The 55,703-nt window shown below is 65.9% G+C and carries 53 protein-coding genes and 1 tRNA gene (2 of these 54 cut by a window edge); 11 read left to right on the forward strand and 43 right to left on the reverse strand.

Annotated features, from left to right (window positions below):
• From rpsC to GRI75_RS05380, 16 genes are all read right to left on the reverse strand, one after another.
• On the reverse strand, positions 1–240 hold the 5' end (the start) of the coding sequence (gene rpsC, locus GRI75_RS05305; protein ID WP_160745900.1) for a 30S ribosomal protein S3. It extends 456 nt beyond the left edge of the window; 240 of the gene's 696 nt are visible here — the first part of the coding sequence; it begins with the start codon at positions 238–240; the stop codon falls past the left edge of the window.
• Position 241: 1 nt separating this feature from the next.
• Positions 242–622 (reverse strand): 50S ribosomal protein L22, encoded by a 381-nt coding sequence (gene rplV, locus GRI75_RS05310; RefSeq protein WP_160745901.1) that lies wholly within the window; start codon positions 620–622, stop codon positions 242–244.
• Positions 622–897: a 30S ribosomal protein S19 gene (gene rpsS, locus GRI75_RS05315; RefSeq protein ID WP_159793548.1), complete on the reverse strand. Its 276-nt coding sequence runs from the start codon at positions 895–897 to the stop codon at positions 622–624. The genes rplV and rpsS overlap by 1 nt, the downstream gene beginning before the upstream one ends.
• A 6-nt stretch (positions 898–903) precedes the next feature.
• Positions 904–1,740, reverse strand: a complete 837-nt coding sequence (rplB, locus tag GRI75_RS05320) for a 50S ribosomal protein L2 (RefSeq protein ID WP_160745902.1) — start codon at positions 1,738–1,740, stop codon at positions 904–906.
• Positions 1,741–1,750: 10 nt separating this feature from the next.
• Positions 1,751–2,062 (reverse strand): 50S ribosomal protein L23, encoded by a 312-nt coding sequence (locus tag GRI75_RS05325; protein WP_160745903.1) that lies wholly within the window; start codon positions 2,060–2,062, stop codon positions 1,751–1,753.
• The gene (rplD, locus tag GRI75_RS05330; RefSeq protein WP_160745904.1) at positions 2,055–2,678 is read right to left on the reverse strand and encodes a 50S ribosomal protein L4; all 624 of its coding nucleotides are present in this window, start codon (positions 2,676–2,678) and stop codon (positions 2,055–2,057) included. Before rplD ends, GRI75_RS05325 begins: the two co-directional genes overlap by 8 nt.
• Before the next feature lie 3 nt (positions 2,679–2,681).
• Positions 2,682–3,572 (reverse strand): 50S ribosomal protein L3, encoded by an 891-nt coding sequence (gene rplC / locus GRI75_RS05335; RefSeq protein ID WP_160745905.1) that lies wholly within the window; start codon positions 3,570–3,572, stop codon positions 2,682–2,684.
• 257 nt (positions 3,573–3,829) lie between these two features.
• Positions 3,830–4,141, reverse strand: a complete 312-nt coding sequence (rpsJ, locus tag GRI75_RS05340) for a 30S ribosomal protein S10 (RefSeq protein WP_160745906.1) — start codon at positions 4,139–4,141, stop codon at positions 3,830–3,832.
• 145 nt (positions 4,142–4,286) lie between these two features.
• Positions 4,287–5,477, reverse strand: coding sequence for an elongation factor Tu (gene tuf / locus GRI75_RS05345; protein ID WP_160745907.1), 1,191 nt, complete (start codon positions 5,475–5,477; stop codon positions 4,287–4,289).
• A 94-nt stretch (positions 5,478–5,571) separates the two neighbouring features.
• The gene (fusA, locus tag GRI75_RS05350) at positions 5,572–7,665 is read right to left on the reverse strand and encodes an elongation factor G (RefSeq protein ID WP_160745908.1); all 2,094 of its coding nucleotides are present in this window, start codon (positions 7,663–7,665) and stop codon (positions 5,572–5,574) included.
• A gap of 114 nt (positions 7,666–7,779) precedes the next feature.
• Positions 7,780–8,250, reverse strand: coding sequence for a 30S ribosomal protein S7 (gene rpsG, locus GRI75_RS05355; RefSeq protein ID WP_160745909.1), 471 nt, complete (start codon positions 8,248–8,250; stop codon positions 7,780–7,782).
• A 173-nt stretch (positions 8,251–8,423) separates the two neighbouring features.
• Positions 8,424–8,795 carry a 30S ribosomal protein S12 gene (gene rpsL / locus GRI75_RS05360; protein ID WP_160745910.1) on the reverse strand — a complete coding sequence of 124 codons (372 nt, stop codon included), beginning with the start codon at positions 8,793–8,795 and terminating at the stop codon, positions 8,424–8,426.
• 749 nt (positions 8,796–9,544) lie between these two features.
• Entirely contained in the window at positions 9,545–9,913 is a 369-nt protein-coding gene (locus GRI75_RS05365) for a response regulator (protein ID WP_160745911.1), read from the reverse strand.
• Positions 9,913–11,967, reverse strand: coding sequence for a PAS domain-containing sensor histidine kinase (locus GRI75_RS05370; RefSeq protein ID WP_160745912.1), 2,055 nt, complete (start codon positions 11,965–11,967; stop codon positions 9,913–9,915). Before GRI75_RS05370 ends, GRI75_RS05365 begins: the two co-directional genes overlap by 1 nt.
• A gap of 140 nt (positions 11,968–12,107) precedes the next feature.
• Positions 12,108–12,758: a cation transporter gene (locus GRI75_RS05375; RefSeq protein WP_160745913.1), complete on the reverse strand. Its 651-nt coding sequence runs from the start codon at positions 12,756–12,758 to the stop codon at positions 12,108–12,110.
• 251 nt (positions 12,759–13,009) lie between these two features.
• Entirely contained in the window at positions 13,010–13,801 is a 792-nt protein-coding gene (locus GRI75_RS05380) for a LysR family transcriptional regulator (protein WP_160745914.1), read from the reverse strand.
• A 179-nt stretch (positions 13,802–13,980) separates the two neighbouring features.
• On the opposite strand from GRI75_RS05380, the gene GRI75_RS05385 reads away from it, so the two are divergent.
• The gene (locus GRI75_RS05385; protein ID WP_160745915.1) at positions 13,981–16,482 is read left to right on the forward strand and encodes a TonB-dependent receptor; all 2,502 of its coding nucleotides are present in this window, start codon (positions 13,981–13,983) and stop codon (positions 16,480–16,482) included.
• 276 nt (positions 16,483–16,758) lie between these two features.
• Here GRI75_RS05385 and apaG read toward each other — a convergent pair whose 3' ends face one another.
• From apaG to GRI75_RS05400, 3 genes are read right to left on the reverse strand one after another with little or no spacing between them, the layout of a single operon-like run.
• Positions 16,759–17,172, reverse strand: a complete 414-nt coding sequence (gene apaG, locus GRI75_RS05390) for a Co2+/Mg2+ efflux protein ApaG (RefSeq protein WP_160745916.1) — start codon at positions 17,170–17,172, stop codon at positions 16,759–16,761.
• A 55-nt stretch (positions 17,173–17,227) separates the two neighbouring features.
• Positions 17,228–18,583, reverse strand: a complete 1,356-nt coding sequence (locus GRI75_RS05395) for a PAS domain S-box protein (protein WP_160745917.1) — start codon at positions 18,581–18,583, stop codon at positions 17,228–17,230.
• 56 nt (positions 18,584–18,639) lie between these two features.
• Positions 18,640–19,848, reverse strand: coding sequence for a trans-sulfuration enzyme family protein (locus tag GRI75_RS05400; protein WP_160745918.1), 1,209 nt, complete (start codon positions 19,846–19,848; stop codon positions 18,640–18,642).
• 80 nt (positions 19,849–19,928) lie between these two features.
• Between GRI75_RS05400 and GRI75_RS05405 the strand changes: the two genes are divergently transcribed.
• Complete coding sequence (locus GRI75_RS05405) at positions 19,929–21,203, forward strand: phospholipid carrier-dependent glycosyltransferase (RefSeq protein WP_160745919.1); 1,275 nt, start codon at positions 19,929–19,931, stop codon at positions 21,201–21,203.
• A 6-nt stretch (positions 21,204–21,209) separates the two neighbouring features.
• On the opposite strand, the gene GRI75_RS05410 is transcribed toward GRI75_RS05405, so the two are convergent.
• From GRI75_RS05410 to GRI75_RS05435, 6 genes are all read right to left on the reverse strand, one after another.
• The gene (locus GRI75_RS05410; protein WP_235911341.1) at positions 21,210–22,358 is read right to left on the reverse strand and encodes a glycosyltransferase family 2 protein; all 1,149 of its coding nucleotides are present in this window, start codon (positions 22,356–22,358) and stop codon (positions 21,210–21,212) included.
• Between the two features lie 53 nt (positions 22,359–22,411).
• Positions 22,412–23,470, reverse strand: coding sequence for a 3-isopropylmalate dehydrogenase (gene leuB / locus GRI75_RS05415; RefSeq protein ID WP_160745920.1), 1,059 nt, complete (start codon positions 23,468–23,470; stop codon positions 22,412–22,414).
• A complete protein-coding gene (gene recO, locus GRI75_RS05420) occupies positions 23,467–24,063 on the reverse strand; it encodes a DNA repair protein RecO (protein ID WP_160745921.1) in 597 nt (198 codons plus the stop codon). Before recO ends, leuB begins: the two co-directional genes overlap by 4 nt.
• A gap of 206 nt (positions 24,064–24,269) precedes the next feature.
• Complete coding sequence (locus GRI75_RS05425) at positions 24,270–24,524, reverse strand: accessory factor UbiK family protein (protein ID WP_160745922.1); 255 nt, start codon at positions 24,522–24,524, stop codon at positions 24,270–24,272.
• 37 nt (positions 24,525–24,561) lie between these two features.
• The gene (locus GRI75_RS05430) at positions 24,562–25,113 is read right to left on the reverse strand and encodes a TspO/MBR family protein (RefSeq protein ID WP_160745923.1); all 552 of its coding nucleotides are present in this window, start codon (positions 25,111–25,113) and stop codon (positions 24,562–24,564) included.
• 65 nt (positions 25,114–25,178) lie between these two features.
• Positions 25,179–25,919, reverse strand: coding sequence for a TlyA family RNA methyltransferase (locus GRI75_RS05435; protein ID WP_160745924.1), 741 nt, complete (start codon positions 25,917–25,919; stop codon positions 25,179–25,181).
• Between the two features lie 63 nt (positions 25,920–25,982).
• Here GRI75_RS05435 and GRI75_RS05440 point away from each other — a divergent pair, with 63 nt between their 5' ends.
• The 3 genes from GRI75_RS05440 to GRI75_RS05450 all read left to right on the forward strand — a co-directional run bounded on the left by GRI75_RS05440 (position 25,983) and on the right by GRI75_RS05450 (position 28,596).
• A complete protein-coding gene (locus GRI75_RS05440) occupies positions 25,983–26,543 on the forward strand; it encodes a hypothetical protein (protein WP_160745925.1) in 561 nt (186 codons plus the stop codon).
• Between the two features lie 513 nt (positions 26,544–27,056).
• Positions 27,057–28,160 (forward strand): branched-chain amino acid aminotransferase, encoded by a 1,104-nt coding sequence (locus GRI75_RS05445; protein WP_160745926.1) that lies wholly within the window; start codon positions 27,057–27,059, stop codon positions 28,158–28,160.
• Between the two features lie 100 nt (positions 28,161–28,260).
• Entirely contained in the window at positions 28,261–28,596 is a 336-nt protein-coding gene (locus GRI75_RS05450) for an EthD family reductase (protein ID WP_160745927.1), read from the forward strand.
• A 13-nt stretch (positions 28,597–28,609) separates the two neighbouring features.
• Here the strand turns inward: GRI75_RS05450 and GRI75_RS05455 are convergent, their stop codons facing one another.
• From GRI75_RS05455 to GRI75_RS05475, 5 genes are all read right to left on the reverse strand, one after another.
• Entirely contained in the window at positions 28,610–30,301 is a 1,692-nt protein-coding gene (locus tag GRI75_RS05455) for a dipeptidyl-peptidase 3 family protein (protein WP_160745928.1), read from the reverse strand.
• Positions 30,302–30,505: 204 nt separating this feature from the next.
• Positions 30,506–30,793, reverse strand: a complete 288-nt coding sequence (locus tag GRI75_RS05460; protein ID WP_160745929.1) for a GIY-YIG nuclease family protein — start codon at positions 30,791–30,793, stop codon at positions 30,506–30,508.
• 230 nt (positions 30,794–31,023) lie between these two features.
• Positions 31,024–32,004 carry an MBL fold metallo-hydrolase gene (locus GRI75_RS05465; RefSeq protein ID WP_160745930.1) on the reverse strand — a complete coding sequence of 327 codons (981 nt, stop codon included), beginning with the start codon at positions 32,002–32,004 and terminating at the stop codon, positions 31,024–31,026.
• Entirely contained in the window at positions 32,001–33,074 is a 1,074-nt protein-coding gene (locus GRI75_RS05470) for a HupE/UreJ family protein (RefSeq protein WP_160745931.1), read from the reverse strand. Before GRI75_RS05470 ends, GRI75_RS05465 begins: the two co-directional genes overlap by 4 nt.
• 123 nt (positions 33,075–33,197) lie before the next feature.
• Positions 33,198–34,808 (reverse strand): FAD-dependent oxidoreductase, encoded by a 1,611-nt coding sequence (locus GRI75_RS05475; protein ID WP_160746024.1) that lies wholly within the window; start codon positions 34,806–34,808, stop codon positions 33,198–33,200.
• Between the two features lie 152 nt (positions 34,809–34,960).
• Here GRI75_RS05475 and GRI75_RS05480 point away from each other — a divergent pair, with 152 nt between their 5' ends.
• Positions 34,961–36,055 (forward strand): PAS domain-containing protein, encoded by a 1,095-nt coding sequence (locus GRI75_RS05480; RefSeq protein WP_160745932.1) that lies wholly within the window; start codon positions 34,961–34,963, stop codon positions 36,053–36,055.
• On the opposite strand, the gene GRI75_RS05485 is transcribed toward GRI75_RS05480, so the two are convergent.
• Entirely contained in the window at positions 36,052–36,456 is a 405-nt protein-coding gene (locus GRI75_RS05485) for a response regulator (RefSeq protein WP_160745933.1), read from the reverse strand. The two genes, GRI75_RS05480 and GRI75_RS05485, sit on opposite strands and share 4 nt — an antisense overlap.
• A gap of 101 nt (positions 36,457–36,557) precedes the next feature.
• The gene (locus GRI75_RS05490) at positions 36,558–37,574 is read right to left on the reverse strand and encodes a DNA topoisomerase IB (protein WP_160745934.1); all 1,017 of its coding nucleotides are present in this window, start codon (positions 37,572–37,574) and stop codon (positions 36,558–36,560) included.
• 155 nt (positions 37,575–37,729) lie between these two features.
• Between GRI75_RS05490 and yghU the strand changes: the two genes are divergently transcribed.
• Together yghU and GRI75_RS05500 are read left to right on the forward strand one after the other, a co-directional pair.
• On the forward strand, positions 37,730–38,599 hold the full coding sequence (yghU, locus tag GRI75_RS05495) for a glutathione-dependent disulfide-bond oxidoreductase (RefSeq protein WP_160745935.1): 870 nt from the start codon (positions 37,730–37,732) through the stop codon (positions 38,597–38,599).
• Between the two features lie 161 nt (positions 38,600–38,760).
• Positions 38,761–38,835, forward strand: a tRNA-Gln gene (locus GRI75_RS05500).
• Positions 38,836–38,867: 32 nt separating this feature from the next.
• Here GRI75_RS05500 and GRI75_RS05505 read toward each other — a convergent pair.
• Positions 38,868–39,857, reverse strand: a complete 990-nt coding sequence (locus tag GRI75_RS05505) for a GGDEF domain-containing protein (protein ID WP_160745936.1) — start codon at positions 39,855–39,857, stop codon at positions 38,868–38,870.
• A gap of 174 nt (positions 39,858–40,031) precedes the next feature.
• On the opposite strand from GRI75_RS05505, the gene GRI75_RS05510 reads away from it, so the two are divergent.
• Positions 40,032–41,705, forward strand: a complete 1,674-nt coding sequence (locus GRI75_RS05510; protein WP_160745937.1) for a putative bifunctional diguanylate cyclase/phosphodiesterase — start codon at positions 40,032–40,034, stop codon at positions 41,703–41,705.
• Positions 41,706–41,779: 74 nt separating this feature from the next.
• Positions 41,780–44,695 (forward strand): PAS domain-containing protein, encoded by a 2,916-nt coding sequence (locus GRI75_RS05515; RefSeq protein ID WP_160745938.1) that lies wholly within the window; start codon positions 41,780–41,782, stop codon positions 44,693–44,695.
• A 49-nt stretch (positions 44,696–44,744) separates the two neighbouring features.
• Here GRI75_RS05515 and GRI75_RS05520 read toward each other — a convergent pair whose 3' ends face one another.
• A complete protein-coding gene (locus GRI75_RS05520) occupies positions 44,745–46,472 on the reverse strand; it encodes an EAL domain-containing protein (protein ID WP_160745939.1) in 1,728 nt (575 codons plus the stop codon).
• Between the two features lie 206 nt (positions 46,473–46,678).
• Between GRI75_RS05520 and GRI75_RS05525 the strand changes: the two genes are divergently transcribed.
• On the forward strand, positions 46,679–47,134 hold the full coding sequence (locus tag GRI75_RS05525) for a CHRD domain-containing protein (protein ID WP_160745940.1): 456 nt from the start codon (positions 46,679–46,681) through the stop codon (positions 47,132–47,134).
• Between the two features lie 63 nt (positions 47,135–47,197).
• On the opposite strand, the gene GRI75_RS05530 is transcribed toward GRI75_RS05525, so the two are convergent.
• The 9 genes from GRI75_RS05530 to GRI75_RS05570 form a co-directional block, all read right to left on the reverse strand.
• Positions 47,198–47,446 (reverse strand): glutaredoxin domain-containing protein, encoded by a 249-nt coding sequence (locus GRI75_RS05530; protein ID WP_160745941.1) that lies wholly within the window; start codon positions 47,444–47,446, stop codon positions 47,198–47,200.
• 65 nt (positions 47,447–47,511) lie between these two features.
• On the reverse strand, positions 47,512–48,162 hold the full coding sequence (locus GRI75_RS05535) for a sulfite oxidase-like oxidoreductase (protein ID WP_160745942.1): 651 nt from the start codon (positions 48,160–48,162) through the stop codon (positions 47,512–47,514).
• A gap of 4 nt (positions 48,163–48,166) precedes the next feature.
• Positions 48,167–49,177: an LLM class flavin-dependent oxidoreductase gene (locus GRI75_RS05540; RefSeq protein ID WP_160745943.1), complete on the reverse strand. Its 1,011-nt coding sequence runs from the start codon at positions 49,175–49,177 to the stop codon at positions 48,167–48,169.
• A 102-nt stretch (positions 49,178–49,279) separates the two neighbouring features.
• A complete protein-coding gene (locus GRI75_RS05545; RefSeq protein WP_160745944.1) occupies positions 49,280–50,014 on the reverse strand; it encodes a hypothetical protein in 735 nt (244 codons plus the stop codon).
• A complete protein-coding gene (locus GRI75_RS05550) occupies positions 50,014–50,757 on the reverse strand; it encodes a hypothetical protein (RefSeq protein WP_160745945.1) in 744 nt (247 codons plus the stop codon). Before GRI75_RS05550 ends, GRI75_RS05545 begins: the two co-directional genes overlap by 1 nt.
• A 4-nt stretch (positions 50,758–50,761) precedes the next feature.
• The gene (locus tag GRI75_RS05555; RefSeq protein WP_160745946.1) at positions 50,762–51,235 is read right to left on the reverse strand and encodes a hypothetical protein; all 474 of its coding nucleotides are present in this window, start codon (positions 51,233–51,235) and stop codon (positions 50,762–50,764) included.
• A 106-nt stretch (positions 51,236–51,341) separates the two neighbouring features.
• On the reverse strand, positions 51,342–52,787 hold the full coding sequence (locus tag GRI75_RS05560; RefSeq protein WP_160745947.1) for a hypothetical protein: 1,446 nt from the start codon (positions 52,785–52,787) through the stop codon (positions 51,342–51,344).
• 90 nt (positions 52,788–52,877) lie between these two features.
• Positions 52,878–54,371 (reverse strand): hypothetical protein, encoded by a 1,494-nt coding sequence (locus GRI75_RS05565; protein ID WP_160745948.1) that lies wholly within the window; start codon positions 54,369–54,371, stop codon positions 52,878–52,880.
• 483 nt (positions 54,372–54,854) lie between these two features.
• Positions 54,855–55,703, reverse strand: the 3' portion of a protein-coding gene (locus tag GRI75_RS05570; protein ID WP_160745949.1) for a CsgG/HfaB family protein. It continues 150 nt past the right edge of the window; only the last 849 of its 999 coding nucleotides appear in the window; its start codon lies off the right edge, out of view — the gene reads right to left on this strand; its stop codon occupies positions 54,855–54,857.

A 55,703-nucleotide genomic window follows, 5' to 3' on the forward strand; every position in this document is an offset into this window, starting at 1 on the left:
CTTCTTGCCGATGATGACGCCGGGGCGTGCTGCGTAGATCGAAATGCGGCACAGCTTCGCCGGACGCTCGATCACCACCTTGGAGATCGCCGCCTGCGGCAGCGAGCTGATGATGAACTTGCGGATCTCGATGTCTTCCTTGAGCAGCTGCTGGTAATCGCGCCCTTCGGCGTACCAGCGGCTGTCCCAGGTCCGGTTGATCTGCAGGCGCAGCCCGATCGGGTTTGATTTATGACCCATCTTAAGCCTCTTCTTCCTGCTCGCGAACGACGATCCGCAGCCGGCTGAACGGCTTGAGGATGCGCGTGGACTTGCCACGGCCGCGCGTGGCGAAACGCTTCATGGTCACCGACTTGCCGACCGAAGCTTCGGCCACGACTAGAGCGTCGACGTCCAGGTTGTGGTTGTTCTCCGCATTGGCGATCGCCGAAGCGAGCACCTTCTGCGCATCCCGTGCCATGCCGCGCTTCGAGAACGCGAGGATGTTCAACGCATCCTCCGCCTTCTTGCCGCGGATCAGGGCGGCCACGAGGTTCAGCTTCTGCGCGGAACCACGGATCGTGGTGCCGACGGCCAGAGCCTCGTTGTCGCCGACGCGACGGGGAGCCTTCTGCTTGCCCATTAGCGCTTACCCTTCTTGTCGGCAGCGTGACCCGGGAAGTTCCGCGTGGGTGCGAACTCGCCGAGCTTGTGGCCGACCATGTCTTCGTTGACGGAGACGGGGATGAACTTCTGACCGTTGTAGACGCTGAACGTCAGGCCGACGAAATCCGGCAGGATCGTCGAGCGGCGCGACCAGGTCTTGATCGGCGCGCGGCCGCCAGCTTCCTGAGCGGTCTGCGCCTTTTTCAGCAGGTGCAGGTCGACGAACGGACCTTTCCAGACGGAACGAGCCATGGCGGATTACCTCTTCTTCTTCGCGTGGCGCGAACGGATGATCATCTTGTCCGTCTGCTTGTTGTTGCGGGTCCGGGCGCCCTTGGTCGGCTTGCCCCACGGAGTGACCGGGTGACGGCCGCCCGAGGTCCGGCCTTCACCACCGCCGTGCGGGTGGTCGACCGGGTTCTTGGCGACACCGCGGGTCAGCGGCTTCACGCCCATCCACCGGCGACGGCCGGCCTTGGCCAGCGTCTGGTTGGAGTTGTCGGGGTTCGAAACCGCGCCAACCGTGCCCATGCAGTCGGCCCGAAGGTAACGCTGCTCACCCGAGTTGAGGCGGACGATGACCATGCCCCGGTCGCGACCGACGAGTTGGACATAAGTGCCTGCCGAACGGGCGATCTGGCCGCCCTTGCCCGGCTTCATCTCGATGTTGTGGCAGATCGTGCCGACCGGCATCTGGCCGAGAAGCATGGCATTGCCCGGCTTCACGTCCACGCGCTCGCCGGCAACGATCTTGTCGCCCGGAGCAACGCGCTGCGGGGCCAGGATGTAAGCCTGCTCGCCGTCTTCGTAGTTGATCAGCGCAATGAATGCGGTCCGGTTGGGATCGTACTCGAGCCGTTCGACCGTGCCTTCGACGCCCCACTTGCGGCGCTTGAAGTCAACAAAGCGGTACTTCTGCTTGTGACCGCCGCCGATGCCACGCGAGGTGACATGGCCCTTGTTGTTGCGGCCGCCGGTCTTGCGCTTGCCTTCGGTCAGCGCCTTGACGGGCTTGCCCTTGTGCAGCGACGACTTGTCGACGAGGATCAGGCCGCGGCGCGCCGGGCTGGTCGGTTTATAGTTCTTGAGTGCCATCGTCCGGTCCTCAGATACCGCTGGTGATGTCGATCGAGTCCTGGCCTTCGACCAGGGTCACAATCGCCTTCTTGAAGTCGGAACGCTTGTAGGGCTTGCCCTTCCAGCGCTTGGTCTTGCCCTTCGACACGATCGTGTTCACGCTCTTCACCTTGCGGTCGAACAGCGCTTCCACCGCTTCCTTGATCTGCGGCTTGGTCGCATCGCCAGCCACCTTGAACACGACGGCGTTGAACTCGGAAGCCATGGTCGACTTCTCGGTGATGTGCGGAGCGAGGATCACGTCGTAGTGACGCGCATCGATTTCCTGGGTCTTAGCCATTGAAGCGCGCCTCCAGCTTTTCGATCGCCGCCTTGGTAAGGACCAGCGTGTCGTGCTTCAGGATGTCGTAAACGTTGGCGCCGGCAGCCGGCATCACGTTGACGCCGGGCAGGTTGCCCGCGGCCAGCTTGAAGCCGTTCTCGACGGTTTCGCCGTCGATCACCAGCACCTTGCCGTTCCAGCCGTTCTTGCCGAAGGTTTCGGCCAGGGCCTTGGTCTTGGCATCGCTCAGTTCGAGGCTGTCGACGACCACGAGGCCATCCTTAGCCTTGCTCGAAAGAGCCATCCGCAGGCCGAGTGCACGGACCTTCTTGTTCAGCGACTGCTCGAATTCACGCTTGCGCGCGCCGTGAGCCTTACCACCGCCGATGAAGATCGGAGCGGCACGGTCGCCGTGACGGGCAGTGCCCCCGCCCTTCTGCTTGCCGTACTTCTTGCCGGTGCGTGCCACGTCCGACCGCTCGCGAGTGGCGCGGGCAGTGCCGCGACGGTTCTCGAGCTGCCAGGTGACGACGCGGTGCAGGATGTCGGCGCGCGGCTCGACACCGAAAACGGCATCGTTGAGCTCGATATCGCCCGAGGCATTGCCGTCGAGTTTTTGGACCTTCACCTTCACGGATCAGCCCTCCTTGCCATCATCGCCGGCGGGCGCGGAGCCCTCGGCAGCGTTGTTCTCATTCACGGCGGGGGTGACGTCGTCACCGGCACCGGCCTGCTGTTCGTCGAGCAGCTTTGCTTCCTGCTCGGCGGTCAGGGCGGTGTTGTCCTCGTGCGCGGCGGCGCTCTCGACGAGACCGGCCGGCGCTTCCTGATGCTCGGGAGCAGTGCTCTTCTTCTCGAGGATCGCACCCGGGAACGGAGCGCCTTCCGGCATCGGCAGCTTGACCGCGTCGCGAACCAGCAGCCAGGCGTTCTTCGAACCAGGGACGGAGCCCTTCACGAAGATCAGGCCGCGGTCGGCGTCCGTGCGAACCACTTCGAGGTTCTGCTGCGTACGCTGACGGTCGCCCATGTGGCCGGCCATCTTCTTGTTCTTGAAGACCTTGCCCGGATCCTGCCGCTGACCGGTGGAACCGTGAGCACGGTGGCTGACCGAGACGCCGTGCGTCGCGCGCATGCCGCCGAAGCCCCAGCGCTTCATCGCACCGGCAAAACCCTTGCCCTGCGTGTGGCCGGTGACGTCGACCATCTGACCGGCAACGAAGTGCTCGGCGCTGATCGTGGAACCGACCGGCAGCAGCGCGTCTTCGCCGGCGAGACGGAACTCGGCGACTTTCTTCTTGAGCGACACCTGAGCCTTCGCGAAATGCTCGCGCTGCGGCTTGGCGACGTTCTTCTGCTTGGCTTCGCCCGAACCGACCTGGAGAGCGACGTAACCGTCACGATCCGCGGTGCGATGCGAAACAACCTGGCAATCTTCGAGCGCCAGGACAGTGACCGGCACGTGGCGGCCGTCTTCCTGGAACAGGCGGGTCATCCCGACTTTCTTAGCGATCACGCCAGTGCGCATGATCCGTACTCCTTAACAGAGGCACCCGGACCATTCCGGGTGCGTGGGGGCATCCCATCGAAGCAGCGCTTCGACGGGAGACCTTTCAGCCCAAATTTTCGTGCATCGCCCCGTCCGGGCTGAGTGCTTCCCGAAGGAAGCAAGACGGGGGACGCAGCCCGGCAGAGTGCCGGCGGTATCCCTATGTCGTCCGGCCGGAAGAACCGGCCTGGGAAACCCTGCCGAGGCCCGCCTGCGCGAGCTCCCGGCCGACTGGCTTACGCCAGCTTGATTTCCACGTTCACACCAGCGGCCAGATCGAGCTTCATGAGCGCATCGACCGTCTGGGCGTTGGGCTGCACGATGTCGAGCAGCCGCTTGTAGGTACGCACTTCGAACTGCTCACGCGACTTCTTGTCGATGTGCGGGCCGCGAAGAACGGTGAATTTCTCGATGCGCGTCGGCAGAGGAATGGGGCCCCGGATGAGCGCGCCGGTGCGGCGTGCGGTGTCCGCGATCTCGCCAGTCGCCTGATCGAGCACGCGGTGATCGAAGGCCTTAAGGCGAATACGGATATTCTGAGCTTCCATGTCCTACTACCGATGCGAAAGAGCCAAGGAGCCGTAGCCCCAAAAAACAAGAGACCGCCCCGCCTCGCCGGTTTCCCGACCAAGGGGCGGCCCCCGAAAAACCTGGCCGGCGGAGACGAATCCCCGCCGGCGAGCCAGGCCTATATTACTTCGTGATCTTGCTGACAACCCCCGAACCGACGGTGCGGCCGCCTTCGCGAATTGCGAAACGGAGACCCTCATCCATCGCGATCGGAGCGATCAGCTTCACGCCGATCGTCACGTTGTCGCCCGGCATGACCATCTCGGTGCCCTCGGGGAGGACGACTTCGCCGGTCACGTCGGTGGTGCGGAAGTAGAACTGCGGGCGGTAGTTGGCGAAGAACGGCGTGTGACGGCCACCCTCGTCCTTCGACAGCACGTAGACTTCCGCGTTGAAGTCGGTGTGCGGCGTAACCGAACCCGGCTTCGCCAGAACTTGGCCACGCTCCACGTCGTCACGGCCGATGCCGCGGATCAGGGCGCCGATGTTGTCGCCGGCTTCACCGCGATCGAGCAGCTTGCGGAACATCTCGACACCGGTGACGGTGGTCTTCTGCGTGTCCTTGATGCCGATGATCTCGACTTCGTCGCCGACGTTCACGATGCCGGTCTCGACACGGCCGGTGACGACGGTACCGCGACCCGAGATCGAGAACACGTCCTCGATCGGCATCAGGAAGGGCTTGTCGATCGGACGATCGGGCTGCGGGATGTGATCGTCGACAGCCTTCATGAGCTCCATGATGGAGTTCTTGCCGATCTGCTCATCGCGACCTTCGAGAGCGGCCAGAGCCGAACCCTTGACGATCGGAATGTTGTCGCCGTCGAAGTCGTAGCTGGAAAGCAGCTCCCGCACTTCCAGTTCGACGAGTTCGAGGATTTCCTCGTCGTCGACCTGGTCGACCTTGTTCATGTACACGACCAGGGCCGGCACGCCGACCTGACGGGCGAGCAGGATGTGCTCGCGGGTCTGCGGCATGGGGCCGTCGGCAGCGTTCACAACCAGGATCGCGCCGTCCATCTGCGCGGCGCCGGTGATCATGTTCTTCACATAGTCGGCGTGGCCCGGGCAGTCGACGTGGGCGTAGTGACGGCCAGCGGTCTCATACTCGACGTGTGCGGTCGAGATGGTGATGCCGCGAGCGCGCTCTTCCGGCGCCTTGTCGATGTTCGCGAAGTCCACGGCAGCGCCGCCGAATTCTTCAGCCATCACCTTCGTGATCGCAGCGGTCAGCGTGGTCTTGCCGTGGTCGACGTGACCGATGGTGCCGATGTTGCAGTGCGGCTTGTTCCGCTGGAATTTTTCCTTGGCCATTTGTCCTTAACCTCTGTCTCGTGAGTTCGATTGCGTGCGGGGAACAAGGCGGCACCCGCTGAATCAGGCGCCGCCCCTAGACGCTTGCCCTGCCTTAGGCAAGCTTCTCCTTGATCTCTTGCGCGACATTCGTCGGCACTTCGTCGTAGTGCGAGAACTGCATCGTGTACTGGGCGCGGCCCTGTGAGAACGAGCGCAGTTCGTTGACGTAGCCGAACATGTTGGCGAGCGGCACGTGGGCTTCCACCACCTGAGCATTACCACGGCTGTCAGTGCCCTGGATCTGCCCGCGGCGGGAGTTGAGATCGCCAATCACGTCGCCCATGAACTCCTCCGGAGTCACGACTTCGACCTTCATGATCGGCTCGAGCAGCTTGATGCCGGCCTTCTGGGCCGCTTCGCGCATCGCACCGCGGCCGGCGATCTCGAACGCCAGGGCGGACGAGTCGACGTCGTGGTACTTGCCGTCGATCAGGCGGATCTCGAAGTCGATGATCGGGAAGCCGATCAGCGAACCGGTCTCGGCCGTCTCGCGCATGCCCTTCTCGACCGACGGGATGTATTCGCGCGGGATGTTGCCGCCCTTGATCTCGTCGATGAAGGTGATGCCCGAACCGCGCTCGCCGGGAGCTAGCGCGATCTTGACCTCGCCGAACTGGCCGGAGCCGCCCGACTGCTTCTTGTGGGTGTAGGTCAGCTCGACCGGCTTGGCGAGCGACTCACGGTAAGCCACCTGCGGCGCGCCGACGTTGGCTTCGACCTTGAACTCGCGGCGCATGCGATCGACGAGAATGTCGAGGTGAAGCTCGCCCATGCCCTTGATGATCGTCTGGCCGGATTCGTGATCGGTCGAAACGCGGAAGGAGGGATCCTCGGCTGCCAGACGGTTGAGCGCGACGCCCATCCGCTCCTGGTCGGCCTTGGTCTTCGGCTCCACCGACAGCTCGATGACGGGGTCGGGAAATTCCATCCGCTCGAGGATGATCGGAGCGCTCGGCGCACACAGCGTATCGCCGGTGGTCGTGTCCTTCATGCCCGCGATGGCGACGATGTCGCCGGCGAACGCCTCGTTGATGTCTTCACGGCTGTTGGCATGCATCAGCAGCATGCGGCCGATCTTTTCCTTCTTGTCCTTCACCGAGTTGAGCACGGTGCCCTTCTCGAGCTTGCCCGAGTAGATGCGGGTGAAGGTCAGCGAGCCCACGAACGGGTCGTTCATGATCTTGAACGCCAGCGCGGAGAACGGCGCGTCGTCGGACGACGGGCGGGAATCTTCCTCGTCGCTGTCCGGCTTCACGCCCTTGATCGCCGGCACGTCCACGGGGCTCGGCATGTAGTCGACAACGGCGTCGAGCAGGGGCTGCACGCCCTTGTTCTTGAACGCGGAGCCGCACAGCACGGGCACGAAAGCCTGCTCCAGGGTGCCCTTGCGGATCAGGCGCTTGAGCGTCGCTGCGTCGGGGATGTTGCCTTCGAGGTAGGCTTCCATGACCTCGTCGTCCTGCTCGACGGCAAGCTCGATCATCCGCTCACGGTATTCGGCGGCCTTGTCGGCAAGGTCGGCCGGAATGTCGGTATATTCGAACTCTGCGCCGAGGCTTTCGTCCTTCCAGACGATGCCGCGGTCGTTGACCAGGTCGACCACGCCCTTGAGATCGCTCTCCGCGCCGATCGGCAGGTACAGCACCAGCGGCTTCGCGCCGAGGCGATCGATGATCGACTGCACGCAGTAATAGAAATCGGCGCCCGTGCGGTCGAGCTTGTTGACGAAGCACATCCGCGGAACTTTGTACTTGTCGGCCTGGCGCCAGACGGTCTCGGACTGCGGCTCAACGCCGGCAACGCCGTCGAACACGGCGACCGCGCCGTCGAGCACGCGCAGGGAGCGTTCGACTTCGATGGTGAAGTCCACGTGGCCCGGGGTGTCGATGATGTTGATGCGGTGCTTCGGACCCTTGCCGTCCTCGGCCGCCCAGAAGGTGGTCGTGGCGGCGGAAGTGATGGTGATCCCGCGCTCCTGCTCCTGCTCCATCCAGTCCATCGTGGCGGCGCCGTCATGGACTTCGCCGATCTTGTAGGACTTGCCGGTATAGTAGAGGATCCGCTCGGTCGTGGTGGTCTTGCCGGCATCGATGTGCGCCATGATGCCGATATTGCGGTAGCGTTCCAGCGGATATTCGCGGGCCATGGGGAAATTCCTCGGGTCGTGTCGGGGAGAGCCGATCGGCTCGCGCCCCATATGGTTACTTCTATGACCGTTTGAAGACCGGGGGCGAACCCCCGGCCTCAAGCGGTGCCCGGCCTACCAGCGATAGTGGCTGAAGGCGCGGTTGGCGTCGGCCATGCGGTGCGCGTCTTCGCGCTTCTTCACCGCATTGCCGCGGTTGTTGGCCGCATCCATCAGCTCGCCCGAAAGGCGGGCCGCCATGGTGGTCTCGGCGCGGCCGCGGGCTGCGTTGATCAGCCAGCGGATCGCGAGAGCCTGAGCACGCTCGGGGCGAACCTCGACCGGCACCTGGTAAGTCGCACCGCCGACGCGGCGGCTGCGCACTTCGACCTGCGGCTTGATGTTGTTCAGCGCATCATGGAACACCGCAACCGGATCGGCCTTGGCGCGGGATTCGACCACTTCGAGAGCACCGTAAACGATACGCTCCGCAGTGGACTTCTTCCCGTCGTACATGAGGTTGTTCATGAACTTGGACAGGATCAGATCACCGAACTTGGGATCCGGCAGGATTTCCCGCTTCTCGGGACGACGACGACGTGACATCGGTAATTCCTTTTTCGTGAGCCTTCCGCTTCCCCGTTCCGTCACCCCGGACTTGTTCCGGGGCCTATTTCACGGCCGGGTGCGGAGCTCGAAAGCCTTCGCAAACATCCGCACCTGGAGCCCGATGGATCCTGAAACGCGTTCAGGATGACGGGTGAGGCACGGACGCCGCCTTATTTCGGACGCTTGGCGCCGTACTTGGAACGGCTCTGACGGCGGTCCTTAACACCCTGGGTGTCGAGCACGCCGCGCAGCACGTGATAGCGCACACCGGGAAGGTCGCGTACGCGGCCGCCACGGATCAGCACCACGGAGTGCTCCTGCAGGTTGTGCCCCTCGCCCGGGATGTAGGCGATGACTTCGCGCTGGTTGGTCAGGCGGATCTTGGCCACCTTGCGCAGCGCCGAGTTCGGCTTCTTCGGAGTCGTCGTGTAGACGCGGGTGCAGACACCGCGCTTCTGCGGGTTCTGGTCCATCGCAGGGACCTTGCTCTTGGCCTTCTGCGGAACACGGCCCAAACGGACCAGCTGGTTGATCGTCGGCATAGAATCTCTTCACCGGTTAATTGACGCTACGGCGGCAAGGTGAAGCGGATCGACTGGCCGTCATCCTCGCGAAAGCGGGGATCGCCGTCCACAAGCGCGGGGCCTGCGGAACTCGGTCCCGGATCAAGTCCGGGACAGGCCTGAAACACTCCACCTGGCGCGCGAACGCCGGGTTACTTTGACGGCTGCCCCATGAGCGTTTCCGCTCCAACAGAGAAGGGGCCTGGAGGATTCCGCGAATCCCCGTAAGGCCCCCGGGACATGACCGGCAATGTTCAGCTCTATTTGCCCGAGGCAGTTGCGGAGCGAACCCAGCCCTCACTCGGATGGCGCCGCCCTTAGGCCGGTTTGCCGCCCTGGTCAAGGACCGTGAGCGGCCGCGGCGCTTGTGCGCAGCGGCGCCTGCAGCACCAGGCTGGACCTGCGCTTGCGGAGCCATGGATCCCGGAACAAGTCCGGGATGACGAGGTGAGAGAGCCGCCGGGACTTGGCTTTTTCCTCGTCATTGCTGACGTCCGCTTGCCGCGGCGCCGGGCGATGGGAAAGCATCACCCTCCCCCTACTCGTCACCCCGGACTTGGTCCGGGGCCCATTCCTCGGCCCGGAACGGACCTTCGATCCTCCGGGACCTGCGCTTGCGGAGCCATGGATCCCGGAACAAGTCCGGGATGACGTGGAACAAGTGCGGAGGGAAAGCCCGGGATGAGGGTGAGTGTGGATGGCGAGACGGTATGCTGCCTCCTCGGCCGCTAGTCTTCGTTCGCGGCGCCGGGGTGGACGGCCGCCAGGACGTCGCGCAGATCGCTCAGGCTATAGGGCTTCGTCAGCGTCGGCACTTCCCGCAGCGACTGCGGGTGCTCGGCATCGCCATATCCGGTTGCGAAGACGAACGGGATGCCCGATTGTTTCAGCGCCGTGGCCACGGCATAGCTTCGTTCGCCGTGAATGTTGACGTCGAGGATGGCAACGTCGGGCTGGCGGCTCTCCAGGTATTCGAAGGCCTGCTGGATGGTGGTGGCCAATTCCGCCTCCTCGAACCCGAGCTCCAGGAGCATGTCCTCGAGCGCGAAGCCGACGATTGGCTCGTCCTCCAGCAGCAGGGCCGACCGAAGAGCCATCAGGCGGCCATCGGAAGCGGGGCGTCGATGGTGCAGCGGAGCCCGTCAGGGGCGAACTCCAGGGTGACCGAGCCGTGCAGCTCGGCCGCCAGCCCGCGCTCGATCATCCGCGAACCGAAACCCCTGCGGGTCGGCGCGGCGACGGGTGGGCCGCCCGCCTCCTTCCACTCCAGGTAGAGCCGTGGGCCGGACACGCCGGGCGTTACCTCCCAGCGGACAGCGATCGTTCCAGTGTCGTTGGACAGCGCCCCGTGCTTGATCGCGTTGGTGCAAAGTTCGTGGACCGCCATGGTCAGCGACACCGCGGTCTGCGGCGGAAGCACGACTTCGGAGCCTTCGAGCGTCACTCGCGAGGACAGCGCCCCGGTGGTGGCGCTTACCGAGTCCGAGATGATCTCCGACAGCAGCGCGGTCTCCCAGTTCTTACGGGTGAGCAGATTGTGCGCCGCTGCCAGTGCGCCGAGCCGGGCATCGAACGCCTCTCTCGCCGCTTCCACCGGCAGCTTCCCCTTGAACGATTGCTGCGCCAGCCCCTGGACGATGGCAAGGGTGTTCTTCACCCTGTGGTTGAGCTCGTTGATCAGCAGGCTCTGGCGCTGTTCCGCCTTCTTCCTTTGCTCGATCTCGACCTGGGCTTCGCGGTAGAGGCGGGCATTGTCGAAGGCGATCGCCGCCTGGGCGGCAATCCCGCGAATAAGCTCCACATGGCTGTCCAGGAACCTGCCCGGCTTTTCATGGCCGAAGAACAGGCCGCCGATCACGCCTTCGGTGCGGGACTGCACCGGCACGGCGAGATAGCTCCGCACAGGCAGATGGCCGCGCGGCATTCCGAAGTGCGGGTCATTTTTCCCGTACCGCGGGTCCTTGGTGATGTCGTCGGAGCGGACGATAGCCGTGCCGTCGAACGTGGGCTTGAACACTTCGGTCGCGCGGGGATGGCCGAACTGGTCGAACTGCGCCCGGTCGGCGCCGGTCAGGCTGTAGAGCACGAGCGCTTCGCCGTTCTGGTCCACCGTGTTGTAGAAGAACGCGCCGAACTGCGCGCCAGTGAGGGCCACGCCGGCGTCCGTCACCCGCTGGACGATCTTGTCGAGATCGAGCTCCGAAGCAAGCGCCGCGCCCGTCTGGTTCAGCGTTTCCAGGACCCGCGCATGGGTCGCCATCCGTTCTTCGGACAGGCTCTGCTCGGTGACGTCGTACCCTTCGGCGAAGATGCCGGTGACGGCGCCCTCGGAGTCCCGCACCGGCTGGTAGATGAAGTCGAGGTAGGCCTGCTCGATAGGCCCGTCAGGAGTGCGGCGGACAAGCAGGGGCTGCTGGCGGCCGACGAACGGCTCGCCGGTCCGGTAGACGTTGTCCAGCAGCTCGAAGAAGCCCTGCCCCTCCAGCTCCGGCAGCGCTTCCCGCACCGGCAGGCCGACCAGCGTGCGGTCGCCGATCAGGCGCTGATATGCTTCGTTGACAAGTTCGAACGTGTGGCTCGGCCCGGAGACCATGGCCATGAACCCCGGCGCCTGGGCGAAGAGGTTCTCCAGCCGTTCCCGCTCCGACTTGATCGTGCGGACCGCGCGGACTTTCTCGGTCGTCTCGGTGCAGGCGCAGAACAGGCCGCGCACATGGCCCTGCTCGTCGCGGATCGGCGAGTAGGAGAAGGTGAACCAGGTGTCCTCGTCGTAGCCGTGCCGCTTCATCGTCAGCGGCAGGTCGTCGAGCCAGGAGGCCTCGCCATCGAGCGCGCGGTCGACCAGCGGGCCGAGGTCAGGCCAGATCTCGGCCCAGATCTCTTCGAACCTCTGCCCGAGCGCGGCCGGGTGCTTGGCCCCGAGAATGGGCGCGTAGGCATCGTTGTACAGGAAGCCGAGTTCGTCCCCCCAGGCGACGAACATCGGAAACTTCGAATTCAGCATCAGCGAGACGACCGACTTGAGCGGCGCCGGCCAACCTTCGGGATCGCCCAGCGGCGACGTGCTCCAGTCGAGCGCCAGGATCATCTCGCCAAGCGAGCCTCCGCCGGCAAGAAACGCCAGCGGCCCTTCGGCTGCGGCGTCTTTCACCGGTGGTCGGAAGAGATGGATGGCCGGATACCCGGCGCGCCGGCGGAGTCACCGGCTTCTTTCGCTGATCGCATGCGCACGTTAACCGCGATAGGTTCGATGTGTTCCCAAGTGCTTGCCGGCATTGGAGCCTACCCCGATCATGTCCTCGGCGACGGCGAGGCCGGATCCGTCGTGCGAAGCTGCGGAGCCGCCTGGGCGATCACCCGCCAGGAGGAGCGCAGGAACAGCGCGGCCATCGCCGAGCCGATCAGAAGGTCCGGCCAAGGCGAGGCGAAGACGATCACCAGGCCGGCCGCGATCAGCACGCCGACATTGTTGATCAGGTCGTTGCGCGAGCATTCGAACGTGCTGGCCATGTTCACGTCCTGCGCGCGGAAGCGCCACAGCAGGCGAAAGCACACGAGGTTGGCCGCGAGAGCGAGGCCGCCGAACACCAGCATCAGGGTGGAGGAAGGCGGCACGCCGCTGCGGATCTTGACCGCGACGTTTATCGCGATGCCGATGCCGAGCGCCAGGATGAACACGCCCTTGAACATCGCCGCGCCGGCCTTCCAGCGGTCGCTGCGGGCGAGCGCGTAGAGGCTGACGGCGTAGACCAGCGCGTCCCCGAGCATGTCCGCCGCGTCGGCCATCAGCGCCGCCGAGCCGGCGACGACGCCCGCGCCGAATTCCAGCACGAACATCGCTGCGTTGATCGCCAGCACCGTCACCAGCACGCGGCGCTGGTCCGCCTGCCGGGCGATGCGCTCGAGCTCGGTCGATTTTGCGGAACAGCAGGACTCGGCCATTGGGCTCAAATGGCGAAACGGCCGGCGCGGTGCAAGATGCCTGGGGCTGATGGGCCTCCGCGCGGGGGCTGTGCGCGGAGGCCCCGAACCATTTCTGGCCCCATCCGCGGCGGGGGGTTGGGGGGCCGTTGCCGCGGAGTGATATGCAAACTACGAAATCGACAAGCGGTTCCTTGCAGAATGCGGACGTTTTTTCTTGGCTCGACAGGCTCGCTAGGATTTGGAGCGCATCGGCGCTCCCCGCCGGGCGCTTACTGGCCGGAAAGGAACGCCACCAGCGTCTTGACCTTTTTCTGCCGCCATTGCGGCCGCGGGGCCACGAGCCAATAGGCGCGGCGGCCCTCCTCCGGTCCTTCCAGGATCTTCAGGCGGCCGGCTTCGAGCGCTTCCTCGCACAGGAGCAGCGGCAGCATCGCCTTGCCCAGCCCGGCGATCGCGCTGGCCAGCGCCTGGCCGGCGTTGCCGACCTGTAGCGCGGGCTCCACGCCGTCCGGCAATGGCGCGCCGGGCCAGGCGATCCATTCGTCCGGCGCTTCGGCGGAGGCGACGACGACCCGCTGGGCCGGCGCCAGCTGGACGCCTTCCAATTCGTCGGGGCCTTCGGTCAGGCGGATGGCGACATCGAGGTTAGCCTCGGTGAAGTCTACCTCGTCGCCGCCGATCAGCTGGTAGCGCACTTCCGGATTGGCCGCGCGGAACGCCGCCAGGCGCTGGGCGAGCCACTGGGCGTAGAACTCGCGCGGGGCGGCGATGGTGTAGAAATGGCTCGACTGGCCCGCCTGCATGGCCTGGACCGATTCCTCGAACCGCAGGAACCCTTCACGCAGCGGATCGAGCCCGGCCTCGGCCTCGTCTGTCAGTTCCAGGCCCTTCGAGGTGCGCCGGAACAGCACGACACCGAGGACGTCCTCCAGCGCGCGGATCTGCTGCCCGACGGCGGCGGGCGTGACGGCGAGCTCGTCCGCGGCGCGGGTGAACGACAAGTGCCGCGCGGCGGCATCGAACACGCGCAGGGCGTTGAGGGGGAGGTGCGTGCGCTTCATGGAGCCCACGCGTTTAGGGTCCGAACCTGCGGCTGGCAACGGCTTGCGAGCGGGGCGTAGCGTTACGCAAACCACACACTGTGAAAACAATTGCTGCCGGCGGTGCCCTGCAGCCTTGCCGGGGTGTTTGGCCAATCGTAACGGCGCCCCAAACCATCACAAAACGTTGGGAGTTGTTCATGTCCTTCAAGTATCCCGCGCTGGCCGCACTGTTGCTGGCCGGCACATCCGCCCCCGCCTTCGCCCAGGCCGGCGGCTCCACCGAGCCGAGCCAGACCCCGCAGACTTCCGCCCAGGATGACGCGCAGCAGGCCGCGACCGATCCCACGCTCGAGCCGACCGACGGCAACGCGATCGTCGTCACCGCGCAGCGCCGCGAGCAGACGCTGCAGGACGTCAGCGCCTCGGTGATCGCGGTCGGTGCCGACCGCCTGGCGACCAGCCAGGTCAACAACCTGCAGGACCTGCAGACGATCGTGCCGAGCGTGAACTTCGGCAACGACTTCAACCAGGCGAAGATCTTCATCCGCGGCGTCGGCGCGAACACCTCGACGACCGGCAACGCCACCGGCGTCGCGCTCCACGTCGACGGCGCCGTGGTGGCTCGCGCAGAGGCGCAGCTGACCAGCCTGTTCGATCTGGAGCGAGTCGAGGTCCTGCGCGGACCGCAGGGCACGCTCTACGGCCGCAACGCCACGGGCGGCTCGATCAACCTGATCACCGCGAAGCCAACCAGCGACTTCTCCGGTTACGGCCGACTGACTTACGGCAACTACAACGCGATCATCGCGGAAACCGCGATCAGCGGCCCGATCACCGAGAACGTCCTGTTCCGCGTCGCCGGCAAAATCGAGGACCGCGACGGTTACGGCGAGAACCCGATCACCGGTTCGGAGGTCGACGATCTCAAGCGGCGGATGGTCCGCGCCATGCTGCAGTTCAACATGTCGGATACGACCGACCTGCTGCTGTCCGGCGAATACTTCCGCCAGGACGACCACTCGGGCGCGATCCACTACCTGCGGGCATCGTTCCCCGGCGTGCCGCGGCTCGCGCCGCTCGGCGTCGGCGGCTATGCCACCGACCCGCGCGACCTCGCCTCGGAAGTCGACGTCGGCACGATCACCGACAGCTACTCGTTCACCGGCACGTTCCGCACGGAGCTGAGCGACGCGCTCACGCTAACCAACATCGCCAACTACCGCGATTTCGAAAGCTCGCTGTTCCAGGACCTGGACCTGTCGGCAGTGGTGAACAGCCTGCAGACGAACGGCCAGTCGACCACCGTGCAGGAACGCCGGATCGACAGCGTGCAGTATTCGAACGAGCTGCAGTTCAACTACTCGATCGACAATTTCGATCTGGTCGTCGGCGGCTTCTACTTCCACGAACGCCAGCGCCCGATTGACAACGTCGGCCTCTCGCGCCGCAACGGCATGGCTTCTAACATCCCGCTGCTCCAGGCAGCGGGCGTCGATCTCGACGAAGCTTACGCGCTGTGCGGCTATTCGCCGGATAGCGTCACCGGCGGCAGCACCATCATCGCTCCCAAGCGCGTCTGCACCCGGTCGAATCTGGGCACCGAAGCATGGGCGATCTTCGGCCAGGCCAACATCGGGCTCGGCATGCTGACCCCTGCCCTCGACCAGTTCACGCTCAAGCTCGGCGGCCGCTACAGCCAGGAGAAGGTCGATTCCCGCAACCCGTCGATCATCATCGCGGCCGGCGGGCGCGGACCGGTGATCCGCTTCACCGAGGCGGGCACGTTCGTGGAGCGCAGCTTCAAGGACTTCACCCCCGAGGTTGGCCTGCAGTGGGAACCGAACCCCGACCTGATGCTGTACTATACCTACGCGGAAGGCTTCAAAGCCGGATCGGGCGAGAACGCCGCCGGCAGCCGCACGATCGTCGATCCCGAGAAGCTGCAGAACCACGAAGCCGGCATCAAGGCCACGGTGGCGAACGGCGTTTCGGTCAACCTCGCCGCCTACACGTACGACCTGCAGGGTGCGCAGCTCAACAAGACAATCGCCGGCGGCCCGACGGGCTATACGACAATCTTCGAGAACGCCGCCGGCACGAAGGCGAAGGGTATCGAGCTCGACATCTTCGGCCGGATCACGCCGGACTTCAGGATGAGCGGATCGCTGTCGTACACCGATGCCGAGTACGTCGACTTCGTAACTCTCGACCCGCTCGATCCGCGCAACGTAGCGACTCCCGGCCGTCCGGCGTACGATCCGGTGACGAACCCGGGCCCGACCGAATTCGGCGCACCGTGCGCGGGCGATCTCGATCCGGCAACGCGGACCTGCGAGATCCAGCTGGCCGGGAACGCCGTGCGTAACACGCCGGAATGGGCGTGGAACGTGCATGCCGAGTACGACATCCCCTTCGTGAACAGCGGCGAACTCACGCTGCAGGGTGACGTGACGTACCGGAGCCGGGTCTACTTCACGGAGTACCAGCGCGAGATCGAAAGCTCCAAGGCCTACACCATGGTCGACATCGGCGCGATCTATCGCACCGCCGACGACCGGCTGAGCTTCCAGGTCTTCGCCAAGAACCTGTTCGACGTCGACCGCAAGAGCAGCACGTTCGCCCTCGCGACGGGCCGGCTCATCGGCGCCACCTACCTGCCGCCGCGCACCTACGGCGCGACGATCGGGTACAACTTCTAAGTTCGAGAGGGGCGCTTCCCGGCGGGAGCGCCCCTCTTCAGTCCAAGCACCGCCCGCCACGCCCGCACGAGGGCCAACCCCCCCTCTGAAGAGGAGGGGCGCTAGAGGCGAAGCCGCTCTCCGACCAAGTCTCCAGAGCCCAAGCGCGATCTTTGCGCCTTCGCGCCTTTGCGTGAGCAAACCCTCTGCGCCTCCGCGCCTCTGCGAGCGCATTAGGCGGGAAAGCCCCCTCCTCTTCAGAGATGGGGGTGAAGGTGGTGGAGGCGCCGTGCGCCTTTAGCCCGCCGCTGCGGCGGGGGCTGCGAGGGGGAAGAAGGGGATGGCCACTTCGAACAGCTGCCCCTGCTGGTCGCGGAAGGTGTAGTGCCCCTGCATCGAGCCGTGCGGCGTCGGCAGCGGGCATCCCGAGACATAGTCGTGCGATTCGCCCGGGGCGAGGATCGGCGTTTCGCCGACGACGCCTTCGCCATCGACCAGGTTGATCATGCCGCGCGAGTCGCTGATCCGCCAGTGGCGGGTGAGCAGCTGGATCGTGTCATCGCGGCCGTTCTCGATGCGGATGTGATAGACCCAGAACCACTTGCCGGCTTCGACCTGCGACTGCTCGGGCATGAAGCTGACCGCCACCCGCACCGAAACGCCGTCGGTGATGGCCGTGTGCTGGAACAGGCTGTGGAGCGCGTCAATCATGGCACTGCCAGCGTAGCGCTTTCCGGGCCGGCGGCAAGGGCCCTGCGCAGCGGCTTCAGCGACTCTCCGGCCGGCTCGGCGCTACCAGTGCGCCCTGCCCGCATTTCAGCTCCCAGCAGACGCCGCCGGAGTGATAGCTGAGCGTCACCTCCGCATCGAGGTTGTGCCGCGGAACGTCGCGGATCAGCGTGGTGCCGAAGCCAGAGCGTTCGGGCTCCACCACGGGCGGGCCGCCGCCCTCCCGCCACCAGATCGAGAAGCCGTTGCCGTTTACGCCGCGATCCCAGCCGATGACGACATGACCGGCTGCGATGGAGAGCGCGCCGTACTTGAGGGAGTTGGTGGCCAGTTCGTGCAGCGCCATGCCGATCACTTCGGCAGTGCGCGGCGTGAGCGCGAGATCCGGCCCGGACACCCGCAGCTCGCCGGGCGCGTCGCTGATGAAGGCGAGCTGTTCGCGGACCAGGTCCCGAACCGGCACCTCGCGCCACTCCCGGCCCACGAGGATGTCCTGGTTGACCGCCAGGCTGCGCACCCGGTCCTCGAACCGGGCGAGGAAGCCCGCTTCATCCGGGGCGCTGCGACGAGCAAGCGCCTGGATCGTGGTCAGCATGTTCTTCGAGCGATGGTTGACCTCCATCAGCAGGAGGCGGATCTGCTCGGCCTGTTCGCGCTGATCGGTGATGTCGGTGTTCGTGCCGAACCACTGGACGATCTCGCCAGCTTCGTTGCGGATCGGCTTGGCGCGCGACAGGAACCAGCGGTACTCGCCGTTCTTGCCCCGCAGCGGGAACGTGTCCTCCCACTCCACACCGCTGACGAGCGCCTGGCGGAAGTGCCGCTCCACATTCTCCAGGTGGTCGGGGTGCTGCAGCTTCCTCCAGCCCGAGCCTTCGACTTCCTCCGGCTTGGTCCCGGTGTATTCGTACCAGCGCTGGTTGTACCAAAGGACCTCGCCTTCGGGGTCGGCGATCCAGGCGAGCTGGGAGATCGTTTCGGCCAGGGTACGGAAGCGCTCCTCGCTTTCGCGGATCTGCTCTTGCGCGCGCAAGTAGGGGCCGACGTCGCGGGCGATCTTGCTGGCGCCGATAACCTTGCCGCGTTCGTCCCGCACCGGAGAGACGCTGACCGACACGTCGAGCAGGTGCCCTTTCTTGTGCAGGCGCTTGGTATAGAACGGCTCCACCCGCGTGCCGGACCTGATGCGGCTGAGGATCTCGTCTTCCTCCTCCTGCCGATCCGCAGGGAGGAGCCGGCGGATCGATCCGCCGATCATCTCGCGCGCGGTCCAGCCGAACAGCTTTTCCGCGGCCGGGTTCCAGGAGATCACCACGCCATCGGTGTTCTTGGCGACGATCGCATCGTCGGAGGATTCGACCAGCGCGGCGTAGAAGTTGCGGAGTTCGGTCATCCCAGCCCCTTCATCGAAGCATCGGTCGCCGACCTGCGCATCCCCGGCACCGACATCTAGAGCCCGGCCCTAGCGAGCGCCTGGTCGAGATCTGCGATCAGATCCTGCGGATCCTCCAGCCCGACGTTCATTCGCAGCATCCCTTCCGAAACGCCCATTTCCGCGCGCGCCTCTTCGCCCAGGTTCGCATGGGTCGTGCTCGCCGGGTGGCAGAGCAGCGACTTGGAATCGCCGATGTTGTTGGAAATGTCGATCAGTTGCAGCGCATCGAGCACTGCGTGCGCCTGGGCGCGGCCGCCGTCGAGCACGAAGCTGAAGATCGGCCCGGCCGCGTCCATCTGGCGCATCGCCAGGTTGTGCTGCGGATGGCTCGGCAGGCCCGGGTGTAGCATCGTCGGGACGCGGCCTTCCACGAACCGCGCCACTTCCAGCGCGTTCTCGCTTTGCCGGCGGGCACGCAGGTCGAGCGTTTCGAGACCCTTCAGCACGACCCAGGCGTTGAAGGGCGAAAGGTTCGGCCCGGTGTTGCGCTGGAACGGCAGCAGGACGTTGTCCATCCACTCCTTGCTGGCGCAGACGGCCCCGGCGAGCACCCGGCCCTGCCCTTCCATGAGTTTGGTCGCCGAATAGGCCACCACGTCGGCGCCGAATTCCATCGGGCGCTGCAGCGCAGCCGTGGCGAAGGCATTGTCGACGACCGAAGTGATCCCATGCGACCGGGCGAGCCCGCAGACGAAGGCGAGGTCGACCACGTCCATCGTGGGGTTGGCGGGGGTTTCGAAGAAGAACACTTTCGTGTTGGGGCGAACGGCCGCTTCCCAGGCCGCGTTGTCGCAGGCGTCGATCACCGTCGTCTCGATGCCGAACTTCGGCAGGAGGTTGTCGACCAGCCAGCGGCACGATCCGAACGCGGCGCGGCCGGCAACGACGTGATCGCCGGCGGAAAGCTGGCACAGCAGCGCAGTGGTCATCGCCGCCATGCCGGTCGCCTGGACACGGCAGGCCTCGGCGCCTTCCAACGCGGCGATGCGTTCCTCCAGCATCGCGACGGTCGGGTTTTGCAGCCGCGAGTAGGTCATCCCCTCCGCCTCCCCGGCGAAGCGGGCGGCTACGGTCGCGGCATCGTCGTAAGTGTAGCCGCTGGTGAGGAACAGCGCCTCGCTCGTCTCGCCATGTTCGGAGCGCCAGGTGCCGGCGCGGACGGCGCGGGTCGCGGGCCGCCATTTGGAGGTGATCGAGCGGTCGGTGCCTGTGGTCTTCTTCATCGCGGGCGGTTTAGGGTCGGCAGCCGCATCGGGCAAGCACGAGCTTGCTCCGGGCGGCCGGGCCCCGTAGGCTCGGGCCGATGAGCCAGGCGCCCGTGCATCCGCGTGACCCCCTCGCCTGGCATGTGCTGATCGCGCTGGCCTTCCTGGGGCTCGTGTTCGTGCGGCTGGGGATCCCCTCCAAGCCGTTCTTCGACGAAGTCCACTACCTGCCCGCCGCGCGGGCGCTGATCGCCCTGTCGCACCCGGTCAACGTCGAGCACCCGCTGCTGGGCAAGGAACTGATCGCGCTGGGCATCATGCTGTTCGGCGACAATCCCTTCGGCTGGCGGATCATGCCGGGGCTGTTCGGCACGCTGGGGCTGTTCGCCGCCATGCGGGCGCTGTGGTTCGCCTGCAACGCCCGCTTCGCCTCGATCGCCGGCGGAATCCTGCTGGCGACGGCGTTTCCGCTGCTGGTCCAGAGCCGCATCGCCATGCTCGACGTGTTCATGGCCAGCTTCCTGCTGGTGGCGCTGTGGCAGATCGCCGGGGCCGTGCGGGAGAACGAGACAGGCCGCCGGCGCCTGGCGATCGCCGGCGTGGCGCTCGGCCTGTCGATGGCTTCGAAGTGGAACGCGGCCCCGCTGGCCATGGTCCCCGGGCTCGCCTTCGCGGCGGTGCGGCTGCATGCCGCCGGCTGGCGTGCGTTCGTGTCGAGCCGCGCCGCGCCCATTGCGGGCATCACGATCTGGGAAGCGGTTCTGTGGCTCGGCGTCGTGCCGCTGGCGACATATGCCCTGACCTTCGCGCCGGCGTTGTTCTACGCCACCGATCCGCTCGCCCCGGACGGACTGATAGAGCTGCACCGGCGGATGATCGAGCTGCAGGGGCAGGTCGTGCAGCCGCACACGTACCAAAGCGTGTGGTACGAATGGGTCTCCAACTGGCGCGGCATCTGGTACCTCTACGAGCCCGTCGACGGCGCCCAGCGCGGCATTCTGCTGATCGGCAATCCGCTGACGATGATCCTCGGCCTCGGTGCGCTTGCCTGGGCCGCGTGGGCGGGGATCCGGGGCGGGCGCAAGGATGCGCTGGCGGTAGCCGTGCTCTATGCCGTGGCGCTCGGCACCTGGATCGTGGCGCAGAAGCCGGTCCAGTTCTATTACCACTACCTGCTGCCGAGCTGCTTCCTGATCGGAGCGCTGGCCCTGGCGCTGGATGCCATGTGGCGGCGCGGGACGCGCTGGCTGCCGCTGGCGGTGCTGGCCGGCAGCGCGGCGTTCTTCGCCTACTTCCTGCCGGTCCTCACAGCCGCGCCGCTCTCGGGCCAGATGAGCTTCCTCGAGTTCACCTGGCTCGACAGCTGGCGGTGACGGGCCCTACCTGAAGCGGCCCCAGACGAACTTGCTCGACAGCGCGTAATTCCACACCGATGCCAGGGCGATGCCGGCCAGCGCGGCAGTCCACCAGGCGAAGCCGTTCGCCTGCAGCATCGTCGCCGCCGCGACGTTGGCGAAGGTGCCGACGGCGCACGTGGCGCAGAACTTCAGCCAGCCGAAGAACAGGTCCCTGGCTCCCGCCAGCTTCTGGTCGCGGTAGGTCAGCAGGTTGTTGAGCCAGAAGTTGAAGGTCATCGCCACCACGGTGGCCACGGCCTGGGCCAGCGCGAAGCCGCTGCCGAAGGCGAGGTAGAGCACCGAAAGCACCGCCATGTGCACGCCCACGCCGAGCCCGCCGACCGTACCGAACAGCGCGAAGCGCGTGGGGATGAACCTGCCAAGCCAGCGTTCGTAGAGGCCGGCCAGGAAATCGAGCGCGACGCCGTGGTCGAGCTTGCTTTCACCGGCGGCGCGGCGGGCGAACTGCAACGGGAACTCCTTCACCTTCAGGGGCGGACTGGCCGTGGCGAGAATGTCGAGCATGATCTTGAAGCCGATGCCGGACAGCCGCGCGGCCTGCTGGCGCAAGCGGTCCGCACTGAGCAGGAAAAAGCCGCTCATAGGATCGGACAGTTCCGTGCCGGTGAGCCTGCGGGCAAGCGCGTTGGCGATGCGCGAGCCCCGCTCCCGCCGGGTGCTGGAAAGGCCCGCGGCGCTTCCCCCGTCGGCGAAACGCGAGGCATAGGCGAGATCGTATTCCCCGGACTTAACGGCTTCGAGCATGTCGAGCAGCAGCTGCGGGTCATGCTGGTGGTCGGCGTCCATCACCGCGACGTAAGGCGCGGCGGTGGCGCACATGCCTTCGATCGCAGCGCTGGCAAGGCCGCGGCGGCCGATCCGCTGAATGACCCTTACACGTGGGTCCGTCTGGCCGATACGGCGGGCTTCCTCGGCCGTGCCGTCGGTGCTGTCGTCGTCGACGAACACCGCTTCCCAGCCGGAGGGCCCGAGCGCCTGCTCCAGCCGCGCGACCATAGGCGCGATATTCGCCTTCTCGTTCAGCGTCGGGAGGACGACCGCCAGCTCGAGCGGCTTCACGGCGGCCTCGGCGGCAGTCCTTACGGCTGGAACGGGATCGGCAAGGCCCATGTGCATGGCCTCCACCGATACTTGGCAAATATCAATAGAGCATTGATGGCCGCTCAGAGCCGCGCGACCACCGCGTCGCCGATCTCGCGCGTTCCGGCGCTGCCGCCGAGATCCGCGCCCTTCACGCCATCGGCGAGCGCCCGGGCCACGGCCGCCTCGATCCGCGCCGCTTCTTGCTCGCGGCCGAACGAGTGCCGCAGCATCATGGCGGCGGACAGGATCGTCGCCATCGGGTTGGCCGTGCCCTGCCCGGCGATATCCGGTGCGCTGCCGTGGATCGGCTCGTAGAGACCCTTGGTGCCGAACGCGGTCTGCTGCTCGCCGAGGGAGGCGCTCGCCAGCAGGCCGATCGAGCCGACGCACATGCTCGCCTGGTCGGACAGGATGTCGCCGAACAGGTTGCCGGTCACGACCACGTCGAACTGGCCCGGATTGCGCACCAGCTGCATGGCCGCGTTGTCGACGTACATGTGGCTGAGCTCGACATCGGGATATTCGGCCGAAACCTCGATCACCACGTCACGCCACAGCTGGCTGGTCTCGAGCACGTTGGCCTTGTCGACGCTGCACAGGCGGCGCCGGCGGCCTTGCGCTGCCTTGAAGCCGACGTGTGCGATGCGCCGCACCTCGTCTTCCGCGTAGGACATGAAGTCGAAGCCCTGACGGCGGCCGTCATCGAGCGTGCGGATCGCCTTCTCGCCGAAATAGACGTCACCGTTCAGCTCGCGGACGATCAGCAGGTCAATCGCGCGGGCGACTTCCGGGCGCAGCGCCGACAGGTCCTCCAGCCCCGGAAACATCGTCGCGGGGCGCAAGTTGGCGAACAGGCCGAGCGCCTGGCGCAGGCCGAGGATCGCCTGCTCCGGCCGCAAATGCCGTTCGAGCCCGTCGCACGTCGGATCGCCCACGGCGCCGAACAGCACCGCATCGGCCGCCTTCGCCATCTCCAGCGTTTCGGGCGGGAGCGGGTGGCCGTGGCGGCGATAGCCGATGCCGCCGACGTCCGCCTCCCAGTAGGTGACATTCGGCAGGCGCAGGGCATCCAGCACCTTCTTCGCATCGGCCATGATTTCCGGGCCGATACCGTCGCCCGGCAACAATGCGATCTTCATTCCATCCGCCCCAAAAGGTCCCGCAGTCGTGAGCGCGCGGCAATAACATCGCCGCGCCGGTCGGCAAGCAGGTAGTGGTCCAGCGGCCCGGCAAGACGATCCATCTCGGCGAGAATCTCCGGCAGGTCGCCGCCGCGGAATCGCTCCCCGCCATAGCCAAGCTCGCGCAGCAGCAGCGCCTCGTAATCGACCAGCGCCCCCGCCCAGTCGCGCGCCGAAGACGCATGGCAAATCGCGCCCAGCAGTCCGCCGAGCGCCTGCCACAGGCGCGGATAGGCCTGCCGCTCAGGCAGTGCGGTCGCAGTGAGCGCACAAGCCCACCCGATCGCCGCGGCCGCCAGGGGTTCGTTGAGCCATGGCCCGCGGCTTTCGACGAGTTCCAGTTTGGCGAAAGGAAGCTGGCTGTCGGAGCGGGAGCGAAGGTCGGCCTCTACGATGTTGCCGGGGATTACCACCGGCCTCAGCCCCCTGCCCCTTCCCCCCGCCACGTAGCCGGCGACCACGCCAGCTTCCTCGGTCAGCAACCGGGCAACGACGGCGGTTTCGCCGTGAACGCGGGCGGACAAGACGATGGCGGGCGCGCGCAAGTGCATGCCGAGTGCCTTATGGGTTTCACGCAGAGGCGCAAAGGCGCGAAGAGGAAGCAAGCCCAACGCCCCTCCTCCTCTTCAGAGGAGGGGCAGCGAGACTTGGTGAGCCGTAGGCGAACCTAGTCGCAGCGGGGTGGTGCCGCGGTTGGCGGAACGTTTCCGCGCGCCTCCACCACCCCCAACCCCCTCCTCTGAAGAGGAGGGGGCTTTTACTTTCCGTCGGAGATCTTCGCCTCGAGCACCTTGATGTGGGCTTCCAGGCGGTCGATGTCCTCGCGCGCCCTTGCGGCCAGGTCCTTCACCGCGTCAAATTCCTCGCGCGAGACGAAGTCGAGCCCGCCGAGTGCTTCCTTCATCCGCTCCCGCGCGCCTTCGCGCGCCTCGCGCGTCATTCCGGCGAAAGTGCCGGCGGCGCTGTTGGCCAGCTTGATGAAATCGGCGAGCATGGGGTTCTGGCTTTGCATGGCGAATATGTGGTGCCTTCGCGGGCGGGCCGCAAGCCTACAATTCGATCCGCTGGACCGCGTTGGAATCTTCCACCCGGTCGGCTCCCGGGTTGAGTTCGAGGAACTGCCAGTTGAGCAGCGTGGCGAACAGGATCCACGCCAGGTAGGGCGCGAGCAGCCAGGCGGCGAGCCGACGAACCCGCCAGAACAAGATGATGGTGACGATCACGGCAACGTCGAGCGCGATAATCACCGCCAGCCCCGTCGCGATCTGGTGCGCGCCGAAGAACACCGGGCTCCAGGCGAGGTTGACCAGCAGCTGGACCACGAAAGCGGCAATCGCCGGCCCGCGAAAGCGCGCGCCCCAGGCGGCGCAGACCAGCGCCAGCGCCACGCCCATCATCGCGTAAAGCACGGCCCACACGATACCGAAGGTGGCCGGCGGCGGGAAAGTCGCCGGCTTTTCCAGCGCAGAGAACCACGCGCTGTCGGATGCACCGCCGATCTGGCCGGAGAGAAAGCCGAGCAGCGCGATCGCCGGAACGAGGAACAGGGCCCAGCGGAAGAAGCTTGCGCGCAATTGCGCTGGCGAAGCGAGACGGTTCATCGGGACTCCCTGCGAATCGGTGCGCGAATAGTGGCCGCGGCGATGCTGCGGCGCAACGTGCGCCCTCAGACCGTCCCCCGACGGGCCGTAATCAGGAACTCCACGTTTCCTTCCGGCCCGGTGATCGGGCTTTCTACGATCCCGTCCACGATCCAGCCCGCCCCTTCCAGCCACGCGCGCACTTCGCCGCACACCCTGACGTGCAGCACCGAATCGCGGACCACCCCGCCCTTGCCGACTTCCTCGCGTCCAACCTCGAACTGCGGCTTGATCAGCGCGACCAAACGGCAATCGAGCGCCGCAAGTTCGAGCGGCCGCTCCAGCACTTTGGCGAGCGAGATGAACGAAGCGTCGCACACCACCCAATTGCAGGGCCGGTCGATCTGCTCGCGTGTGAGGATCCGCGCGCTGGTCTGTTCGAGCACGGTGACTCGCGGGTCCTGCCGCAGCTTCCAGGCGAGCTGGTTGGTGCCGGAATCGACCGCGAACACGTGCTCTGCGCCGCGCTGCAGCAGCACGTCGGTGAACCCGCCGGTCGAGCTGCCGATATCCATCGCCACGGCCCCAGCGGGTTCGAGGGCGAAGTGGTCGATCGCGTGGGCCAGCTTCACCCCGCCCCGGCTGACCCACGGGTGGTCGCGACCCTTGACGACAAGCTCCGCATCCTCCGCTACCTGCTGGCCGGATTTGTCGACCTTCCGATCCCCCACGAAGACCAGCCCCGCCATGATCAGCGCCTGCGCCCGCGCCCGGCTTTCGGCCAGACCGCGGGACACAAGCAGTTGGTCGATGCGTTGCTTGGCCATATGTCCGCGCATAGCCGCCTCCCGACGCTTGAGCCACTCCCGACCATTCGCCAGAGAGAGCCGATGACCCTTGGATTGAATTTAGGGCGCCTTCGGGCCGCTCTTCCCTATGCCGCGGTCGCCGCGCTGGCCGGCTGCGTGCCGCCTCCGGCCTCGCCCCCGCCCACGCCGACCCCCACGCCGACGCCGCAGCCGACTGCAGCCCCGCCGCAGGCTTCGGCGCCGACCTATCAAAGCTGGATCGACGTTCCGCAGACACCGGGGGACTGGTTCTATCAGGCCACTGCCACGGGCGGCACCGCACGATTTGGCGCGCCGCAGAGCGAAGCGCGCTTCAGCATGACCTGCGATCGAACGAGGCGGACCGTTTCGCTGATTCGCGCCGGCAGTTCCCCCGTGGCCGTGCAGATGCGCATCCGTGCGGAGACCGGCGACCGCTTGCTCGATGCCCTACCGACCGGAGGGCCGATGCCTGGGCTGGCTGCGACACTGGCCGCGAACGATCCGTTCCTGGACGCGATCGCGTTCTCGCAGGGGCGTTTCGCGGTCGAAGTGCAGGGGCTCGATTCGCTTTACCTGCCCGCCTGGCCCGAAGTCTCGCGGGTGATCGAGGACTGCCGCTGAGGCAATATTTCGCCGTGTTTGGAGGAAGCCCGAAGTCTCGGATTCTGACAGTGAAAAACTCAAATGCAAGACTTGCTTTCGAGCGCTTAAGGACTCACATTCAGCATCAGGACCGGCGGTGGACGGCGGTCTCGGCCCCGGTGAAACGGCGGTCCTGGCTTTCAAGCGCGAAAGGAGGTGATCCGATGTCTCATGGTTCAGCAGGGAGGTCGGTTCCGACCCGCGCGGAGCATTATCGGTAATCACTGCTTTCGCCGATAAAGGCTTCGTGGGCGGCTCAACCGGCCGCTGACCATGCGAAAGGTCGCTTCGGCATTGCCGGAGCGGCCTTTCTCATATCTGCCGCGCAGTTGCCGACTTGCGGGAGCCAAGCAGTCCTGTGATTTGACCTTCGATTTGCCGCTCGCTAGGGCGAACGAAGGTAATTGCAGAGCTTACCATTTATTACATTTTCCTTGCGATCCGTGAAAGAATAGAACAGGTCGGTCGCGCACGTACCCGGGAACCCCATCCATGTCAGACACCGCCGATCGTCCGATCGACTTCAGCCGCATTCCCCATCCCGCTCCGGTCCCCGGCGCAAGCCGCGATCAGGCGATCGCCGATCCCGGGTTCGGCAAAGTATTCACGGATCACATGGTCTCGATCGACTGGACCGAGGGCCGCGGCTGGCACAGCGCGACTCTGGGCCCGCGCCAACCGCTGAGCTTGGATCCGGCGACCGCGGTGCTGCACTATGCCCAGGAAATCTTCGAAGGGATGAAAGCCTACAAGCTGGACGACGGCACGATGGCGCTGTTCCGGCCGGAGCAGAACGCGCGCCGCTTCAACGCCTCGGCCGACCGGCTGGCGATGCCGCATTTGCCCGAGGAAGCGTTCGTCGAAGCCGTCCGGCAGCTGGTGCTGGCGGACAAGGACTGGTTCCCCACGGTCGAAGGCGGATCGCTCTACCTGCGCCCGTTCATGTTCGCCTCGGAAGCGTTTCTCGGGGTGCGCCCGGCCAAGCAGTACAAGTTCCTGGTCATCGCCAGCCCGGCCGGCAACTACTTCAAGTCCGGCGTCCCGGCGGTGTCGATCTGGGTTTCCGGCGACTACACCCGCGCCGCGCCCGGCGGCACGGGGGCGGCCAAGTGCGGCGGCAATTATGCCGCGAGCTTGGTCCCCCAGGCCAACGCGACGGCCCGCGGGCACGACCAGGTCGTGTTCCTCGACGCGGTCGAGCGCAAGTGGGTCGAGGAACTCGGCGGCATGAACCTGTTCTTCGCCTTCGACGACGGTTCGCTGATCACCCCGCCGCTCACCGGCACGATCCTGCCCGGCATCACCCGCGAAAGCCTGCTGCAGCTCGCCCGCGAGGAAGGCCTGCAGGTGCGCGAGGAGCGCTACAGCATCGACCAGTGGCGCGCCGACGCGGAGAGCGGCCGCCTGCTGGAGACTTTCGCCTGCGGCACCGCTGCGGTGGTCACACCGGTCGGTAGGGTCGCCGGGCATGACGGGGAGTTCACCATCGGCAGCGGCGGCGCCGGACAGGTGACCACCCGTCTGCGGGAGCGGCTGGTAGCGATCCAGCGGGGCATCGCCGAAGACAAGCACGGCTGGGTCATGCGGCTCGACTGACGCGCCCAGGCGCGCTGGCGTCGGTTTCATCAATCCGGTGCTGCTTGCCAGCGGCGCGGATCGGGCTCAATCCGGGGGAGAAGCTGCACAGGAGCGAGCCATGAGCGTACTTGTGACACTTGCCTATCCAGCCGTACCCGGTGCCCGGTTCGACTACGACTACTACGAACACGAGCACAGGCCGCTCGTGGCGCGGCTCTGGGAAGGCACCGGGTTCCAAGGCAGCGAGGCCATGCGCGGGTTGGCCAGCCCCGATGGCGGTCCGCCGCAGTACTTCGCCATAGCCGTCCTGCGCTTCGCTTCGGTCGAGGCCTTCCAGGCGGCGATTCAGAGCGAAGCGGGAGCCAAAGTGCTTGCCGACGTGGCGAATTACACCACGGTCGAACCTACTGTGCAGGTCAACGCGCCGCTGTGGGACACGCAGCAGCGCGCTTGACGGTTCACCAGGCCTAGATCTCCTCTGGATAGATCGGGCGGATGTCGACCGGGATGGCATTCATCGCGGCGATCGCGGCTTCGGCCTGCGCGTCGAGGTGCGCCCAGCGGTCGAAGAAAGCCTTGGTGCCTTCGTAGTCCCCGGTGGCCTGGAGCATCAGCTCCTCGCGCAGCAGGTCGCGCACGCCCGCTTCCATCTTCGTCTCGTCGATCATGTAGCGGCCCTTGCTCTCGCTCCAGGCAAACGCACCCGCATTCTTGAGGAAGCCGTACTGCGCCGCCGCGCCCTTTCCGTGCGCCGCCTCGATCCCGAAGCGCATCGAACGGAAGATGCCGGTGAAGTACGTCGCCCACAGCTGGCTCTTCTCCGCCGCCGGCAGCTCCCCCTTGTCCATCATGAACAGGATGTTCCAGATGCCCGCGAGATCGGCCTTCGACTCCTCGAGCGCCGAATACTGGTCGCGAAGCTGCTCGTTCACCGTGGTCTGACGGCCTGCCACCGTAATGGTGCCAGGCCCGAGGCTGTGCGAAAGCTCGTGGAACAGCGTTCCCAGCTCCATGTACTTCTTCGCCACCAGCGCCGCCTGCGAGGGCTCCAGCACCACCGAGGCCATCGGCTTGAGGATGCGGTCGTATTTGGCGCCGAGCACGTTCGCCAGGATCACCTTCTTGGCGCCCTTGGCCTCGCGCACCCGCTCGTCGTTCGGCAGGTTGAAGGCGATTGTCTGAACGCCGGGCACGTTGTCGCCGCCGCCGTGGACCTGGTCGGCGACCACGATCGGGCTTTCGAAGCCGCGCTGGAAGTTCTTGTGTTCTTCCGGGATCGGCAGGTTCGCTTCCATGTCGCGCAAGTACCGCTTGTACTTGTCGAGCGCGGCGGATTCTTCGGGGTCCTTCAAGGTGACGAAGCTTTCGAAAGCGGTCTTCGTGCCCATCAGGCGATCGGTATAGACCTCGTACGGGCCGATCGCGATTTCGATGGGTGTGCCTTCAAGGTCCATCCAGGCGAGTTCGCTCTCATAGTAGTCGTCGGTCCGGAAGGACTGGGCACGCAGGCTCAGGAAGCGCTTGAGGCTGGCGTTGGTGGTGATCGCCGCGGCCTGCTCCATCAGCTTCGCCGCCGGTTCGAGCCACTGCCGGTACTCGACCGAGTAAGGCACCGCGACGAGCCGCTCCCCCTCCCGCTTCACCACGGTGTAGGGGCTGGTGAGCGCGTCCTTCTGCTCCGGATGCGCCGCGAGATAGGCGTTGAACGCCTCGCGCGTCAGGTCCGCCGGGTAGAAGCCGGCGCCCTGTGGCATCGGGTCGGAGCCCCAGAACGGATGCAGTTCGGCGAGCTCGTCCCACGGGCCGTAGTAGCGGTCGAACATCTCCAGCAGCAGGTCGCGGTCGGCCCGGCGGGTGCGTTCGATCGACTGGCGGACCTGCTCGTAATTCGGCAGCCGCTGGCGCTTGTAGATCTCGTCCATGTACCCGGACGCGTCGATGAGCAGGTTGACCACCCGCCGCTCCTCCGCGTTCAGGAACGAGGTGTCCGGGTTCATCTCGATCACCGCCAGCTTGGCGCGCTGTGCGGTGAGGTCGTAGCCTGCCTCGGCCGAGAAAGTCGCAATCGGGGCCGCAGCGACGGGGGGTGCAGTGCCGGCGACCGTCTGGGTGCAAGCCGCCAGGCCGGCGATTATTAGCGGGATCAGAGCGAGACGCATTGCTTTTCCAACCGGTTGCGAGTGAAACGACGGTCCAGCTCTAGCCCGCCGTATCGCCGCTGTCACGCGGGAGGCATGTGTCGCGCGATCGTGGTTCGACAAGCTCACCACGAACGGAGAGGGTGTGTGTCGAACTGCATCGGACTGGGAGAATTCACCCCATCCCGTTCGTCCTGAGCTTGTCGAAGGACGACTGGCACAACATCAGTCCGCCTTGCGACACCGAGCCAGCGCCGACAGCCGCTCCCAATCTCCGTCGATCAGCGCTTGTTTCTTCGCCCTGCTCCAGCCCTTGATCTGCCGTTCGACCGAAAGAGCTTCGTACCGGGTCGGGAAATCTTGCGTCCAGACGAGCCGCACGGGCCGCCGGCTGCGGGTGTAGCCGCCAAAGCGCCCGGCTTGATGATCGGCGATCCGATGCTCCAGATGATCGGTGTGGCCGGTGTAGAACGACCCGTCGGCGCAAAGCAGGATGTAGGCGTAGAAGGCCACTCCCGAAAGTTAGCGCCAGATCGTCCTTCGACAAGCTCAGGACGAACGGAAATGAAGGTATCTTCCGGGAACCCACGGCGACCGTTCGCCCTGAATTGTCGGACCACGCGGCGCTGCGCCAACGTCCTTCGACAAGCTCAGGACGAACGGGATGGAGGCAACTTCCAGAAAGCAAGTTTCCGTTCGTGGTGAGCCTGTCGAACCACGAACTCGCGCTACGGTAAGCCCCGTTACTGCTCCTCGGGCGGGAGGTTCATGATCAGCTTGGGCGTTTCGCCGCGCAGTTCCTGCATAGCGATGATGGCGTTGATCTGCGCGCGCGAGCGGCCGGTGCCGCCGTATTCGAGGCCGGGGAGCGTTTCGCGCTTGAGGAACACCGAATGCTTGCCGCTGGCTTCGAGCGCGGCGACGACGTCCTTCGGCTCCTTGCCCGCGGCGACGGCCTTCTTCGCCTCGTCCACGAGGGCGCGGTTGAAGGCGGTGTAATCGCGGAGGCGCTGCCAGTCGGTGACATAACCGTGGCCTTCGATGACCTTGTCGACGCCCTGGATGCCGGCGACGGCCTTCTCCATCGTGTCCGCCAGCTTGACGGCGCTGCCGCCGGAGCCCGGATCGATCAGCGGCGCCATCGACCACGCCATGATGTCGCCCATCATGACCGTTTTGGCGGCGGGGAACACGACGAACGCATCGCCGTCGGTGTGGCCGGGACCAAAGTAGTAGAGGTCGATCTGGTCCTTGCCGCTGCCGAGCGTCAGCTTGTCGCCGAACTCGCGGGTCGCCGGGTTCGCCGGGAACGGGCCCGAGGGTTTCGCCATGCGCGCGGCGGTGTTGGCCTGCGCGACGACGGCCACGTCGGGCTTCGTGTCCTTGAAGAACTGGTTGGAACCGACGTGGTCCGGGTGCGAGTGGGAGTTGATGATCATCGTCACCGGCTTGTCGGTGATCTTGCGCACCTGGGCGAGGATCGCCTCGCCGTTGCCCGGCAGCTTGGTGTCGACCAGCGCCACGCCGTCTTCCATCACGAAGACCACGGTGTTTCCGCCCGCGCCGAAGATCTTGTAGACGTTGTCCGCGACCTGCTCGATATCGGTGATGCCCGGCAGAGTGGCGCCCTGAGCCTCGGCCGGAGCCTCGCGAACGATCTGCCCCAGGCCGGCCGCGCCTACGCCCGCAGCGACGATGGCGGACAAGATCAGTTGGCGCTTCATAGAATCCCTCCCGGAAAAAACACTCTCTCGATAAACCAGTAGCTTCCGCCCGCGATGACCACAATGGAGCCACCCGTCGCAATTTGTCGCGCCAGCTTCTCTCGCCGCCGCCATAGTGCGCCGATGATGAATGCCAACGGCACGACCAGGGCCAACTGGCCGAGCTCCACCCCGACGTTGAACCCGAACAGCGACCAGCCGAGCGCTTCCGGCGGAAGCCCGAACTCGCGCAGGACAGAGGCGAAGCCGAAGCCGTGGATCAGGCCGAAGACGCCGGCCATCCACATGCGCAAGTCCTTGCCCTCACCCCGCAGCAGGTTGTCGGCGCCGACGATTACGATGGTGAGCGCGATCGCCGGCTCGACCAGCCAGCCGGGCGGCGTCACCAAGTCGAGCGCCGCGAGCGAAAGTGTTATCGAGTGACCGACGGTGAATGCCGTGACGATCGCCACCAGCCGCCGCGGGGTACCGCCGAACAGCAGCAGCCCGACCAGGAACAGGATGTGGTCCGGGCCGATCAGAATGTGGTGGATGCCGGATGGTACGAAAGTCCCGAGCACGGACAGCGCGCCCGCGGCGTTGCCGCGGTAGAACACTTGCGGCTCGCTGCTGGCGGAGACGATCCATTGCTGGGCGAGCGCTCCGCCCTCGTAGATGTTGACGAACGTCTGATGCTGCGGGTCGTAAGGGAACAGGTTGCTGTCGTAAGTCAGCGAGCCGCCGGGCGGGCCGATCGCGCGGAAGTAGAGCCGGACGGCGTCGTGGCCCTTGAGCGGCTCGGCATAAGTCCACTCGACCTTCAGCGGCTCACCGCCCTCGATCCGCATGCGCCCGGCGAGGAGCGATCCGATCTCGTCTATCCGGTGGATCAGGTGGTGCGGGTCGCGCAGCTCGGCGGGACTGTCGATCCCAAGCTCGTGCATGAGGTCGAGCTCGTGCACAGTCAGCGTGCCTTCGAGAGCGTCCTCCTTGTAGCGCAGATCGAGGTACGAGAACGGCGCCGGATGCGCCTGCACCGTGGCGGAGAGCAGGAGCGCGAACGCCGTGACAAGGAAGCGGAACAGCCCCAACTCCGTTCGTCCTGAGCTTGTCGAAGGACGCGAGGCCCCGCCCGATCGTGGTTCGACAAGCTCACCACGAACGGAGAGGGCCTGGCCAACCGCCAAAGGAGGCTCAGTCTGGCGGTACATGAGTCAGGCGGCCAGCTCTTGCCGCAGCGCCCCGAGCACCAGATCGCTTGCCCGCTCCCCGATCATGATCGCGGTGGCGTTGGTGTTGCCTTGCGGGATCGTCGGCATGATCGAAGCGTCGGCGACCCAAAGGCCGTCGATCCCGCGCAGGCGGCAGTCCGGGCCGACGACCGCTTCCGGATCGTCCACCGCGCCCATCTTCGCCGTGCCCACGGGGTGATACATTGGGATCGTCGCCGCGCGGACATAGTGCTCCAGCGCCTCGCGCGTGGACAGACTGGCACCGGGGCGCACTTCGCTGGTGACATGCGGCGCGATCGCCGGCTGGGCCATGATCCTGCGGGCGATCTCGAGACCGTCGATAAGTTGCTCCGCATCGTCGTTGTTGCCCAGCAGCATGTGCTCGATCCGCGGCGCCGCGTCCGGATCGGCCGAGCGGAGCGTGACCCGCCCGCGCGACTGCGGCCGCATCAGCGCCACAAACGTGGAAACCGAGCTCTCCTTGCGCAGCGCGAGATTGCCCTTCTCGGTCACGTCGAAGGCGAAGGCCGAGAACGCCAGTTGCAGGTTCGGCGCGGGCAGGTCGGCGCGGCTCTTGATGAAGGCCTGCGCGTGGCCGATCCCCGTCGTCAGCGCGCCGCTGCGTCGGATCGCCAGCGCGAGCACCTGGCGCAAGCCCGAAAGCCCCCGCGCATCGTCATTGAGCGTGCGGGCGTTCACGGCGTTCACCAGATGGACGCCGGGATGCTCCTGCAAGTTACGCCCCACACCGGGCAGGTCCTGCACCACCTCGATCCCGTGATGGCGCAGTTCCTTCTCGGGGCCGATGCCGGATAGCATCAGCAGCCGCGGCGTGTTGAGCGCGCCGGCGCAGAGCACCACGCCCTCGCGCGCGGTAAGCGTTTGCGTCTGCCCGGCGCGGCGCACGGTGACCCCGGTCGCGCGCCCGTTCGCGGTCTCGATCCGCAGCACTTGCGCCTCGAGCATGATCTCCAGCCCGGCGGGCCTGTTCCGCAGATAGCCCGCGGCCGCCGAATGCCTGAGGCCGCGCCGCTGGGAGAGCTGGATATGGTCCACCCCTTCGGCCTCCCGGCCGTTGAGATCTAGCGAGCGCGGGTATCCGGCCTGCTGCACGGCCTCGATCCACTCGTCGGTGACCGCATAGCGCGAGCGGACTTCGGAGACGGCGATCGGCCCGCCCTTCCCGCGCCATTCGTCCTCGCCGCGCTCGTTGTCTTCCATCCGGCGGAAGTAGGGCAGCACGCTGGCGTAGTCCCAGCCGGTGGCGCCGAGCTCGGCCCAGTGGTCGTAGTCCCAGCGGTGCCCGCGGATGAACATCATGCCGTTGATCGCGCTGCCGCCGCCGAGGCGCTTGCCCGCGGGCCACACGTCGGGCCGGCCGCCGACCGAGGGGTCCGGCTCCGCCGAGTAGCACCAGTCGAAATCCGGGGTGTGGACGATGCTGGCCATCAGCGCCGGCACGCGAGAGCGTATGTCGCTGTCGGACTTGCCCGCTTCGATCAACAGCACGCGCTTGCCGCCCTGCGCCAGCCGCGCGGCGCAGGCCGCGCCCGCCGAACCGCCGCCGATCACGATGAGATCTGCTTGTTGCACCATCAGCCGCCCTTCTCCCAAAACCCTGTCCCCAGCAAGCATTCGCAAGCGAAAACAATCGCTCCGGCTCCATTACGAACAATTCGCACCGGAACTCCGATTTCCACTCCCCGCAGCTCCGCGATATTGATTATTACGGGCGGTGCAACGAAATGAAAAACTCGGCGTTACCGTCCGACAGTTTTCACCGCGCCCTGGAGGCATGTATTCCCGTTCAACAGCTTGAGGCGGACCTTGTCGCGGCCCGCAACGCGCTCCATGAGAGCGATGCCCGCTTCAACACGCTGGCCGACGCACTGCCGCACATGGTCTGGTCGGCCATGCCCGACGGCGATCACGACTACTTCAACGAACGGTGGTACGAATTCACCGGCGTGGCCCGGGGCACGACCGATAGCGAAGGCTGGAACGCGGTTCTCCACCCCGGCGACCGCGAACGCGCGCTGAATGCCTGGCACCAGTGCCTGCAGACCGGCGAGCCTTATCAGGTCGAATACCGTCTCCGTCACCGCAGCGGCGAATACCGCTGGGCCCTGGCAAGGGCGATGCCGATGCGCAACTCGGAGGGCGAGATAGTGCGCTGGATCGGTACCTGCACCGATATCCACGAGGCCAAGCAGCAGGCCGAGCAGCTCGAGATTCTCAGCCGCGAGCTGAGCCACAGGATCAAGAACATCTTCGCGGTGATCGGCAGCCTGATCAGCCTTTCGGCCCGCCACGCGTCCGAGCACAAGGGCTATGCGCAGCAGATCAAGCAGCGCATCGCCGCACTGGGCCGCGCGCACGAGTTCGTCCGCCCGCACAGTGAAGAATCGCGGCAGGAAGGGGTCTCGGCCACGCTTCACGCGCTGATTGGGCAGATCCTTTCCCCGTACCCTGCCCGCGACGCCGGCCGGATCGAGATTTCGGGTGAAGACGTGCCGGTCGACGATCGCAGCGCTACCCCTCTCGCGCTGCTGGTGCACGAGCTGGCGACCAATGCCACCAAGTACGGCGCGCTCGGCGAAGACGGTGGCACAGTCAGCATCCGTAGCGAACTGCAGGGCGAGGACCTGCTGCTCGAGTGGCTGGAGGAAGACGGGCCCGCCGTCGCCGGCGAGCCGCAGCGGTCGGGGTTCGGGACAGTGCTCAGCGAACTGAGCATCCGCGACCAGCTCGGCGGAGAGCTGGAGCGTGACTGGCACGAGAGCGGGCTGCGCGTGCGGATCAGAGTTCCGCGCGCCAACCTGCAGCGGCAGATGGGCTAGCCTGCGCCGAACAGGCGGAGGGTAGCGGGGGGCTGCACGCTTCGGCCTGTTCGCACGGCCAGCGCGTACTCCACGGCGGATCGCACCATTTCCTCGTCCGCCGGCTTGGTGATGACGCCGATGGCTCCTGAGATCCCTTGGCCGAGCAAGCGCGGATTCGCCGTGACGAAAAGAACGGTGACGCCTTTCGCGCCGAGCGTGGCGCCGATCTGCGGCCCGGTGAGTCCGTCGCGCAAGTTAAGGTCGACCAGGGCTAGGTCGATCTCCTCGTCGAAGTGCCGGCGGGCGCTTGCCAGGTCCGGCGCGATGCCCAGGACCTCATAGCCGAGATCCTCCAGGATGGATTGCAACTCCATCGCAACCAGCATTTCATCTTCAACGATCAGCAAACGGGCAAGCATAGCAGCGGGGGTACTTTGATAAACGAGTCCTGAGCGTTACAACTTCCGTGGCTCCCGATCGTTCCGGAGCCTCGCGCCGGTAACCGTGGGTTGCAAACCGTTCAACCGGCCGCTGGCAGATCATCCAGCGATGGGCTTTCCTCCAGCAGCTGCAGCAGGCCGCGTTCCTCGGAACTGAGCCATTTGGTCTTGCGCGGCAGGCGCAGAGCCTCGCGCCATTTCCCCTGCCGCTCCACCAGCGCCACCACGGCAGGATGGACATAGCTCTTGCGGGCGATCGCAGGCGTGTTTCCCAGCCGTTCGCTGACCGTCTCCATCAGCACCTTCACGGGGACTTGCCCTTGGGTGCGGGCAAGCATCTCGAAGGCGATCACGCTGGCGTGCCAGGTGCGGAAGTTCTTGGCGGTGAAGTGCTCGCCCATCGTCTCGCAGAGATAGGCGTTCACGTCCGCCGAATCGACCGGGTGCGCCTCGCCCTCCTCGTCGACCCATTGGAAGATGTTCTGGCCAGGCAGATCGTCCATCTTGCGCACGAAATGGGCCAGCCGCCGATCGCTGATCGTGACCTCGCGCAGAATGCCCGACTTGGCTTTGAAGCGCAGCTTCACGGTCTTGCCGGTTACCGTGGCATGCTTGCGCCGCAGCGTCGTCGCGCCGAAACTCTTGTTCGCCTTGGCGTAGCTCTCGTTGCCGACGCGCACCACGCTGAGGTCGAGCAGCCGCACCACGCTGGCGATCGCCCGCTCCCTGCTCAGCGTGCGCCCTGCAAGGTCCGCCTCCACGCGCTTGCGCACTTTTGGCAGGAGCGTCCCGAACTGAAGGCAGCCGGCGAATTTCTCGTTATCGCGGTGCGCGCGGTATTCGGGATGGTAGCGGTACTGCTTCCGGCCCTTGTCATCGATCCCGGTCGCCAGGATGTGACCATCGGGATGGGGGCAGAACCAGGCCTCCTTGTAGGCCGGCGGCAGCGCGATGGCGTTGAGCCTGTCGATCTCTTCGCGGTCGGTGATCCGATTGCCTTGGGGATCGTAGTAGGCCCAGCCGCGCCCCGCCTTCTTCCGCGTAAGCCCCGGCAGACTTTCATCGACTTGAACGAGCTGGGGGGGCTGGGTCGCCATGCGGGCGGTGAACGGACGCAAGCCCTTGCGGTTCCATCGCAAATCGCGGCGACGAAGAGAAGCTGATGCAAAGCCAAGGAATCCCCGCCTTGTGACCCGGTACCCTCGACGCCATGTGTGGGCCCGACACCACACACAGTTCGAGGAGACCGCCGATGTCCGACGTCTACACCCCGCCCGAAGTCTGGACTTTTGATCCGGAGAACGGCGGACAGTTCGCCGGCATCAACCGCCCGACCGCCGGCTCGCGCGAGGAGCACGAGCTGCCGGTCGGCGAGCATCCGTTCCAGCTCTACTCGCTCGGCACCCCCAACGGCGTGAAGGCGACGATCATGTTCGAGGAACTGATCGAGGCCGGCTTCTCCGACGCGGAATACGACGCCTGGATGATCGAGATCTTCAACGGCCATCAGTTCTGGTCGGGCTTCGTCGAGTTGAACCCGAACAGCAAGATCCCCGCCCTGCTCGACCGCTCGGGCCCGCAGCCGTTCCGCGTGTTCGAAAGCGGCGCGATCCTGCTGCACCTGGCGGAAAAGTTCGATTACCTGCTGCCGAAGACCAACCCGGCGCGCGCGGAAACGCTCGGCTGGCTGATGTGGCAGATGGGCAGCGCCCCGTTCATCGGCGGCGGCTTCGGTCACTTCTACGTCTACGCGCCGGAACGCTACAAGTACCCGATCGACCGCTACGCGATGGAGACCAAGCGGCTATACAGCGTGGCCGACAGCCAGCTTGCAAAGACCGAGTACCTGGCCGGCAACGACTACACGATCGCCGACATCGCCGCCTACACCTGGCTCGGCAATCTCTACCACGGCGCCTACAACGGCGCCGACAAGTTCCTGAGCCTGCACGAGTACGAAAACGTCGGACGATGGGTGAAGGCGATCGACGCCCGCCCCGGCGCGACCCGCGGACGCCTGGTCAACACCAAGGCCATGCCGGAGCGACACTCGGCGGCAGACTTCGACACGATCGAGGACAAGTCGCTGCTCGACCCGGTGCGCAAGCGCGCCGACGTCTGATCGGCTTGGGGGGAGCGCCGACGATCACCCGGTCGCCGGCTCTCCCCCGCGCCCCAGCCACCTCGGCCGGGTCTGGCCGTACGCTGGAGGCATTTTCGTCACCCGAGGCCCCTCGCCCCCTTCACTTCCCTGAAACGGCGGACTATGGGCGGCACCTCTGTTGGGGCGTAGCCAAGCGGTAAGGCACCGGTTTTTGGTACCGGCATGCGCAGGTTCGAATCCTGCCGCCCCAGCCAGACCTTCTCACAGTCCTCCGGACCGATCCCGGTCAGCGCAGCATCCATGGCAGGGCTTGGTCGCTGCCGCCGTCGGCGCGGCGGTCGTCGTCGCGCCTTGTCCACCAGGGGATCCGCTGGGTTGGCAGGGCCCGCGCCGCGGGCTGGCCGGGGCGGGCGAACTCGCCGTCGAGCGCGGTGCCCAGCTGCAAGGAGGCTCCGCGAAGCTTGGCTTCGTACATCAGGCCGTCGGCGCTGCGGACGAGGCTATCCATCGATGCCTCGCCCGGCGGAACGATCAGGCCACCGACGCTGCACTTCAGGGGCCCGCTCTCGACCGTCACGCCGTTCATGGTCTCGTGCAGCCGCCTGGCCACGGCCTTGGCCGCGCTTTCGTCCTTGACGCTCATGTAGATCAGGAACTCGTCGCCGCCGACGCGGGCGAAGATATCGGTGCGGCGGATCATGCTCCTCACTGCGGCCCCGAAGGCGCGCAGGCAGGCATCCCCGGCGGCGTGCCCGTGGACGTCGTTGACGGTCTTCATCCCGTCGAGATCGGCATAGACCAGCAGTCGCCAGCGATGCGGATCGATAATCGCGGGAGCGAGCTCGAAGAAGGCTTGCCTGTTCAGCGCCTTGGTCAGCACGTCGGTGCGCGCCAGCCACCACTCCCGGACATAGGCCCGGCGCGCGCCGGCGATCACGACGACCACGATCGAGATCGCCACGAACCGCAGGCCCAGGTTCCAGCCGAAGTTCGCCGCGCCATGCGGGTAAAGGCTGACCCCGTTGAGCCCGAACGTGAGCACCATGCAGGCTATCCCGGTGACCTGCCCTTCCCGCCAGCCGAGCGACCAGGTGGCGATGCAGATCACGAGCAGGTAGACCGGGCCGAACCACAGGTCGCGCCCGGTAAGGTAATCGGCCAGCGCGGCCGCAGCCATGCAGGACAGGACGACCACCCAGGCCGTCGCGGGCCGGAGCCGCACCATCTTGCCGAAGGCACGCTCCACCGCGTTCGACATAGGAGGGGCCCAGTGCATCCGACAGCTTTGTCAGCCGAGCCCGAACAAACCGTCAAGCCCCGACCTAGGTAATTCCACTTATTTCGGCGCGAGGGCGGCGCGCGTCCCGTAGGATTACCTGCTCCCGCTTAGCCCGGAGAACACCTTCCTTCTTTATCCGCCGGCAGCATGCGCTGTGGAACAGGATGGAAGATGAACGTGCAACGCCTGGCGGACCTTCAAGGCATCATCGACGTCATGCCCACCCCGGTGTTCGTGAAGAACCGTGCGCACAGGATCATCCTCCTCAACGAGAGCGCCTGCGAACTGTTCGGGCATTCTCGGGAAGTCATGCTGTCCTCCAGCGACTACGACCTGTTTCCGGCGGAGCAAGCGGAGGTCTTCCACGCGGCCGACGACCGCGTGTTCTCGCTGGACACCTTCGACGAGGTGGAGGAGCAGGTCACGAACGCGGTCCACTGCGTGCGTACGGTGATCACCCGCAAGAAGAAGGTGGAGATCGGCGGCGAGGAGCTTCTGGTGGCCGTGGTCACCGACGTCACCGCCTATCGCGAGGCCGAGGCGCGCAGCCGCTACCTGGCGCTGCACGACGTGCTGACCGGGCTGCCCAACCGCATGCTGCTGAACGAGCGGATCGACCAGGAACTGCTGCGCGCGTCCCGCCGGGAAAGCCAGGCCGCGCTGATCTACATCGACCTGGACCGGTTCAAGGAAGTGAACGACAGCATGGGCCATCAGGCCGGGGACGAGCTGATCCGCCAATTCGCCGAACGCCTGACGGCGATCGTGCGCGCGTCGGACACCGTGGCCCGCCTTGGCGGCGACGAGTTCGCGATCCTGCTGCACGACGCCGGCGACGGAGTGCAGTCGGACGAAATCTGCAACCGCGTGCTCGCCGCGGCGAGGCGACCCTTCATGATCGAGCAAGGACAGGCGCATGTCGGCGCCTCGCTCGGGATCGCCCATCTGGGTTCCGGCATGGCCGACCGCGCCGAGCTTCATCGGCGTGCCGACGTGGCGCTATACCAGGCGAAGCGCGAAGGCCGCGGCTGCTTCCGCATATTCTCCGACGAGTTGGATGCCCGGATCCAGGCGCGCCGGGCGCTGGAAACGGATCTGCGTTGCGCCCTCGCGGCCGGAGACCAGCTCAAGATCGACTACCAGCCGCTGCTGTCCGCGCGCGACGATCGCGTGATGGCGCTGGAGGCGCTGGTGCGCTGGGATCACCCGCGCCTCGGCCGGCTCACCCCGGCAGACTTCCTGGACGTCGCCGAAGAGTCCGGCCTTATCGTTCCGCTCGGTGAATGGGTGCTGGAGCGGGCCTGCGCCACCATGGCGAAGTGGCCCGATGTTTCGCTGGCGGTCAACATATCACCCGGCCAGCTGAGCAGCGATGCCCTGGTAGAGCGGGTGCTGAAGATCCTGGACCGCACCGGGTTCGACCCTACGCGGCTGCAGCTGGAGGTGACCGAACACGCGATCCTCGACATGGAGGGTGCGGTGGAAACGCTCAAGGAGCTCCGCGCGACGGGGATCAAGCTCGTGCTCGACGATTTCGGCACCGGCTATTCGAGCTTGTCGCACTTGCAGAAGATCGAGATCGACAAAGTGAAGATCGATCGCTCGTTCGTTGCCGAAATGTCGCTCCTCGGCGGTTCCTCGGCGATCGTCCAGGCCGTGGCGACGCTCGGCAGTTCGCTCGGCATCTCTGTCACCGCCGAGGGAGTGGAGACGGAGGAACAGCGCGCATTCCTTCGCGCGCTCGGCTGCGAGGAACTGCAGGGCTACCTGCTGTCGCGCCCGATGAACGAGAACGAGACCGGTACTTACATGGAGCGCTCGACCGCGGCGTCGCAGGCGGCTTGACCGCGCGACGCGTCGGGAGCGGAGAGACCGGGTCAACCGGCTGTTAAGATGGCAAGGTTAGATGGGATGGGCACATGAAGCGCAACGCAGATGCGCCTGTTGGATGGCCGGTGGACGACTCCCATAACCCTTCAGTGGCGACCTTCGTCACCGACCTGGACGATCTCGCGCCGGTCGTCGACTTCGGCCTGTGGTATTGGGCCGTAGGCTCTCGCCACGTCGCTGCCTCCCCCCAGCTTCTCAAGCTGATCGACCTGCAGGGAACCGGTGCCGGGCTTGGCCTGGGCGTCGCTCTAGCGATGATCCATCCCGAGGATCGCCGCGGTACGCTGGCGAAGCTGGCTGCCATTCTCGCAGACCGGCAGGCGCGCGAGCACGAGTTTCGCATCGTCCGTGCCGATGGCGAGCCACGGGTCTGCTGGTCGAAGCTCCGTCCTATCGTCGAAGACGGTGCGGTCGTCGCAGTGCGCGGCACCTGCCTCGACGTCACCCACTTGCGCGAGACGGAAGCCCGGGCGCGGGAACGGGAGGAGGACTATCGCCACATCATCGAGCTGAGCCCGCAGAAGCCTTGGGTGGCGGACAGCTCCGGCAACATCCTGAGCATGGGCACGCGGTGGACGGCAATTACTGGATTGTCGACCGACGAGGCTCTCGGCACGGGATGGATGAAAGCCGTTCATCCAGACGATCTCGAAGCGGCAGCGTCCATGCTAAGGACCGCGCAGGACCGGCAGCCGCTCGTCGACGGCCGCTATCGCATCCGCACGGCCGACGGCACCTACCGCTGGATGCGCACGCGCGGATATCCACGCAAGGACGCCAACGGCGAGATCGTCCGCTGGTACGGCCTCACCGAGGACATCCATGAGCAGGTCGAAGCCGAGCAGAGCCTGCGCGAAGGGGAGGAGCACTACCGCCACGCCGTCGAGCTCAGCCCGCAGATCCCCTGGACCGCCGACAAGTGGGGGAACATCACCGAAGTCGGCCCGCGCTGGCTCGAACTCATGGGAATGGATCTGCAATCGACCCTCGGCCAGGGATGGGCCAGGGCGCTGCACCCCGAGGATGTGCCGGCGACATACACTATCTGGTCCGATTGCCTCGAGACCGGAGCACCGCTGGACGTGCGTTATCGCCTGAAGCACGTCGACGGCGAGTACCGCTGGGTGCGGGCCCGCGCTCGCCCGCGCCTAGACGAATCGGGACAGATCGTTCGCTGGTACGGGGTGGCGGAGGACATCGACGATCAGGTTCGGGCCGAGGGTGCGCTGGTGAAGGCCGAGGAGCGCTACCGCCTTGCGACGCAAGCCACCAACGATCTGATCTGGGACTGGGATGTCGCTAGCGAACGGGTCGAATGGACGCGCTCTCTCGTCGACGGGTTCGGCTACCCTATCGAGGAACTCGGTACCCATCTCGACTGGTGGGGGGAGCACATCCACCCAGATGACCGCGCCGCGACGCTGAATTCCTTCCATGACGCCGTCGATGGCGCGAGCAAGAAGTACCTCGCCGAATATCGCTTCCGGCGCGCGGACGGCAGCTACGCGACAGTTTGCGATCGTGCCTTCATCGTGCGGGACGAGCATGGCCGGGCCGTTCGCGCGGTGGGCGCAATGCAGGATCTGTCGGAGCGCAAGCTCGCCGAGGAGAAAGCCCGCTGGGGCGCGACCCACGACTACCTGACCGAACTGCCCAACCGGCGGCTGTTCCAGGAGCGGCTGGAGCATGCGCTCGCCCTGGCCGTCGCGGGGGGCGGCAAGGTCGGCCTGCTGCATCTCGACGTCGATCAATTCAAGCAGATCAACGATGCGCTGGGTCATGGCGCCGGCGACACGCTGCTCCGCACGTTATCGTCGCGTCTGCGCGACGTCATCCGGCCGTGCGATACGATCGCGCGGCTCGGCGGCGACGAATTCGCGATCATCCTCCCGAACTTGGACAGCGAACAGGACCTGGCCGACCTGATCGGCAGGCTGCTGGAGCGAATGCGCGAGCCGTTCGCCTACGACGGCCGGGTGCTCGATTGCCGCGCCAGCATCGGCGCGAGCCTCCATCCCCAGCACGGCTCGACTCCGGAGGAACTGCTGAAGCACGCCGACATTGCGCTCTACATGGCCAAGGCGATGAACCGTGGCGGCTCCGTGGTCTACGAGCACCGGATGCGGGAAGAGATGCGCAAGCGGTCTTCCATGGTCACGCGCGCCCGCGAAGCGATCCGCGAGGATCGGCTCATCGCCTATTACCAGCCGAAGGTCGACCTGCAGAATCAGAACCGCATCGTCGGTTTCGAGACGCTGCTGCGGTGGCAGGATCCGCAGCACGGGATACAGCTGCCGATGACCCTCGAGGCGGCGTTCGAGGATCTCGAAGTGGCCGCTGCCATCAGCGATCGCATCATCGAACACGCCATCCGCGACATGCGCCGCTGGCTCGATCTCGGCCTCGATTTCGGTCACGTCGCCGTCAACGCAGCCGCCGCCGAGTTCCGGCGCGACGATTTCGCAGAGCGTGTCCTGCAGAAGCTTGCCGAAGCGCAAGTCCCCACCAGCTGCTTCCAGCTGGAGGTGACGGAAACCGTGTTCCTGGGCCGCGGGGCCGAATATGTCGACCGCGCGCTCAAGCTGCTGAGCAGCCACGGCGTGCAGATCGCGCTGGACGATTTCGGCACCGGCTACGCCTCGCTGCGCCACCTGAAGCAATTCCCGGTGAACATCATCAAGATCGACCAGAGCTTCGTGCGAGGCATGATGGAGGATCCGGAGGACGAGGCGATCATCCGCGCCGTCGTCGGCCTCAGCGAGAACCTGGGAATCTCGGTGGTTGCCGAAGGGGTCGAGACCAATGCCCAGCATGACGGGTTGCGGGCCATCGGTTGCAGCTACGGCCAGGGCTTCCTCTACTCCCGCGCGGTCTGCCCGTCATCGGTGCCCGAACTGTTGACCCGTTCGAACACGAGAGGCGGCGTGCTTTCGCACGTGGCTTGAAGTCCGACCCCCTTCGGGTCCGCGGAACTCCGCTCTCCGAAGGGACCGCCTACCCGCGGATCGCCGCTATCGAAGTAGGGATCTCGGTCGCGGCACCGTGCCGTGTCGCGCAGTTCCGCACGAAGGCCAGCGGGTCATCGCCGCTCAGCGGGAGCGAAACGGCGTAGCTCTGCACCCTGTCGCACCGCATCCGCTTCAGCAGCTGGATCGTTGCGAGATCGGGCGCGCCTTCGGCGACCACCTCCATCTTCATCCGGCGGGCCATGTTGATGGCGGAGGCGACGGCCTCGCGGTGGCCGGCGCTCGAGACCATCTTCTCGACGAACAGCCGATCGATCTTCAGTTCGTCGAACGAGAGCTCGGTGAAGCTGGCGAGCGAGGCGAAGCCGGTGCCGTAGTCGTCGATGGCAACCCGCACCCCGGTCGCTTTCAGCCTGGCGATCATCGCTCTGACGGTGCGCGGATCGGTCACCGCGCCGGACTCGGTCAGCTCGAGGACCAGGTCCTCCGGGCAGCCGCCCAGCTGCGCGAGGTGCATGGCGACCAGTTCCGCCAGGTCGCGGTCGCTGAAGTCCTTGGCCGACACGTTCACGCTGAAGCGTATGGGATAGCCCTCCTCCCGGAAGCGAACACTTTGTTCCACAGCCTGCGCGATCATCCTTGAAGTGACTTCGCCGACCATCCCCGCCCGTTCCAGCTGCGGAATGAACCGATCGGGCGCGACCGGACCTTCCGCCCGGTGATCCCAGCGAACCAGCGCCTCGGCGCCCGCTATTTCCCCGGACCGCAGGTCGAGTTGCGGCTGGAACACCGCGTAGATCTCGTCCTTTCCAAAGGCAGCGAAGTCCCGCAGCAGCCGGGTGTCCTGCTTGGTCGGGGAGGCGGTGCCCCGATCCGTCGGCGCTCTTTCCCTTCGCTCCCGCGACAGCGATGCGCGGGCAGACCAGAGCAGAAACAGCAGGCCCGTGGCGACACTCAGGATCAGCGCCAGGACGACCTTCCACGACGAGCTCAGCCAACTCGGCGCCGCCGCCTGCTTGGAGTCCAGCGCCGGCTGCCAGTCGGCCTGGATCCGCTGGAACTCGCCGCTGGAGATCGTCTCCCCGAGCGAGCGGTCGAGCCAGGCGATCATTCGCGGCCGGTCCTTCCGCACGGCGAAAGCATAGTCCCGGGGCCAGAAGGGCGCACCGACCCGGCGGATTGCCTGCCCCGACTGCGCAACGAGGCGGGCGGCGGAATCCTCTGCCAGGACGGCGTAGTCCGCGCGGCCCTCCGCCACTGCATCGAGCGCTTTCTCGGTGTTGCCGACAAGGACCAGTTCGCCAACGGCGCCTTCGGCAGTGAGTTGGTCGTGCGCGAACGACGAGTGTTCGACCGCTACGCGCCAGGCGCCGAGCTCCGCCCTGCCGGTGACCCGGCCGGGGTCGCGCGCGGTGAAGATCGCATGTTGCGCGAAGATAACGGGTTCGGAGAACCAGAAGTCTTCCTCCCGCTCTTTGGAACGGAACATCGGGACGACGTCGACCGCGCCGGATCGCAACGCGGCAACGGTATCGGGCCAGGGCGCCAGCTTGTGCATCGAACGGGCGCCGCCGTTGCGCGCGACCGCCTTCTCGAGATCGACGAGAAAACCCTTCGCCTCGCCGTCTTCCTCCCACTCGAACGGAGGGTAGTTCATGTCCCCGCCGAACACGACGACCGGCGTTCGCGCGACTCCCGGGCTGGATGAGAGCGCGGCCAGCAGCACGATCCAGAAGCCGCATAGCCGGAACAGCATCAACTTCAGCCCGTATAACCCACCCCATAATGGGCTCCGGGTCTTAACACGGTGTTGATGTCGGTTGCCAGCATGCTCCGCCGACAGACCGGCGGACCCTGTGGACCCGCCTCGCCCTCCGTGCCGGGAACGACATCGAACGCCGGGCGGTTTCGGTGATGGGCTCCGCAAAACTCGAATCGGTGCCTGCAAAAAGGAGCAACGTCATGAGATGCAATGCAACTTTGCTGATACTGGCTTCGGCGAGTGCCCTAACTCTGGCTGGCTGTGAAACGATCGAGGAGGATGTCACCGAGGCAACCGGTCTCCGCCTTCACGCCAATCTCCTCGGCACCAACGAAGTGCCGCCCGGTGATTCCGACGGATCCGGTACGGCGCACGTGACCGTCAATCCGGTGCTCGACCGCATCTGCACCGACCTCGAGGTGCGCGAGATCGGCGTGGTCACGGCCGCACACATCCATCGCGGAGCCGCGGGCGTGAACGGCCCTCCCGTGATCACGCTCGATGCGCCCGACGACAGCGACAGCGAGGAATGCGACATGGTGGCGGATGCGCTGCTGGAAGAGATCGCGGCGAACCCGCAGGGCTTCTACGTCAACGTCCACACCGCGCAGTATCCAAACGGGGCGATCCGCGGCCAGTTGATGCGCATGCCCTGACTTCAAGCGTAGGTGCTGGCGGCCGTGCGCCCCGGGGCGGCGCTGCACGGCTGCGCGGTGCCCTCACCTGTTGGCGAGATAGCGCTCCAGGTCCTCGCAGCCTCCGATAAGTTCGCCGTCGATGAATACCAGCGGCGTGGTGTCGACGTCGTGCTCCTCCTGGAAGGCATCGGTCTCCTCGCGCGAGGACAGGATGTTGTCCTCGACTTCGTAGCCGTGCTTTTCCAGCAGCTTCTTGGCCCGGACACCGAACGGGCAAGTGTGATCCGGCAGGACCATCCGGTAGAGAACCGCGCGCGCTTCTTCGGCCATATCGATTGCTTCCTCTGATGCTGTCGCAGCACCAAGCGCCCGGCCGCGCCCCGCGTTCCAGGGAGCTACGAATATCTCTCCTCAGCCCATGGATCGCCGCGCATGTGATAACCTTCGGCTTCCCAGAACCCCGGCTTGTCGGCGCCGAGCACGTCGATCGCCGCGATCCACTTGGCGCTTTTCCAGAAGTACAGGTGCGGCACGACCAGCCGCACGGGGCCGCCATGCTCCCGGGTCAGCGGCTCGCCCTGCCAGCTATGCGCCAGCAGCGCGCCGGGGGCGGCGAAATCGGCCAGAGGCAGGTTCGTCGTATAGCCGTCATAGCCGTGCAGCATGAGGAAGCGGCCGTTGTCGCGCGGCTCGACCAGGTCGAGCAGGTCCCGTGTGGCGACGCCGGTCCAATCGTTGTCGTAGCGCGACCAGGTCGTGACGCAGTGGATGTCGGACCGGATCGTGCTTTGCGGCAGCGCCATGAACGCCGCCCAGTCGAGCGTCACCGGGCGCCGCACAAGGCCGCCGATCTTCAGCCGCCAGCGTTCGCGCGAAACGTCCGGCTGCCGCCCCAGATCGAGCACGGGCCAGTTGTTGACGAGGTGCTGGCCAGGCGGCAGGCGCCTTTCCAGCGGTCGCGAGACTTGCCCCGTCAGGAACTTGGCTTCCTCCGCCCAGCGCCGTTTCGACCTGGTAAGCTTGGTCTGGTCCGGATCGTCATCCATCCGCTCAGCCAACGCCCTCGGCCATGCTGCCGGCGGCCTGCGAGGCCGCGCTGGCGATCAGCTCGAAGGACCGCAGCCTCTGGGCATGATCGTACACGTCGGACACGATCATCAGTTCGTCGGCGCCCGTTTCCGCCACCAGCCGGTCGATGCCTTGCGCCACGGTCTCGGGGCTGCCGACGATCGAGCGCTGCAGCATGGTCATCGCCTGCGCGCGCTCGCGCGGGGACCAGTAGCTGTCGATGTCGTCGATCGGCGGTTTGCTCAGGCCACGCGCGCCGCGGAACAGGTCTGCAAACGACATCTGCTGCGTCGTCGCCAGCCTGCGCGCCTCGTCATCGGTCTCGGCCGCGATGATGTTGACCCCGATCATCGCATGCGGGCGGGCGAGCTGCGCCGACGGCTTGAAGTGGCTGCGGTAGATCTGCAGCGCCGTCAGCAGGAGATCGGGGGCGAAGTGGGAGGCGAAGGCATAAGGCAGGCCGAACTCGGCGGCGAGCTGCGCGCCGTAAGTGCTCGAACCGAGGATCCACAGCGGCACTTCGGTGCTTGCCGCGGGAACGGCCTGGACCTGCCGGTCGGCTGCTTCCGGGCTGAAGTAGGCTTGCAGCTCGCGCACGTCGTGCGGGAACGTGTCGGCCCCGCTCGTGCGGCGGAGTGCGCGGACGGTGAGCTGGTCCGTCCCCGGCGCCCGGCCCAGCCCCAGGTCGATGCGCCCGGGGAACAAGTGCGCGAGCGTGCCGAACTGCTCGGCCACGATCAGCGGCGCGTGGTTCGGCAGCATGATCCCGCCGGCGCCGACGCGGATCGTGCTCGATCCGGCCGCGACGTGGGCGATCACCACGGCGGTCGCGGCGCTGGCGATGCCCGGCATGTTGTGATGCTCGGCGATCCAGAAGCGCCGATAGCCCCAGCCCTCCGCATGCGCGGCCAGATCGCGCGCATTGTCCATCGCGGCGCGAGGATCGGTCGCGTCGGTCACCCGGACAAGGTCCAGTATCGAAAGTGTCGTCATCGTCGAACTCCTGCCGCGGCCCACGAAGATGATGTCTGCATCCTTGAACGCAAGAGCGGTGCGTCGGAGCGTGGACGTTCTCGATGACCTCGGCGGGCCGGATCAGGGCTGGCTCATGCCCTGTTGCACGGCCTGCAGCGCCTCGATCAGCTCGCCGGTGGGAATGCCGGGCTCCGTCGGCAGTTCGGGAGGAGGCGATGCCGCAGCGTCCTCGCCCGCGAGGTAGATCGCGGCGATCTCCTGGTTGGAGGAAAGGTCGGCGTCGGGATCGCCCGAGGACGCGAGCCGCAGCCGCAGCTTGTTGGAGGGCGCGACACGCTCCTCCTCTCTCTGCTGCTCCGCCAGCAGCTTCTGCTCGGCGCTGAGTTGCGGGGCTTCGGTGGCCTGGAACTCAGCGGCGCGCAGTTCGAGGATGCGCAGGCAATCGGCGCGTCTTTGCTCGTCCAGCCGGGGATCGCAGCGGTCCCTGCCCCCGATCCGCTGCACGCCCTGGAGCTTGCTGTCGGCCGAGGTGGACACGGCTGCCGGCGCCAGGCTCCGCGATGCGACGCCGCTGGCGAGCTGGTTCGGCGCGACCTCGGCGCGATCCGCGCTCGTCAGCTGCTCCAGCGGGTGCGGCGCAGCTCCGGGCGGGGCAGGCACCTTGACCGAGCGGTCCCGCCGCTGCGGGGGCGGGAGCGGCGCGGCCGCAGGAAGCTGCTCCACGGCGAGCGCACCGTCGCCCGCCGGAAGCGCGAAGTCGTCGAGCCGGGCGCGGTCCTGCGCCGATGCCGAGGCGGCCGCCCCCGCGAGCAGGATCGGGGCCAGAAGGACCGAAGCTGGGCCCGCGATGCGCATCAGTTGGTCTGGGTCACCTGCAGCGCCTGCCCGCCGGTCTGGCTGATGCTAAGGTTGGAGAGGTTGTTGCCGGTCTGGGTCCAGGCGAGCTGGTTACCGCCGCCGGTCTGGCTGACGCTCATCGCGTTGTTGCTGCCATTCTGCTCAAGCTTGGCCTGGTTGCCGTCGCCGGACTGGGTGAGTGCCATCGCATTGTCGTTTCCGTATTGAACGGCTGCAAGGCCGCTGCTGAGGCTGCCCCCGTCCTGAACGAGCCGCATGTCGTTGCCGCTGCCGCTCTGCTGCAGAAGCGCAACTTGCGCTCCATAGCCGCTCTGGGCAAGCGAAAGCACGTTAGCGTCGCCGGTCTGCTCGATCAGCGCATAATGCGCCCCGCCGCCGCTCTGGGTGACGGAAGCGCGGTTGCGGTCACCGTCCTGGCCGATGCGGGCATACTGCGTGTGCGCGCTCTGCCGGATCTCGGCGCTGTTCGCGTCGCCGATCTGCGTGATGAACGCGCCGCTGTCGTTGCCCGGCCGCGGGACCGCGAAGTGCGGCGGCTTCTTGTCGTACTTGACCTTGTCGCCCGCGTTGCCTTCGGGGCTGGGATTGCCGTTGTTGCCGTTGCAGGGATTGCCGGTGCCCTGTCCCGGCCCGCCGGCGCACGGCGCGCCCGGGGTTTCCTTGTCGGTATCCGCCAGAGCCGGAGCCGCCGTCGCCAGCGCCAGCAGCGCCGCACAGAGAGGATAGGTAAACCTGCGCATCGTCTTATTCCTCCCTCGCCGCGCCCTGGCGGACGACGACGCTGTTGCCCGCCCCGCCCTGGCGCACCACCGCGCGATTGCCGGAGCCGGACTGCGCCACGACTGCGCGGCTGCCGCTGCCGGCCTGGACGAGCTCGCTCACGTTGCACTCGCCGCCTTGCGTCACTTCGGCGTCTACCGAGACGCCGGTCTGCGAAATATCGAGCCGGCTGCCGTCGCCCGACTGGACCGCCAGCGTGGCGTGATCCTTGCCGTGCTGCTCGACGCGAACCGTGCCGTCGCCCTCGCGCGTCACTGCGGCGGTATGGCCGGTGCCCGAGCGTACGATCGTGGTGCCGCCAGCGGTACCGTCATTATCCATGCTGCTCTCTCCGGCGTCAGTGTTCTGGCAGGTTGGTGACGCGGCCTGCACCGCCGCCGAAGCGCCGAGCGCTGCGGCAAGGAACGAAAGTCGTCCGGCCAATCGGTAGCTCATCATCGATCCTGTCCTGCTTACTCGAAAATCAAGATATCCATCTTCCGACCACCTCAGGAGGTGGCCGGAAGATGGTACGGCGGATCCTTCGGATAACCGCCGCCTGTACTTAGTTCTGCGTGACGGTAACGACGTTTGCGCTGCCGTTCTGCGCGATCGACGAGTAGTCGCTCGCACCCTGCGTCGCGGTAGCGATGTTGAGATTGCCCGTCTGAGAGATCGACGAGTAGGAGTTCGCCCCCTGTGTCGACGTCGCAGTGTTCTCCGAACCCGTCTGCGTGATCAGTGAGGTGCCGAACGCACCCGCCTGGGTCACAGTGGCCAGGTTGTTGTTGCCGGACTGCATAACGTCGATGGTATTGTCGGCGCCGGTCTGGTTCAGAACAGCCTGGTTCAGGTTTCCGATCTGATCGACCTGAATGTAGGACCGATCATTGTTCTGCGCCAGATAGATGTCCTGATTGCGGGTGGTCGTGACGATGTTGTCATCCCCTTCTTGCCGCACGTCCAGCTGAGTATCGGCGCCGGTCTGAACGGTTCCGGCGAAGTTGCGGTCACCGATCTGTTCGATCACGGCATCGCCGCCACCAGCTTGCGAGACATAGGCTTCGTTGTTGTTGCCGTTCTGCTTCAAACCAACCACTGTGGGGCTATACGAAGTCCCGCTATAGGCCGGGTTCACGTTGTAAGGCCCAGGGGTAGCATCCGGGCTCGCGTCGCCAACATCGTTGGCAGACCCAGTCTGCAGGACGGTTGCGATGTTGCTATTGCCCTTCTGTTCGACAGAAGCCTCGTTAGCCGAGTCGCCTTGAGTGACAACGGCAAAGTTGAGGTTACCCGACTGCAGGGTATTGGCGACGTTGTCCTCACCCGTCTGGGTAGCGTTGAGGATGTTGTTCGAACCTGCCTGATTGGCATCTAGAACATGATCTCGGCCGGTCTGACCGATGGTGGCAGTGTTGTTGAAGGCGATGTTGTCGGCAGAAGCGCCCTGATTGAGAAGCGCGACATTGGCATCACCGTCTTGGCTGATTGTGGCATCGTTCTCGGAGCCATCCTGCACGATGCCCGCGATATTCCGGATCGTGCTCGAGCTCGGGTTTGCGCTGGCCACATTGGTATCGGTTTGCGTGATCGAAGCCGTGTTGCTGCCGCCGTTGCGGAAATTGTTGCTGATGCCCTGGCTGATGAAAGCCCGACCGTCACCGGTCTGGTCCAAGGTGGCGACGTTGTTGTTAGACTCTTGGGAAATGTTGCCTTCGGCTTTGCCGCCGCCCGCCGCGCGAGCCTGCTGCGTGATGGTCGCTACGTTGCCGATGGTGGCGCCGCCGCCTTGTTCACCCTGAAGCACCGTTGCCTGATGGCTGGCGCCGCTCTGCGAGATCGTCGCGGTCTGCTGGGTCTGGTTCTGAGTGACAGTAGCGCGATTGGAATCGCCGGTCTGGGTGATCGCCGACTCGTTTTCTGCCGAGGCGGCGGAGACGGTCTGCGCGATGGCTGGCGCACCGAGCGCCAGTGCTGCGGCCGAAACGGTCACGAAAAGGATAGTTTTCATCGAGGTGGACTCCGGGAAGGAACTCGCTGGTTCGCAGCGATGAACACGATCGAAGGCGGCGACCCGAGATCAGGTCGCCGCCTCCCAGTCTTAGTTTTGCGTAACGGTTGCGACGTTCAGGCTGCCAGTCTGGATAACGCTGGACCAATCGCTCGCGCCCTGAGTCACCGTGGCAGCGTTGCCGTTGCCGCCGGTCTGCGAGATCAAGGAGTAGGAGTTAGCTCCCTGAATGACGTCCGCATCGTTTTCATTGCCGGTCTGCGTGATCGACGAGTTGGAGAACGACGCCTGCGTCACTTCAGCGCGATTGTTCAAGCCAGTCTGCGCGATCACCGAAGATGCGTCAGCCGCAAACGCGACCTGAGTCGTGCGAGCCAGGTTACCGCTGCCGACCTGATCGACGTCGATCAGCGCACGTTCACCGACCTGAGAGAGAACGGCCTGGTTGTTGTCCCCACCGCTCTGCGTCACGAAGATTGCGGCTCCTGCGCCGTACTGCGTGACGTTCTCGTTAGCGCCTTGCGTTTTGGTGACCTTGTTGTTGTTGCCGGTCTGGTCGACGTCGAACACCGCAGCCACGCCGTCCTGCGCCACACCGGCGAAGTTGTTGTTACCGATCTGATCGATGTTGGCGTTGCCGCTTCCGGTCTGCGAAACGAAGGCGGTGTTGGCGTTGCCCTGCTGGAGAACACCCACAGTGCGGGGGGTGTAAGAGGTGTTGCTACCACGCGGGTTGATGAAACCGACCGGAGTGGTGTCGGGCAGGGGATCGCCAACGTTGTTGTTGTTCGCGTTCTGCGTGACAGTGGCCTGATTGTTGTTGCCGAGTTCCTGACGAACCGCGGCTTCATTGAAGCTGCCAGCCTGAGTCAGAGTGATAGTGTTGAAGCTACCATTCTGCACCGCATCCGCCACGTTGTCGTCGCCAGTTTGTGCCAGCGTAAGCGTGTTGTCTTCGCCGGTCTGGTCACCTTCGAAAACGTTGTCTCTCCCGGTCTGAGAAAGATTTGCCTCGTTGCCCAAAGTCCCGATGACGTTCGTCTGCTGAAGCACTGCTACGTTCGAATCACCGTCCTGCGTGGTTACGCCGATGTTGTTCGAACCTTCTTGAGTAATACCAGCGATGTTGATCATCGTGTGAGCGACGTTCGTGTCGGTCTGCTTGATCGTCGCCTGGTTGTTTCCGCCGGTGCGCGTCGCGATACCCTGCGTAATGTCTGCCTGGTTGCGGCCGGTCTGGTCAACGGTCGCTTTGTTCAAGCCGGACTCTTGGATGATCCGGGTAAGTCCGGAGCCGGCCTCGTCCGCACGCTCTTTCTGCGTGACTGTGGCTACGTTGCCGGAGCTCTGTGCAGCGATGCCCAGGTCGCCCTGTTCGATCGAAGTGGAGTGGCCATCGCCCGTCTGATTGACGGTCGAAGTCTGATCGTTCTGGCGCTGAAGAACGGAGGCGCTGTTGCTATTGCCGTTCTGCGAGACGGTCGAAGCATTGTTTGCGGTGGCTTCGGTCACGGTCTGCGCAATTGCAGGTGCGGCGAACAGCAATGCAGCTGCCGATACGGAAGCGAAAAGAATGGTCTTCATGAGATATACTCCTGATTGGATAGGTATTCGGAATTGCGTCCCGACGCCGCCCCGCGAAAAGCCCGCGAGGCGGCGGAGAGTGGGTCCTTGGACGGACCTCGATCGTGGTTGGGTGCACGGCGCGCGCTGGCCGCCGCGTTCGTTCGGCATCCAGAGGGGAGCATGTCTTCGGGATTGGCCACGGCGAGCGGCGCCGAAATGCGCGCGCTGTTGTGGGCTTGGCCGGTTAACACGGTTGTCAAATCCCTTCCGGATTCTCATAACCATGTCCGCCTGCGCCATGCGCAGGTCAGACCTGGATTGTTTCACAGCAACTTCAGTCATCTGGGGCGCGTCGGAGCTGCAACTCCGGCGCGCCTTTGCTTCACCGACCCTTGGCGGAAGCTGCAACTTCCGCCCCGGGCCACCGGAAATCCTCCGAGCCGTTCCCGGGCAGGTCCGGCGCCCTGCCCGCAGCCCTTGGCCGACGCCTTGCGGCGCCGGTCAATTCCTTCGCGACGGTCCCCGCTGGGGGCCGCCGGCCGCGTCGACCTGATCGGCGGCGGCGGTGCGCCTCACTTCCTGCGGCGCGATCGGGCCGAGCTTGCGCAGGGCTTCCGCCACTTGCGCCTCGTCAACTTCGCCATCGCGCTCACGCTTGTATTCCTGCAGTAGCGGCCAGCCGGCCTGCGGATCCGCGAAGTTCCACAGCTTGAGCTCGACCCCTTCGAGCACCAGCCCGTAAACCGCTTTCTCGATCGCCTGCTGGAGCGCGACCTGGTCCGGCTCGTTGGTGGTGACCCCGGCTTCCGCCTGGAGCAGCTCCTTGAAAGCGACGTAGCGGAAGGCATTTGCGCCGATCGACTGGCTGGCGATCGTCTTCGATGCGGTGACGGTGGTGAGCACTTCGCCGGTGCGCACCGACACGGCGCGCAAGTACACGGTGACGGTATCCTGCCGGTATTCGGCGCGGGCGCCGATGCCAAGGAAGGCCGCCCCGGCCCCGCCGGTCACGGTGTTGGTGTCATAGCCGACGATCCCGCCTTCCAGCAGCACCCCGGCGAAGAGCAGCGCCGGCAGCGCCTGCGGGTTTACGTCGGTCTCGCCGAGATATCGCTCGCGCATTTCGCGGATGATCTGGCGTTCGTTGAGCAGGTTGCGGAGCGACTCCCGCTCGACGATGGTGAACCAGTTGCGGTTGCCCGCGTCCTGCAGCGCCTTGACCAGGATTGCGCCCCCGCCCTGGCTTACTGCGCGCGACAGCGTCTGCCCGGCTTCGGTCGGCTTGAACTGGCCGGTCTGGTCGGCGAAGCCATAGACCGCGATCGCCACCGGGCGGTCCGGCGCGGGCAG

The organism is Croceibacterium soli (genome assembly GCF_009828065.1).
GTDB lineage: Bacteria > Pseudomonadota > Alphaproteobacteria > Sphingomonadales > Sphingomonadaceae > Croceibacterium_B > Croceibacterium_B soli.

Excerpts from the sequence above, each read along its gene's own strand:
- rplV (WP_160745901.1), bottom strand. The coding sequence starts at position 622 with ATGGGCAAGCAGAAGGCTCCCCGTCGCGTCGGCGACAACGAGGCTCTG.
- rpsS (WP_159793548.1), bottom strand. The coding sequence starts at position 897 with ATGGCTCGTTCCGTCTGGAAAGGTCCGTTCGTCGACCTGCACCTGCTG.
- rplB (WP_160745902.1), bottom strand. The coding sequence starts at position 1,740 with ATGGCACTCAAGAACTATAAACCGACCAGCCCGGCGCGCCGCGGCCTG.
- GRI75_RS05325 (WP_160745903.1), bottom strand. The coding sequence starts at position 2,062 with ATGGCTAAGACCCAGGAAATCGATGCGCGTCACTACGACGTGATCCTC.
- rplC (WP_160745905.1), bottom strand. The coding sequence starts at position 3,572 with ATGCGCACTGGCGTGATCGCTAAGAAAGTCGGGATGACCCGCCTGTTC.
- rpsJ (WP_160745906.1), bottom strand. The coding sequence starts at position 4,141 with ATGGAAGCTCAGAATATCCGTATTCGCCTTAAGGCCTTCGATCACCGC.
- tuf (WP_160745907.1), bottom strand. The coding sequence starts at position 5,477 with ATGGCCAAGGAAAAATTCCAGCGGAACAAGCCGCACTGCAACATCGGC.
- fusA (WP_160745908.1), bottom strand. The coding sequence starts at position 7,665 with ATGGCCCGCGAATATCCGCTGGAACGCTACCGCAATATCGGCATCATG.
- rpsG (WP_160745909.1), bottom strand. The coding sequence starts at position 8,250 with ATGTCACGTCGTCGTCGTCCCGAGAAGCGGGAAATCCTGCCGGATCCC.
- rpsL (WP_160745910.1), bottom strand. The coding sequence starts at position 8,795 with ATGCCGACGATCAACCAGCTGGTCCGTTTGGGCCGTGTTCCGCAGAAG.
- GRI75_RS05365 (WP_160745911.1), bottom strand. The coding sequence starts at position 9,913 with ATGGCTCTTCGGTCGGCCCTGCTGCTGGAGGACGAGCCAATCGTCGGC.
- GRI75_RS05375 (WP_160745913.1), bottom strand. The coding sequence starts at position 12,758 with ATGGCCGAGTCCTGCTGTTCCGCAAAATCGACCGAGCTCGAGCGCATC.
- GRI75_RS05380 (WP_160745914.1), bottom strand. The coding sequence starts at position 13,801 with ATGAAGCGCACGCACCTCCCCCTCAACGCCCTGCGCGTGTTCGATGCC.
- GRI75_RS05385 (WP_160745915.1), top strand. The coding sequence starts at position 13,981 with ATGTCCTTCAAGTATCCCGCGCTGGCCGCACTGTTGCTGGCCGGCACA.
- apaG (WP_160745916.1), bottom strand. The coding sequence starts at position 17,172 with ATGATTGACGCGCTCCACAGCCTGTTCCAGCACACGGCCATCACCGAC.
- GRI75_RS05395 (WP_160745917.1), bottom strand. The coding sequence starts at position 18,583 with ATGACCGAACTCCGCAACTTCTACGCCGCGCTGGTCGAATCCTCCGAC.
- GRI75_RS05400 (WP_160745918.1), bottom strand. The coding sequence starts at position 19,848 with ATGAAGAAGACCACAGGCACCGACCGCTCGATCACCTCCAAATGGCGG.
- GRI75_RS05405 (WP_160745919.1), top strand. The coding sequence starts at position 19,929 with ATGAGCCAGGCGCCCGTGCATCCGCGTGACCCCCTCGCCTGGCATGTG.
- GRI75_RS05410 (WP_235911341.1), bottom strand. The coding sequence starts at position 22,358 with ATGGGCCTTGCCGATCCCGTTCCAGCCGTAAGGACTGCCGCCGAGGCC.
- leuB (WP_160745920.1), bottom strand. The coding sequence starts at position 23,470 with ATGAAGATCGCATTGTTGCCGGGCGACGGTATCGGCCCGGAAATCATG.
- recO (WP_160745921.1), bottom strand. The coding sequence starts at position 24,063 with ATGCACTTGCGCGCGCCCGCCATCGTCTTGTCCGCCCGCGTTCACGGC.
- GRI75_RS05425 (WP_160745922.1), bottom strand. The coding sequence starts at position 24,524 with ATGCAAAGCCAGAACCCCATGCTCGCCGATTTCATCAAGCTGGCCAAC.
- GRI75_RS05430 (WP_160745923.1), bottom strand. The coding sequence starts at position 25,113 with ATGAACCGTCTCGCTTCGCCAGCGCAATTGCGCGCAAGCTTCTTCCGC.
- GRI75_RS05435 (WP_160745924.1), bottom strand. The coding sequence starts at position 25,919 with ATGGCCAAGCAACGCATCGACCAACTGCTTGTGTCCCGCGGTCTGGCC.
- GRI75_RS05440 (WP_160745925.1), top strand. The coding sequence starts at position 25,983 with ATGACCCTTGGATTGAATTTAGGGCGCCTTCGGGCCGCTCTTCCCTAT.
- GRI75_RS05445 (WP_160745926.1), top strand. The coding sequence starts at position 27,057 with ATGTCAGACACCGCCGATCGTCCGATCGACTTCAGCCGCATTCCCCAT.
- GRI75_RS05450 (WP_160745927.1), top strand. The coding sequence starts at position 28,261 with ATGAGCGTACTTGTGACACTTGCCTATCCAGCCGTACCCGGTGCCCGG.
- GRI75_RS05455 (WP_160745928.1), bottom strand. The coding sequence starts at position 30,301 with ATGCGTCTCGCTCTGATCCCGCTAATAATCGCCGGCCTGGCGGCTTGC.
- GRI75_RS05465 (WP_160745930.1), bottom strand. The coding sequence starts at position 32,004 with ATGAAGCGCCAACTGATCTTGTCCGCCATCGTCGCTGCGGGCGTAGGC.
- GRI75_RS05480 (WP_160745932.1), top strand. The coding sequence starts at position 34,961 with ATGAAAAACTCGGCGTTACCGTCCGACAGTTTTCACCGCGCCCTGGAG.
- GRI75_RS05485 (WP_160745933.1), bottom strand. The coding sequence starts at position 36,456 with ATGCTTGCCCGTTTGCTGATCGTTGAAGATGAAATGCTGGTTGCGATG.
- GRI75_RS05490 (WP_160745934.1), bottom strand. The coding sequence starts at position 37,574 with ATGGCGACCCAGCCCCCCCAGCTCGTTCAAGTCGATGAAAGTCTGCCG.
- yghU (WP_160745935.1), top strand. The coding sequence starts at position 37,730 with ATGTCCGACGTCTACACCCCGCCCGAAGTCTGGACTTTTGATCCGGAG.
- GRI75_RS05505 (WP_160745936.1), bottom strand. The coding sequence starts at position 39,857 with ATGCACTGGGCCCCTCCTATGTCGAACGCGGTGGAGCGTGCCTTCGGC.
- GRI75_RS05510 (WP_160745937.1), top strand. The coding sequence starts at position 40,032 with ATGAACGTGCAACGCCTGGCGGACCTTCAAGGCATCATCGACGTCATG.
- GRI75_RS05515 (WP_160745938.1), top strand. The coding sequence starts at position 41,780 with ATGAAGCGCAACGCAGATGCGCCTGTTGGATGGCCGGTGGACGACTCC.
- GRI75_RS05520 (WP_160745939.1), bottom strand. The coding sequence starts at position 46,472 with ATGCTGTTCCGGCTATGCGGCTTCTGGATCGTGCTGCTGGCCGCGCTC.
- GRI75_RS05525 (WP_160745940.1), top strand. The coding sequence starts at position 46,679 with ATGAGATGCAATGCAACTTTGCTGATACTGGCTTCGGCGAGTGCCCTA.
- GRI75_RS05530 (WP_160745941.1), bottom strand. The coding sequence starts at position 47,446 with ATGGCCGAAGAAGCGCGCGCGGTTCTCTACCGGATGGTCCTGCCGGAT.
- GRI75_RS05535 (WP_160745942.1), bottom strand. The coding sequence starts at position 48,162 with ATGGATGACGATCCGGACCAGACCAAGCTTACCAGGTCGAAACGGCGC.
- GRI75_RS05540 (WP_160745943.1), bottom strand. The coding sequence starts at position 49,177 with ATGACGACACTTTCGATACTGGACCTTGTCCGGGTGACCGACGCGACC.
- GRI75_RS05545 (WP_160745944.1), bottom strand. The coding sequence starts at position 50,014 with ATGCGCATCGCGGGCCCAGCTTCGGTCCTTCTGGCCCCGATCCTGCTC.
- GRI75_RS05550 (WP_160745945.1), bottom strand. The coding sequence starts at position 50,757 with ATGCGCAGGTTTACCTATCCTCTCTGTGCGGCGCTGCTGGCGCTGGCG.
- GRI75_RS05555 (WP_160745946.1), bottom strand. The coding sequence starts at position 51,235 with ATGATGAGCTACCGATTGGCCGGACGACTTTCGTTCCTTGCCGCAGCG.
- GRI75_RS05560 (WP_160745947.1), bottom strand. The coding sequence starts at position 52,787 with ATGAAAACTATCCTTTTCGTGACCGTTTCGGCCGCAGCACTGGCGCTC.
- GRI75_RS05565 (WP_160745948.1), bottom strand. The coding sequence starts at position 54,371 with ATGAAGACCATTCTTTTCGCTTCCGTATCGGCAGCTGCATTGCTGTTC.